Source organism: secondary endosymbiont of Heteropsylla cubana (assembly GCF_000287355.1).
GTDB lineage: Bacteria > Pseudomonadota > Gammaproteobacteria > Enterobacterales > Enterobacteriaceae.
The window spans coordinates 288,358-346,028 of record NC_018420.1 but is presented as its reverse complement, the minus strand read 5'-3'; the positions used below and the strand labels follow the sequence as shown (position 1 = coordinate 346,028).

General features: G+C 27.9%; 27 protein-coding genes and 2 tRNA genes (2 of these 29 only partly in view). 11 read left to right on the top strand and 18 right to left on the bottom strand.

The window, feature by feature from the left end; genetic code table 11:
• On the bottom strand, positions 1–966 hold the 5' portion of the coding sequence (gene pgi / locus A35E_RS00855) for a glucose-6-phosphate isomerase (RefSeq protein ID WP_014888786.1). The gene continues 681 nt to the left of window position 1, outside the view; the window shows 966 of its 1,647 coding nt (coding positions 1–966); the start codon lies at positions 964–966; its stop codon lies beyond the left edge, outside the window.
• A 2,503-nt stretch (positions 967–3,469) separates the two neighbouring features.
• Between pgi and ribB the strand changes: the two genes are divergently transcribed.
• The 6 genes from ribB to groL all read left to right on the top strand — a co-directional run bounded on the left by ribB (position 3,470) and on the right by groL (position 12,624).
• The gene (gene ribB, locus A35E_RS00850) at positions 3,470–4,123 is read left to right on the top strand and encodes a 3,4-dihydroxy-2-butanone-4-phosphate synthase (RefSeq protein ID WP_014888785.1); all 654 of its coding nucleotides are present in this window, start codon (positions 3,470–3,472) and stop codon (positions 4,121–4,123) included.
• Positions 4,124–5,351: 1,228 nt separating this feature from the next.
• Positions 5,352–6,788 carry a bifunctional D-glycero-beta-D-manno-heptose-7-phosphate kinase/D-glycero-beta-D-manno-heptose 1-phosphate adenylyltransferase HldE gene (gene hldE, locus A35E_RS00845; RefSeq protein ID WP_014888784.1) on the top strand — a complete coding sequence of 479 codons (1,437 nt, stop codon included), beginning with the start codon at positions 5,352–5,354 and terminating at the stop codon, positions 6,786–6,788.
• Positions 6,789–7,493: 705 nt separating this feature from the next.
• Complete coding sequence (locus A35E_RS00840; RefSeq protein ID WP_014888783.1) at positions 7,494–8,003, top strand: CvpA family protein; 510 nt, start codon at positions 7,494–7,496, stop codon at positions 8,001–8,003.
• Between the two features lie 486 nt (positions 8,004–8,489).
• On the top strand, positions 8,490–9,416 hold the full coding sequence (gene lpxL, locus A35E_RS00835; protein ID WP_014888782.1) for an LpxL/LpxP family Kdo(2)-lipid IV(A) lauroyl/palmitoleoyl acyltransferase: 927 nt from the start codon (positions 8,490–8,492) through the stop codon (positions 9,414–9,416).
• Positions 9,417–10,633: 1,217 nt separating this feature from the next.
• Complete coding sequence (locus A35E_RS00830; RefSeq protein ID WP_014888781.1) at positions 10,634–10,927, top strand: co-chaperone GroES; 294 nt, start codon at positions 10,634–10,636, stop codon at positions 10,925–10,927.
• A 47-nt stretch (positions 10,928–10,974) separates the two neighbouring features.
• Positions 10,975–12,624, top strand: coding sequence for a chaperonin GroEL (gene groL, locus A35E_RS00825; RefSeq protein WP_014888780.1), 1,650 nt, complete (start codon positions 10,975–10,977; stop codon positions 12,622–12,624).
• A 207-nt stretch (positions 12,625–12,831) separates the two neighbouring features.
• Here groL and A35E_RS00820 read toward each other — a convergent pair whose 3' ends face one another.
• The 4 genes from A35E_RS00820 to orn form a co-directional block, all read right to left on the bottom strand.
• Entirely contained in the window at positions 12,832–13,434 is a 603-nt protein-coding gene (locus A35E_RS00820; protein WP_014888779.1) for a peroxiredoxin C, read from the bottom strand.
• Positions 13,435–14,034: 600 nt separating this feature from the next.
• Positions 14,035–15,321, bottom strand: a complete 1,287-nt coding sequence (gene folC / locus A35E_RS00815; protein WP_014888778.1) for a bifunctional tetrahydrofolate synthase/dihydrofolate synthase — start codon at positions 15,319–15,321, stop codon at positions 14,035–14,037.
• 107 nt (positions 15,322–15,428) lie between these two features.
• The gene (gene accD, locus A35E_RS00810) at positions 15,429–16,301 is read right to left on the bottom strand and encodes an acetyl-CoA carboxylase, carboxyltransferase subunit beta (RefSeq protein WP_014888777.1); all 873 of its coding nucleotides are present in this window, start codon (positions 16,299–16,301) and stop codon (positions 15,429–15,431) included.
• A 1,686-nt stretch (positions 16,302–17,987) separates the two neighbouring features.
• Positions 17,988–18,533 (bottom strand): oligoribonuclease, encoded by a 546-nt coding sequence (gene orn, locus A35E_RS00805; protein ID WP_014888776.1) that lies wholly within the window; start codon positions 18,531–18,533, stop codon positions 17,988–17,990.
• Between the two features lie 1,256 nt (positions 18,534–19,789).
• Here orn and A35E_RS00800 point away from each other — a divergent pair.
• The gene (locus A35E_RS00800) at positions 19,790–20,116 is read left to right on the top strand and encodes a TusE/DsrC/DsvC family sulfur relay protein (protein ID WP_014888775.1); all 327 of its coding nucleotides are present in this window, start codon (positions 19,790–19,792) and stop codon (positions 20,114–20,116) included.
• Between the two features lie 82 nt (positions 20,117–20,198).
• Here the strand turns inward: A35E_RS00800 and hemW are convergent, their stop codons facing one another.
• The 4 genes from hemW to mnmG all read right to left on the bottom strand — a co-directional run bounded on the left by hemW (position 20,199) and on the right by mnmG (position 26,784).
• The gene (gene hemW, locus A35E_RS00795) at positions 20,199–21,329 is read right to left on the bottom strand and encodes a radical SAM family heme chaperone HemW (protein ID WP_014888774.1); all 1,131 of its coding nucleotides are present in this window, start codon (positions 21,327–21,329) and stop codon (positions 20,199–20,201) included.
• Between the two features lie 803 nt (positions 21,330–22,132).
• Positions 22,133–22,687, bottom strand: a complete 555-nt coding sequence (locus A35E_RS00790; protein ID WP_014888773.1) for a YggT family protein — start codon at positions 22,685–22,687, stop codon at positions 22,133–22,135.
• A gap of 852 nt (positions 22,688–23,539) precedes the next feature.
• On the bottom strand, positions 23,540–24,232 hold the full coding sequence (locus A35E_RS00785) for a YggS family pyridoxal phosphate-dependent enzyme (protein ID WP_014888772.1): 693 nt from the start codon (positions 24,230–24,232) through the stop codon (positions 23,540–23,542).
• Between the two features lie 641 nt (positions 24,233–24,873).
• Entirely contained in the window at positions 24,874–26,784 is a 1,911-nt protein-coding gene (mnmG, locus tag A35E_RS00780; protein ID WP_044105083.1) for a tRNA uridine-5-carboxymethylaminomethyl(34) synthesis enzyme MnmG, read from the bottom strand.
• A 2,186-nt stretch (positions 26,785–28,970) separates the two neighbouring features.
• Between mnmG and polA the strand changes: the two genes are divergently transcribed.
• A complete protein-coding gene (gene polA / locus A35E_RS00775) occupies positions 28,971–31,769 on the top strand; it encodes a DNA polymerase I (RefSeq protein ID WP_014888770.1) in 2,799 nt (932 codons plus the stop codon).
• A gap of 279 nt (positions 31,770–32,048) precedes the next feature.
• Positions 32,049–32,124 (top strand) — tRNA-Val (locus tag A35E_RS00770).
• 761 nt (positions 32,125–32,885) lie between these two features.
• Here the strand turns inward: A35E_RS00770 and metK are convergent.
• From metK to A35E_RS00735, 7 genes are all read right to left on the bottom strand, one after another.
• Positions 32,886–34,061 (bottom strand): methionine adenosyltransferase, encoded by a 1,176-nt coding sequence (metK, locus tag A35E_RS00765; RefSeq protein WP_014888769.1) that lies wholly within the window; start codon positions 34,059–34,061, stop codon positions 32,886–32,888.
• Between the two features lie 1,013 nt (positions 34,062–35,074).
• Positions 35,075–36,262 carry a NupC/NupG family nucleoside CNT transporter gene (locus tag A35E_RS00760; RefSeq protein WP_014888768.1) on the bottom strand — a complete coding sequence of 396 codons (1,188 nt, stop codon included), beginning with the start codon at positions 36,260–36,262 and terminating at the stop codon, positions 35,075–35,077.
• 508 nt (positions 36,263–36,770) lie between these two features.
• Positions 36,771–38,846: a glycine--tRNA ligase subunit beta gene (gene glyS, locus A35E_RS00755; RefSeq protein WP_014888767.1), complete on the bottom strand. Its 2,076-nt coding sequence runs from the start codon at positions 38,844–38,846 to the stop codon at positions 36,771–36,773.
• Positions 38,847–38,855: 9 nt separating this feature from the next.
• Positions 38,856–39,770 (bottom strand): glycine--tRNA ligase subunit alpha, encoded by a 915-nt coding sequence (gene glyQ, locus A35E_RS00750; RefSeq protein ID WP_014888766.1) that lies wholly within the window; start codon positions 39,768–39,770, stop codon positions 38,856–38,858.
• Between the two features lie 937 nt (positions 39,771–40,707).
• Positions 40,708–41,340, bottom strand: coding sequence for an MBL fold metallo-hydrolase (locus tag A35E_RS00745; RefSeq protein ID WP_014888765.1), 633 nt, complete (start codon positions 41,338–41,340; stop codon positions 40,708–40,710).
• 2,197 nt (positions 41,341–43,537) lie between these two features.
• A complete protein-coding gene (gene pepP / locus A35E_RS00740; protein ID WP_014888764.1) occupies positions 43,538–44,869 on the bottom strand; it encodes a Xaa-Pro aminopeptidase in 1,332 nt (443 codons plus the stop codon).
• A gap of 1,551 nt (positions 44,870–46,420) precedes the next feature.
• A tRNA-Leu gene (locus A35E_RS00735) sits at positions 46,421–46,507 on the bottom strand.
• Positions 46,508–47,995: 1,488 nt separating this feature from the next.
• Between A35E_RS00735 and bioB the strand changes: the two genes are divergently transcribed.
• On the top strand, positions 47,996–49,036 hold the full coding sequence (bioB, locus tag A35E_RS00730; RefSeq protein WP_014888763.1) for a biotin synthase BioB: 1,041 nt from the start codon (positions 47,996–47,998) through the stop codon (positions 49,034–49,036).
• A 986-nt stretch (positions 49,037–50,022) separates the two neighbouring features.
• Here bioB and bioD read toward each other — a convergent pair.
• On the bottom strand, positions 50,023–50,715 hold the full coding sequence (gene bioD / locus A35E_RS00725) for a dethiobiotin synthase (RefSeq protein ID WP_014888762.1): 693 nt from the start codon (positions 50,713–50,715) through the stop codon (positions 50,023–50,025).
• Between the two features lie 2,470 nt (positions 50,716–53,185).
• Positions 53,186–54,610 carry a glutamate--tRNA ligase gene (gltX, locus tag A35E_RS00720; protein ID WP_044105183.1) on the bottom strand — a complete coding sequence of 475 codons (1,425 nt, stop codon included), beginning with the start codon at positions 54,608–54,610 and terminating at the stop codon, positions 53,186–53,188.
• A gap of 2,256 nt (positions 54,611–56,866) precedes the next feature.
• On the opposite strand from gltX, the gene lepA reads away from it, so the two are divergent.
• Positions 56,867–57,671 carry the start of a translation elongation factor 4 gene (gene lepA / locus A35E_RS00715; RefSeq protein WP_014888760.1) on the top strand. It continues 995 nt past the right edge of the window, so the window shows 805 of its 1,800 coding nt (coding positions 1–805); it begins with the start codon at positions 56,867–56,869; its stop codon lies off the right edge, out of view.

Below are 57,671 nucleotides of genomic sequence, written 5' to 3'. Positions count from 1 at the left end.
AATGCCAATTAGCGCCATCAATACAGGTATATTCTTATCCATTGGCATTGAAATAAAATGGTTATCCATAGCATGTGCGCCACTAAGTAGTTCCTCAAAATGATCAAAACCGCACGATAGAGCAATAGACAACCCAACAGCAGACCATAAAGAATATCGACCTCCAACCCAATCCCAAAACTCAAACATATTGTTTTTATCTATCCCAAACCGCTCTACTGCTTCAGTATTCATAGATAAAGCGATAAAATGACGTGCAATATATTTTTCATCTAAAGCTTTTTCTAAAAACCAATCCCGGGCACTATGTGCATTAGTCATTGTTTCCTGAGTGGAAAAAGTTTTCGATGCAATTAAAAACAAAGTAGTAGCGGGATTTAGGCCTTTCATGGTGTTAGAAATATGAGTTCCATCCACATTTGATACATAGTGCATTTTCAGATGATTTTTATAAGGAAATAATGCTTCTGTAATCATATATGGTCCAAGATCAGATCCTCCAATTCCGATATTAACGACATCAGTAATAGCATGCCCACTATACCCCTTCCACTCACCATTGATTATCTGATTGCAGAATGATTTCATTTTATCTAATACTAGATTAATCTGCAGCATAATGTTTTTGCCATCTAAATTAATCGGATTATTTTTTCGATTTCGTAGTGCTGTATGCAAAACAGCGCGATTTTCCGTACGATTAATTTTTTCACCACTAAACATAGATGTTATAGCTTCCTTAACACCACATTCTGTTGCTAATGTAATAAGAAGGACCAATGTTTTTGTGCTGATACGGTTTTTTGAGTAATCTATTAGAATTTCATCATTAAAGGTGGTTGAAAATAAGGAAAAACGCTCACGTTCTTTTAAAAATAAATCGCTTATTTTTACATCTTTCATCACAAGAAAATGTTTTTCTAATGCCTTCCAGGCTGAAGTCTGAGTAGGATCTATGTTCTTCATGACATAACTCTTAGTGTGGATAATTACATTTTCTAAAACATTTGAATTCTTTTATCACTCAAGGAGCAATGGATATTTTTGTATTTACATCTACACCAAATATAAGAAAATCAACATCAACATTAATGTATAACCTCCTAACAAATCTAATATAATTAATTCGAGATATTAATCTTTACTATCTATACTACACTACCTAAGTATTTACTTATGCAATCACTTAATATTAAAATAATAAAAATTGATCTTTATGTGGTGTGTAAATTGAATAAATATTTTTGAAGTTATGAATACATTTTGTTAAAATTAAAGATAATCATCAAACCTCTAACCTTACTGATAAAATTAATTTCAACAAAACGAGATATTTTTCTACTATATCCTAATAAATTTGTTACGCTTAATCTTTAAAGTACTTATATGTCTATAGACATTTATATGTAAATGATTTCATATCATTCTTGTTTCATATAAATTTTAACTACTTCAAAACTAATATATGCATAATTGATTATTCGTATACTTTCACTCACTAAAACACTCTATATAAATTCTAATAAAAATTGTTTTTCTAAAATCACAGTGAATATATTTTTATTATCTTCTAATAGAATCTCTTAACATCATCAAGATGTAGCCAGTATTATTTTTTTAGCGCTTATATGTATGAAAGAAATCAAAAATAATAATATACTAATTCACACTAAAAAAATCGTGAATCTTAAGTAAGATACCTATCATGCAGACAAATGTAAAGTTTAACTAAAAAATACATATTTATTTTAAAACTTTTTTATTACCTCAACAATATAAATTTCATGATAAATAAAAATCAGCTCTAAACAAACGTAACAAAATATTCAATAGATCTTTTCAAGATTTTCCTAAAGATACAATATGTATCTTTATAAATTTAATAAAACACTATTTAAATTATAAAGCCTTCCCTTATAACATTTCACATGTCTTTAATTATTATAAATATTATAGAAATGAAAATCCTCGCTGTCTTTTTAATCGAAAGACAGCGCTTGATTGCTTGTCAAGCATTGGATAAATTTTCTATTACATTCTTATACTCAGTGAGTAAATACTAAAATAACAGTAATATTATAAACTAAAAAACTTTAAAACTCTTTTAAAAAAATCTTAAATTTAAAATTTAAAATTGTAAAATATTGCAATGATTCATTTACATTTAAAGCTTTTATCAACTTAAGTTAAGAGTTACTTAACTAACTCACACTACAACAAACTACTATATAAACAAAAAAGTAAAACTATTCATTCATCTTCGATGTTATCTTAATACAACAATTCATCTTTAATATGGTTATTAATTTAAGATAATAAAAATACTATATTGGCAATAAAATCATAAATAAAAGAAATATACTTTCATAAAATTATTTTTTCTCATTAAAAACTCCTAGTCCTAACGTAGTATCAGCGAAATCAACCAAACCCTATTTTATCTAAATTATATCGCAAATCCTAAATCAATGCAAAAAGCATAATTAATAGCAATTTATACTTAAGGGTTTATTAATTAGTCATAGACACCATACAGGTTAGTAAAATTCTTTCACTTAACTTAATTGACTTATGCTGAAGAGGTTTCTTTTAAGCACAAATAGTACTTAAATATTGTTAAAGATTGGATTATTATATAATTTAATAAATAATTATCAGTGTGATTAGATTTTATAAAAAACTTCACCTAATTACACGGAAAATTACACGTAAACTTTAAAGCATCTTAACTACTAACAATTACAGTATTTTTTTTATTATATTAAGTATTTTTAAAGAAAACTAAGTCGTTAAAAATTTTAATTATTCTAATAATTGTTAATTATAAAAACATTTTCAACTTAATAAGAGTGAATTGGTATATTTATATGATCGTGTCCTACGATTCCGTAAATAGTTAATTAAAAAAAACACTTGTATAAGTTAAAATTTTTTTAAAGTGCACATAAACACAAAAACTTTTCTAATTAACGTAATTGAGATAATTTTATTATCTCCAACTTAATTATTCTTGAGATAGATATTTGCAAATCTACGCAAACAACTAAAAACATATGCAATATATATCTTTATTTTTAAAAAAACTATTTTACATTTAAAAAAAAAGAAATAATGATTTTCTTAAACGTCTTTAATCTAGTAGAAATACTATTAAATATAGAACGAAAAGAATTCTTTAAAATAATTAACATCTCTACTATAAAACCTCTAGATATCTAGAATAAAACATAATCAAGTTAATCAAATCAGTTACATAACTATAAATATTTTTATAAATAAGTAAGTCATCATACTATACTTTGTTCAAACAGCTCACAGCATTTAATACTTGTATGTGATAAACCTATTTTTTTTGAATTTTTTTTAAATTAACGAGCTCTTTACTCTTAAAAATGAAAAAAGAACTATGTAATATTAAAAAATATACAATAACGCTATTATCTATAAATATTATGAGGTTTTATCGACTATGTATCAGACGCTTCTTTCTGATTTTGGTTCTCCATTTCAACGCGTTGAAAATGCTTTAGATGCACTTAGAAATGGTATGGGAGTCTTAGTCTTAGATGATGAAGATCGTGAAAATGAAGGCGATATCATATTTGCCGCACAAACGATGACAGTAAAACAAATGGCAATGACTATTCGTTACGGGAGTGGCATTGTATGCCTATGCTTAACAGAGCAATATTGCAAGAAACTAGAGCTACCGATGATGGTGGAACATAATAACAGTCAGTATAAAACTGCCTTCACCGTCACAATCGAAGCAGCTAAAGGAGTTACCACCGGTGTATCCGCTATGGATCGTTTAACTACAATCCGTGCAGCTATTAACGATAACGCCAAACCGAGCGATTTAAACCGACCTGGACATGTATTTCCATTGCGTGCTCAACCAGGGGGTGTGTTAACACGTGGCGGCCATACTGAATCAGCAATAGACTTGACAAGTCTTGCAAAATTAAAACCAGCCGGAGTACTGTGTGAACTAATGAATGAAGATGGCTCCATGATGCGTGCGCCAGAGATTGTTATTTTTGGTCAACAACACAATATGTCAGTATTGACTGTGCAAGACCTGATAAGCTATCGTCGAAATTTAATAAATAAAGTAAAGTAAGTTGTCTATATAACAGAAATAGTAATTTATGTGCATCACTAACCAAGCAATCTAAATCGTTTTTTAAAACAACACCAGTTATTTACTTCATCTAACCAGGAATTAAATAACTGGATAAAACCCATAACATAATACAGTTTTTATATGACGACAACACTGCAATCACTTAATCAGGTGTTTAGTTAGCAAGAAAACACTTTCATAAACAAAACGCTAAAGTAAGATCTTAACACTGTATAATATAAGAATAAATTTAATTATCTAGAGTGTAGTAAAAAAATCAGTATAAAGTGTATTGACTTAGAAATGAACTTCTAACCAAATTTTAGATGTGTTAAAATAACAAGACATCATTATTAACATTATGTAAAATTAACATGTTGTACACATTTTTTAATGATAAAGTCATATTTTTTAAGAATATTAAGAATTATTTCTTCTACATTAATCTTCGTTAATTATTAACGTGTAACAATACAGCACTAAACATAAAAATAACTTTGTTTATTTTCTATAAACAATTTATTTCAAATCGATAAAATATCAGACAGCAAAATGTCTTCTAACGCTAGATTTATTATTATCAAGTTATCTAAAAAATAGATGCTCTAAAATAATTAATATGCATGTATTTATACCGCAAAATCTTTCTTTTAAGAAAAGAAATGTTCAATGATTAAATTTAATACCTTAATAATCGTTTTTATTTATAAACGGATTTTAACATATATACTATACAATTAGTAATAATTAATATTTTGTTTTTTTATTAAAAACGTAAATATAGAACAATTTACAATAAAATCTATTTATTAAAATTATTTTTTTTAACATCCTAGTTACTAGATAAAAATATATAATCATTCGAATAGATTTAAAAAATTTTAAGATATACTTAAGTTAACAATGATATAGGTGTAATTTTAATACTAAATATATTATAATAATTTTATTAACAATCATATTCTTAATTGCTCCATAATATTATTATTTACATTTTAAACATTATATTGTAAATAGTCCCCTAATTAACTCTTAATCAAAAGATCTCAGACAACACTTTATAAAATATTCTACAGAATATATAGTATCGTAAAACCCTATATAAAATATCTTTATTTTAACAAAAATAGAATTTTCATTTACTCCTGTTGCATTTATATGATAAAGGGGCTATTTTCTCTTCCTGTAATATAATTTATTCTTAAAAATATGTTAGGAGTAAACAATGAAAGTAATCTTGCCTGATTTCCGCCGGGCAAGCGTACTAGTAATAGGCGATATCATGTTAGACAGATACTGGTATGGTTTTAGTGACCGAATTTCACCAGAAGCACCCGTTCCTATCGTAAAAATTGACACTACGGAAGAACGTCCTGGTGGTGCTGCTAATGTCGCAATGAATATTGCCGAACTAGGAAGTTGTGTCCATTTAATTGGTCTTACTGGAATTGATGACGCCGCCTGTACACTAAACACTAAACTTACTCAAGTAAACGTAACGTGTGATTTTATTGCTATCAAGAGCCACCCAACGATTATAAAATTACGAGTGATCTCACGTAATCAACAGTTAACCCGATTCGACTTTGAAAAAAAATTTGAGAATATTGATTTAACATGCATAATGAAACGAATTCAATTTGCATTACAAAGAACCAACATCGTGGTACTTTCTGATTATGCAAAAGGTACGTTAGTAGCGGTAAACGAAATAATAACTTTAGCCCGCACCGCGGGAATACCTGTTCTTGTTGATCCAAAAGGAGCAGATTTTAGCCGTTATCAAACCGCAACATTACTCACCCCTAATTTGTCAGAATTTGAAGCAGTAGTAGGATCTTGTCCGGATGAACAAACACTAGTAAATCGAGGGTTAGAGATAATTAATGACTACCATCTATCCGCGCTACTTATTACTCGTTCTGAACAAGGAATGACCTTATTACAACCAGGGAAATATCCACTACACTTAGCAACACAGGCACAGGAAGTTTACGACGTTACTGGAGCTGGAGATACTGTTATTGGGGTTTTAGCGGCTGCACTAGGAGCGGGTAACAGTTTGGAGTCTTCTTGCATGTTAGCAAATGCTGCCACAGGAGTTGTTGTGGGGAAATTAGGAACTTCTAGTGTTAGTCTCTTAGAGCTAGATGATGCCATTCACGGGTGTATAGAAAATAGTTTTGGAGTGATGAGCGAAAGCACGCTTAAACAAGCGGTCATGCTTGCAAGGAAACGCGGTGATAAAATAGTCATGACTAACGGAGTTTTTGATATTCTACATCCAGGTCATATACATTACCTCACTAGTGCTTCTCAGAAGGGAAATCGACTAATAATAGCTGTCAACAATGATGAATCTACCAAACGCTTAAAAGGGAAAAACCGCCCTATAAATTCGCTAGAACAGCGTATGGCTGTTCTAGCAGCTCTAGAAATGGTTGATTGGGTGGTTCCGTTTAATGAAGATACACCCCAAAGACTTATAGCCGACATATTACCGGATGTCCTGGTAAAAGGAGGTGATTATAAAGAACATGAGATTGCCGGCAGTGAAGATGTATGGAATAATGGGGGAGATGTGATTGTTATAAATTTTAAACATGGTTTTTCTACCACAAGCATTGTTGATGCTATAAAAAAGAAGAATTTAAATTTTTAAACAAAAAAACAAAATCAATAAATTTCAATATGGGTTTAGATAACCCTGGCAATATTTTTACAAGATTTAAACCATTCTCACAAAAACTTTTCAGTGCTTTTTTTCGCATGAAAAACCTAAAACACTATATACTAAATTATTTATATGAGAAATAATGATTATTAATACTTGTTTTTGTTTTTATAAAGAAACAGGATTAAAAAATAAAATAATGTTCGCTTAAAAATTTTACATTTAAACATACAGCTTATATTTCATGTTAGTGGATAAACATCCAAGCATGATAAAACGCGGCTAAATTAAATGTGATCAATTTTCTTTTTTTCTCCATCATCGATAGATGATGGTAATCGCAAGAAAAAAATCAATTCTTATGAATTAGTAAGCACGTATATTTTAAAGATCAAACTTTAATGTTCAGAGACGCAGCTAGCTTTGCTAAATACTAAATAAAAACATTGATAAACATACATCCAAAAAAATAAAGATTAAAATTATTTAAAAAATAATATTTTTATAACTTAGTCGTTAAATGATTTTTTTTTAAAATACATTTCACTTAAAACATAGCCATCCTTATTTTTTTAAATTAATATTTGAAAAATAAAACTTTATAAGTTTATAATTGAGCGAATTTAAAAAAACAAATTTAAATCTTAAGATAGATAAAGATTTATAAAGCACATATCGTTAAAGGATGGATGCATGACTTGGATTGATTACATCATTGTAGGTTTCCTTGTGCTTTCAACTTTAGCGAGCTTAATTCGCGGGTTTATACACGAAGGCTTATCGTTAATAACATGGATCTGTGCATTTTTTTTAGCCAATCGTTATTATAGTTCTCTTGCAATATATTTTACGAGTTTTAAAGAAAAACTCGTTCGTAACTTTATTGCAATGAGCTTGATTTTTATATCAACAATTGTTATTGGATACATGATTAATTGTTTTGTTGGTTCGTTGGTGGAGAAAAGTGTTTTTTCAACTACAGATCGAGTGTTAGGATTGTGTTTTGGTGCAGTTCGAGGTATTTTGCTCGTATCCGTAGGAGTATTTGTCATCAATGTATTTACTGATTTTTCTCGCAGCCCAGATTGGCAACAATCTAAATGTATTCCACATTTTCTTAAAATAATAAGATGGATTATAGATTATATGAAAAATAGTTCAATTTTTCATATTAAGGATTTTTTCAACAAGTTTAATCTCTAAACACTATAAAATTTAATCTAATTTATTTTTTATTAGGTTATATTGTAACTTACATACTTCCATATTTTTTTTAAAATCTTTCAAATACGAAAGCTTAAAGGTAAAAATATAATTATTTCAATCATATACTAAATTTATAATTTATAGTGGAATAAAAATAAAAACTTTAATAACAACATATTCTTCTTTCAGAAGAAAGTTTTACATGTTATCTAAAAACTCTACATATCAAGTTAAGTTTTTAAGCAAGTTATTTTTTTAAATATCAATTATTTTCTGATTTTATATATATAAACTAAAAACTTTAATCATACTCATCTAAGTATGACCATATAATAAAACAATATTAAATATATTAACCTCAAACCATGTCACTGATTAAAATAACTATTATTCCTATTAGTACTTTTTACATTTTAAACATCGAATTAAGTGTATCATAGATTATAAAATTAAGAGTAATATAAAATTTCGGTTTTTTATGCTATGATCAAAAAAAAACTGCCTACCTTCAATCATCATTTACTCCATCCTCGTTATTGGTTAACTTGGTTTGGTGTTGCAGTGCTTTATTTACTAGTTCTTCTTCCATATCCTCTACTTTATAAAATAGGTACCTTTTTAGGACGATTTGCTCTTTGTTTTATGCAAAAAAGAAAGGTAATTACACGTCGCAATCTATTATTATGTTTTCCTGAAATGTCAACCAATAAACGTGAAAAACTGTTGCAAAAAAATTTTGAATCAGTTGGTATGGGTATTATTGAAACTGGCATCGCCTGGTTCTGGCCAGACTGGCGCATCAAACGATGGATGTCAGTTAAAGGTTTAGAAAAAATAACTTTCGCTAGAAAAAAAAACAAAGGCATCCTACTTATCGGTATGCATTTTCTTACTCTTGAAATAGGTGCTCGTATATTTGGAATACATAATCCAGGTATTGGAGTCTATCGTACACATAACAATCCATTACTAAATTGGTTACAAATCTGGGGTCGTATGCGCTCTAACAAATCAATGTTAGAAAGATCAAACCTAAGAGGTATGATTCGCGCATTAAAAAATGGTAATATTATCTGGTATGCGCCAGATCACGACTATGGTCCAAAAAGTAGTGTATTTACACCGTTTTTTGCTGTTCCTAAAACTGCAACAACTGCTGGCACCTACTTACTGCTCAAAACAACTAAACCATTAATTATCTCATGCATTCCACGTCGCCGCTCACATGGGCAGGGTTATGAATTATTAATTTTGTCACATAAAAAACGTGTGCCATTGGATGCTGTTTCTGTGGCTACTTACATAAATCAAATAATCGAACACGCCATCATGAAAGCCCCAGATCAATACATGTGGTTACATCGTCGTTTTAAGACCCGACCACCCGGCGAACCATCTTTATATAATTAGTTTTTAACTAACAATAGAACAAATAAATATATTTATTAAAATCAAAAAAAACTCTCTACAAATATATCATCTAAAAGTATGGACTATAATTTAAACATCATTATTACGTATTTTAAATTATGTCGTATAGATTTAAAGATTTTTAATCTTTATGGTTTTATCACTTCCTATAACCTTTAGTATTATGTAAAAACAATTCATTTAATCTTAGAACGAACTTTCAAATACAAATATCATTTTAAGATAACTTAAAAGGCTATTTTAGAAAAATACAGGTAAAGAAGGACATAAGTTTTATTGAATGGTATTCAATATTTTATTTTCTAGGATACATTTGCGGTGATCAACTATTAAACACTTTTTATCTTACTATAATATTAGTGCTTTAATTAACTAATAATCCAAAAATTTAAATCCTACATATACAATGTATGCATTTACATAATATATATATACTAACTACTAACTGAATTATTTGTTCAATATAGAAACAAAAAACTTTTATTGTCACAATAAATAAATTTACCGTTTTTTTAACTTCTTTTAAGATAAAACATTATAAACTAACATATATCTTAAATAGATATTTATAATATAGATAATGTCTATTTAATAGTTAGTAGTAATTCAGGCAGTTAATCCATAATACATAACTAGTATAAATTAAATGTATCATTTAAACTTTATACATATAATTTTTAAAAAGTATTATAAATAACTTAAAGTTAAATTATACTTTAAATATCAATATTAGATAACTCTGAATTACAATCAAATAAAATAGATATCATATATATAAAATAACACTTACAGGTTTTAAATATATCATATCTAGTTTAGATCATTGTCAACAATAAAATCTAAACAACATAAATAGAATCCTTATTTTTTTTGCATCTAATCAATAATCTGAATTAAAAATTTTTTAGTTACTAAGAAAGTAAAAAAAAATTACTACACCCAAAAAAATACTTAAGATCAAAATAATTTTAATATTGAGTATTTTATACTTATTTAAATTATTAACTTAACTATATTTATTTTTTAACAAACTAAAAATATCTTCATTGTTAAAAAAAAACATATATACCCCCTTGAAGCCCACTCTAACGCCCCCATCTTAATCAATCAATGAGGCCATGCATGATCCAAAAAAAACGTAGTGCAAGCCGTTTATTATAGGAAACTGATCAAGACTGTATCATAGGGAGCTATTAATGAAAATTCGTCCATTACATGATCGCGCTATAGTTAAGCGCAAAGAAGTTGAAGCTAAATCTGCTGGCGGCATCGTCTTAACTGGGTCTGCTGCCAGCAAGTCTACCCGTGGTGAAGTAATTGCTATTGGAAATGGCCGTATACTAGACAACGGCGAAGTAAAGCCGCTAGACGTTAAAGTAGGCGATATCGTAATTTTCAATGACGGATATGGCGTGAAAGTTGAAAAAATCGATAACGAAGAAGTTCTAATTATGTCAGAAAGCGACATCCTAGCTATCGTTGAAAAATAACATTCGCGCGAAATCATCTGAACTGAACGAATTTAAAGGAAATAGAAATGGCAGCTAAAGACGTAAAATTCGGTAACGACGCTCGCATAAAAATGCTTCGCGGCGTCAATATTCTCGCTGACGCAGTCAAAGTAACCCTTGGTCCTAAAGGTCGAAATGTAGTTTTAGACAAATCTTTTGGATCACCTCTCATAACGAAAGATGGTGTTGCAGTTGCACGTGAAATCGAATTAGAAGATAAATTCGAAAACATGGGTGCTCAAATGGTAAAGGAAGTTGCATCAAAAGCTAATGATGCTGCTGGAGATGGAACAACTACTGCTACCGTGCTTGCTCAGTCTATCGTTAATGAAGGTTTAAAAGCTGTTGCTGCGGGAATGAATCCCATGGATCTGAAGCGTGGTATTGATAAAGCGGTGATTGCTGCAGTAGAGGAACTAAAAAAACTTTCTGAGTCTTGCTCTGATTCTACCGCTATCGCACAAGTAGGAACCATATCTGCTAACTCAGATGCAACTGTTGGTACCCTAATTGCTGAAGCTATGGAGAAAGTTGGTAAAGAAGGCGTAATTACTGTTGAAGAAGGTTCTGGATTGCAAGATGAATTAGATGTTGTAGAAGGAATGCAATTCGATCGCGGTTACTTATCTCCCTATTTTGTCAATAAACCAGAAACTGGATCTGTTGAACTTGACACTCCGTTCATTCTCCTAGTTGACAAAAAAATCTCTAATATACGTGAATTACTTCCTTTATTAGAAGCAGTTGCAAAAGCGGGTAAACCACTTCTAATTATTGCTGAAGACGTTGAAGGCGAAGCACTTGCGACTCTTGTTGTCAATACCATGCGGGGTATCGTAAAAGTTGCAGCTGTGAAAGCGCCTGGATTTGGTGATCGACGTAAAGCTACCCTTCAAGATATTGCTATCTTAACGGGAGGAACTGTTATCTCTGAAGAGATCGGCCTTGAATTAGAGAAAACTACCCTAGAGGATATGGGGCAAGCAAAACGTATTGTTATTACAAAAGACACTACTACCATCATCGATGGTGTCGGAGATAAAAAACTTATTAATAGCCGAGTTATACAAATCAACCAACAACGAGATGAAGCAACTTCCGATTACGATCGTGAAAAACTTCAAGAGCGTGTAGCAAAACTTGCTGGTGGTGTTGCAGTCATCAAAGTAGGGGCCGCTACTGAAGTTGAAATGAAAGAGAAAAAAGCTCGCGTAGAAGATGCTCTTCACGCTACTCGTGCTGCAGTAGAAGAAGGGGTAGTTGCTGGTGGTGGTGTTGTGCTAATCCGAGTAGCTAACAGTATTGCTGAACTCCGTGGCGATAATGAAGACCAAAATGTTGGTATTAAGGTAGCACGTCGAGCAATGGAAGCTCCTCTCCGTCAGATTGTTGCTAATGCAGGTGAAGAACCTTCCGTAATTGCTAATAAAGTAAAAGCAGGAGAAGGTAACATTGGTTATAATGCAGCAACTGAAGAATATGGAAACATGATTGAAATGGGAATTTTAGATCCCACAAAAGTCACGCGCTCTGCTCTACAATATGCAGCCTCTATCGCTGGTTTAATGATTACCACAGAATGCATGATAACCGACCAACCCAAAGAAGAAAAACCTGAAATGAGTAACAACATGAATGGTATGGGCGGTATGGGTGGTATGGGTGGTATGATGTAGTTTTTAGAAAAATATTAAACACCCACACATCATAGTAAGTACTACTTAAGTATCATTAAGTTATACATCTCCGATGTTCTAGAGTTAAATCTTATCCAGAACATCGGTATGATTTTAAAAAAAAATCATTTCTATATAAATCCAAAATAACATATTTATTTCAAATTCTTTTACTCGGTCTTAAATTATTTTTCTAGAAAAATATAATCAGATTTTATCTAAATTCTTTGAAAAATACTCAATAACTCCTTGGTGGGATGTTTTCATTCCTTCCTGACCCTTAATCCATTGGGCTGGACAGACATCACCATGTTCTTCATGAAACTGAAGAGCGTCAATTATGCGGATTATCTCATCGATGTTTCGACCTAAAGGTAAATCATTAACAATTTGATGCCGAACTATTCCATGCTGGTCAATTAAAAAGGAACCTCGTAATGCTACTCCAACATCTGGATGCTCCACTCCATATGCTTTAATAATTTCGCGTTTAATATCAGCTACCATAGGATAATGAACAGAACCAACACCACCTTGCATAACAGAAAGATTTCTCCAAGCATTATGAACAAATACAGAGTCAAAGGAAACACCAACAATTCTAACCCCGCGTTTTTTAAATTCCCCATAACGCTTATCAAATGCAATTAATTCTGATGGACATACAAAAGTAAAATCCATTGGCCAGAAAAAAACAACTGCTGATTTACCTTGAATATATGATTTAAGGTTAAAATTATTAGTAATTTCTCCGTTTCCAAGTACGGCAGAAGCCGTGAAGTCAGGTGCTTGACGAGCAACTAAAACCATGTTAACTCCCATAAAGTTATTTTAAAATTAAAAAATTAATTTACTAAAACATGCAATTAACATAAGCACATAACGTCACTGTGATAGTTAAATAAAAAAACAAGAAAACTATTTATAAAAAATAATTAATTTATAATAATATATAATTATCATGTTTACAATAATGTCTTATTTTAAGAGAAAATAAAAAATATTATTAAAAATTAACTATTGTACTTAATTATTTTAATTTTTCAAACATTCTTTATAATTAACAACTTTTTATTAAAAAATAAGATTCCTTTTAAAATAGGGAATTTCTACATCTCAATATAATTATTTTAAATTATAGTTTTATCAACTTCACATCGTCATTAAATTTAAAATTTTACAATACTGCCCACAAAAACTATATACTAAACTTCATGACAACAGAATAAAAGTATATTTATTCCACAGATATGTTTTTGTCTTTCATATGAAGCGAGGAGTGGGATCTTATTTTAACAAGAAAGATAATAATTTATACTAAATTGTTGTTTTTTTATTTTATTAGCGATTACAGCCACTCTTTATCTTAATTAATAATAATGCATGAGAGAAAATCTCTCATATTAAAATTTATTTATTAATATACATTTTATCTTTTAACTCTACTAAAACTGGCGCCACAGTATAAAAAGAACCAAATACTAACACACAATCTTCAGGAGAAGAATCTTCTAGCGCTTGATACCAAGCGCTTAATACATCTTTAAAGTTTCTTGTATCATGATGATTAAGATGTAGAGCTAAATCTAAAGAAGTAGCTGCACGTGTCCCTTTAAGCGATGCACAATACCATATATCTACCTGATTACGTAAACATCTAAGAGTTTCTGGAATATTTTTATCTAACAACATTCCCACTACTGCTCGAATAGTACCATCAATAGATATTTCTTCCAAACGTCGAGCGAGATAACGAGCAGCATGAGGGTTATGACCAACATCTAAAATGATTAATGGTGTTCTTGAAATACATTGAAACCGCCCTAAGAGAGAAGCTTCACGAAGCCCCTTATGTACCGCAACTTCTGATATAGAAAATGGTAAGCAAGAAACTACCGCGAGCGCTGTTGCTGCATTCGCTAATGGAATAGTTGGTTTGGGAAGCAAAGTAAGCTTATAATAATTATTCCACCAACACCAATCTATTTCACCACTCTTCCACCACCAATCACGATTTACAGCATACAAAACTGAATTAGCATCAAAAGCAGCCAGATCAAGTGTTGATGGTCGGTTAACTTCACCTATAACCGCTGGTTTCCCTGGGCGGAAAATACCAGCTTTTTCTCTCGCAATACTAGAACGATTGTTACCCAACCACTCAATATGATCCAAGGCAATGGATGTTATCACAGCGACATCAGCATCAACAATATTAGTAGCATCTAACCGTCCCCCTAAACCGACCTCAAGGATTACTACGTCGAGATTTGCTTGTCGAAAAAGATGCAACGCCGATAGAGTACTAAATTCAAAGTAACTCAATGAAATCGAATTTCTACCAGATTCAATAAACGCCATCGATTCACTATGAGCAACATCGGATAATTCAACACCTTGAATACGAACCCGTTCAGTGTATTGCAGTAAATGCGGGGAAGTATAGAGACCAACACGCATTCCACTGGAAAGAAAAATGGCTTCAAGCAAACAACAAGTAGTTCCCTTTCCGTTCGTACCACCAACAGTAATGACATAAGTGGCTGGGGATAGCAAATTAAGCTTAGTTGCTACATGCAACACTCGATCCAAACTTAAATCAATATCTTTAGGATGAAGCGATTGAAGATAATCAATCCACATCTTCAATGAAGATGTGGATTTAGGAATCAGTGTTTTTTTTATATCTTTATTCATTAGCTAATAAACGTTTTTTTAAAAGTTACATTTTAATAAAAGATACAGTTTTTATTATTTCGATGGTTTTTAAGAAAATAAATCTCACATTGAAGAATATTTAATTATTATAATTGGTGTTTTTGACAAGGAGGCAAATTAGTTAGTTTTGCTAACAGATTAGCTATCCGGAAACGCATTTCTGGACGACGAATAATAAGATCAATTGCTCCTTTTTCAATCAAGAATTCACTTCGTTGAAAACCTGCTGGTAATTTTTCTCCCACAGTTTGTTCTATTACCCGAGGACCTGCAAATCCAATTAATGCCTTCGGCTCAGCAATATTTAAATCACCAAGCATAGCTAAACTAGCTGAAACTCCTCCCATGGTAGGATCAGTCAAAACTGAAATGTAGGGTAACTTATGTATTCGAAACCGAGCAAGAGCCGCACTCGTTTTAGCCATCTGCATTAAAGAAATCAGAGCTTCTTGCATGCGTGCACCACCACTAGCAGAAAAACATATCAACGGACAAGCATCTGATAAAGCGGATTCGACAGCACGTACAAATCGCGCACCTACTACTGAGGACATTGAGCCACCAATAAATGCAAATTCAAATGCCGCTACAACTACAGGCATTCCATAGAGTGTGCCTTTCATTACTACTAATGCATCTTTTTCTTCCGTAGTTTTCTGAGCGATAGCTAGGCGATCTTTATATTTTTTTAAATCTTTAAATTTTAAAATATCTTTTGGTTCTAGGTCACTACCGAGTTCTACCATAGTCTCTCGATCTAAAAAAGAATGTAAACGAGCTCTTGCTGTCATCCGCATATGATGATCACATTTTGGACAAACCTCAAGATTACGTTTTAGTTCAGCTCGATATAAGACTTGACTACAGCTATTACACTTAGTCCAGACGCCTTCAGGAATACTGGCTCTGTGCGTTGGAACTATTCTACTTTTATTGAGAATACGTTCAATCCAGGTCATTGTTGATTTTTTTTATATTTTTATAAATAAAGGTTATCTATTAACCTTAATCAAGCAAGGTAAAGATATTTTTCTCATCAGAGATACTTGTTAATATATCTACAATATTATTTATTATAAATAATTTAACTCTCAAATACGGTCTTATCTTATATTTATTACATTTATCCATGTTAAAATACATTGTTTTTAATCTTTTAAGGAAAAAGATAAATATAACATGATAGTTATCAAAGAACTAATTTTTAGTATAAAAATATATTATTTCTACGTTTTTTATCGATTATTAATTTTATTAATATAAATAATTTATTTTTATATAAAAAACATTACACTAACTAATTTTTTCATTAAAGCAATTAACAATAAATATTATTTTAATAATATATAACATATAGGTAAAGTTTTATCGGCAGATATTAACAACAATTATAATTAACTATGTTCTGAATAGAACTTAGTTATATATAACAACATTTCAAATAAATTACTCACAAAAATAAAATCAACTAATAAAAAATTCTATAAATGATATTCATCTTTATCGGTATTACGATGTAGAGATAAAATATTCTTTTTTTTGTTACAATATAAAACCCTGCTTTTTCTAACCTTCTAAGAAAATTTTACAATATTATAGAAAATAGACATAATTTTCATAAACTCATTTTCTACATTAAAAAACTTTCGTTTTTTTACAAAAAAACTTGTTTGAATCTCTTTAAAAATTTATTAACTTCATGTTTCATATTAATAATATATCTTTTAACTTTGTAGAAAAAGTAAAAGATGATTGATCAAAAATATTAATCGAAAACATATTTACAATAAAATAAAGCATTATTACTGTCTGTAAATACCTAGTGAAAGTTTTTTCATTAAAAGAGTCATTTTTATTTATTACCTTACATAAAAAGTTTACACTACTTTAATACTCTTTAATGTTCATGAATTAAGTTTTTATTTTTTTATTAGTATTAAGGCAAATTAATATCTCATTAAATTTGAATTAAATAAAAATCTCTCTTATTAAGATTTTTAAAAATTCAATCATATATTTAAATATTTTTAATAAATTTTTTATTAATTAAAATATAATATAGATATAGTTATGACTTAATTTGAAATATTACTGTTTATATCAAAACATTTATTTTTTTAATCATAGCTGTTTATACATCAATAAATCTAGGTTTACATCTAAGTAAAAAATTCACATAAGAATAAAACTATAGAAAAATCTTGATAAGATCAAAACTTTAATTTTACTAAAAAAACAGTAAAAAATAATTATTTTTTGGATAATTTTATGATTTATTTTTTAACCTTGTGCATCACTTGCGATCTTTATCACTTTATAATAAATAAATATGCAAAAAAAATACTTTAACTAAAAAACAATTCTTGTTATTTACTTATAATTAAAATAAATAGTTTTTTTTATTTTTAAAGTTTTATAGTAAAGATAAATGTACTTATTATATATGAAGTATTTTTATCACGATAAAAATCTAGATATTTATCTATACACTTTTATTAAAAAGAAACGATTATTATGGATTTTAATATATCAGTATTTTTTTTAGTTTTATTTTAATGAAAAATATAAACTAGATATGATATTTTATATCATATTATATCTGATAAAAAAATCAAATATAATATTATATTATTTATAATCTAATATTATATGTTAATAAGGTAGTCTCGATAATAAGCTAACTCAGACACCGTATCATAAATATCATCTAATGCTTTATGAGTATTTTTTTTCTTAAAGTTGAATAAAATTTCTGGCTTCCAACGTTGGGCTAACTCTTTTAAAGTACTAACATCAAGATAACGATAGTGAAAATAAGCTTCTAATCTAGGCATATAGCGAAATAAGAATCGCCGATCTTGAGCTATAGTATTTCCACATATAGGAGATTTTTTAGCATGTATCCATTTTGAAAAAAACGATAACGTCTGAACTTCTGCAGCTTCTTCATCAAATAAACTTTTACGCACTCGATGAATTAATCCACTATCGGTATGAGTTTTTATGTTCCATTGATCCATTAACGCTAATTGTTCTTCAGATTGGTATATAGCTAATACCGGACCTGTTGCTAAAACAGTTAGATCAGCATTAGTCACTAATGTCGCTATCTCTATAATACGATGACGCTGAGGGTCAAGTCCAGTCATTTCCAAATCTATCCAAATTAAATTATTATTATCTATTGGCATATTTTATCAAGAAAAAGGGGAAAGTTACTTAGTATACAACCTTGTCTGTTGACATTTCATTTTTTTTACAAAATCTACTTCTTAATAGATAAGAAATTTTAAAAACCCTAAAAGGAATATAAATTCAACTCGATTTGCGCTAGATTTTCGTTTAAAACAATCCAGATTATTGAATTAAAGTTCTTTGTGAATATCATTTTTTCATTTTTTTAACTTTACATTTTTATGTCATAATTCAGAAATTTTAATTTCAATAAATTATATTTAAAAGTTATACAGATAAAATCTGTAAATAATTATTAATCAAATAGAAAATATTTTCTATAAACATTTTTAACTCTATTGATGTTAATCTTTTAGTAAACTTACTATATTATATTCAATATATGTAATTATCCTAATGAGTAGAAGATATTTTCTAAGAAATAAATTAATATTTAATATAAATTTTTAATAATTCCTCATAGAACAGATGTAATCTAATAAATTGTTATTCTATTTTAATAATAAATAGTTAGAGATTATTTTAAAAACTTGATGAGTCTATATTGATGTTTTTAAATATTTTTTATAAATTTTACAAAATATTTTTATTACTTAATTAATAAATTTTAATTTTTAAAAATTAAAATTTAAACTATGTCTCTAATTTTTTTTATATAAATAAAATATAACTTTTTAATAGATTTTAAAAAAATAACATAATAACTAAAATAATTTTCTATTTTTTTTATATCACTATAAAGTATTTATTTGTTATAATTTTTAATTATTTGCGTTTGATTGAATATAGGGTTAGAATTAGAAAAAGTTAATAAATTAATTTATATTAAAAATATACAAACAAAAAAGTTATTCACTATAATATTATTCTATACTCAAAATAATCAACATTTATCTTTAAGATAAAGATGAAAAAAATAATATCATGCAAGTAATATTATATAAATAATTAAATGTTAAAAATTACTTGCTATAAAATTATGATATCAATATTTTATATCTTACCTTGCATATAAAGTTTAGTAGAAAGCTAACCTAATATATTTATTTTAAAAAAACACATAAAATATGTTAATAGTACACAATTAATAACATAATTATTTTATCATAATCAAACATTGATGTTTTTATTAATCTTAAGCTATAGATATTAATCAATTTTACGTAGTATTGAATATCAATAAACATTTGAGTGTTTTCATCAAGAAATTTATTGTATTTTATTGCATGTTTTATAAATTTAATAGAAACTAATGAATATTAATTACAGAAAAATAAAAACTGATTCAGAGGGATATTTAATTTATTCTCAAGAGTGGTCTAAATATTTGGCTGAAGAAATTGCGCGTAGAGAAAACATCACTCTTAGTAAAGCACATTGGGAAGTGATCTATTTTATTCGCGAATTTTATTATAAATATAACACTTCACCGACTATGCGAATGCTAGTAAAGTGTATGGAAAAAACTTATGGTCCAGAAAAAGGTAATAGCTTATACCTTTTCCATTTATTTCCTCAAGGTCCGGCGAAACAAGCAACAAAAATAGCCGGATTACCAAAACCAGTAAGGTGCCTTTAAAACTTCTATAAAAATACAATTCTTAAAAAGAAATATATCACACTAATAAACTTATCATGTAATATGAAACTTTTCGTTTTTTTTAAATCAGTAATTCTAATAATGAATCAAGAAACAAATACCCTTTTTTTGTTAATTTCCAATGATTTTTACTTTCAGTTATATAACCAATTCTTATTGCATTATTCAACGCAGGGCGCACTTGACACTCTTTTAATCTGGTAAAAAATCTGAACTCTTTTTTCGATACTACTTTCAATAATCTAAAACGATTCATAAAATATTCTAAAGGTAGTTCAGATAAAGATATTGGATATTGTTTATCAAGATACTCCCCTTTCATATAACGATACGGGTTACGCGTTTTTACTGTGCGTAATATTTTACCATCTTTCTGACACAGCTTACCGTGAGCACCACAACCAATACCGATGTAATCACCAAAACGCCAATAGTTTACATTATGCTGGCATTGAAATCCAGGTTTGGCGTATCCAGAGATTTCATACTGATAGTAACCTGATGATTTTAAAATTTTTTTACCATACTTATATATCTTCCATATAGTATCATGATCCGGTAAAATGGGTTTTTTGCAAAAAAATAAAGTATTTGGCTCTATAGTTAATTGATACCAAGAAATATGCGGTGCTCCGAAATTAATTGCTTCATTTAAATCATTCAGCGCCTCCAATAGGGATTGATTCGGTAATCCATACATGATATCAAGATTAAAACTATGTAACTTTACTGATGCTGCCATACGCGCTGCGTATCGGGATTCTTCTACGCTATGTTTTCGTCCAAGTTGAATCAGTTGTTTTTCTGAAAAGCTTTGTACGCCAATAGAAATACGATTAATTCCTGCTAACTGGTAATCTTTAAAAGAATTTTGATCACTCTTTCCAGGATTTGCTTCCATGGTGATTTCAGCATCTAACGAAATTGGTAATCGATCACGAATATTATCAATTAATGTTTGAATTAGTTTAGGTGAAAACAAATTAGGAGTACCTCCACCAATATATATTGTATTAATTATACGATTTGAAATTAAAGGTATATCATGATCTAAATCCGATAAAAGATGTTTAATATATTGGTGTTGAGATATCTTTTTTGTAAGTTTATGAACATTAAAATCACAATAAGGGCATTTTTTTATACACCAAGGTAAATGTAAATATAAACCAAGAGGAGGAAAATTAACCATAATTTAGGAAATCTATTAATTCATTTAATGCGCAAGTGTTAGTATGATAAAATTGTGTATTTTTTTTCTGCCAATCTAAACGTAATGGCTATAAAATACTTCAAAATAAAAATAGAGTACATTATACAAAGAAACTAATCCATGAAGATGTCAAAGAAAAAAACGAAATACATGTATATGTACATACTACTTTGACTATTTAGGATAAAACAAAAAAAAGAGTTATTAATATTCTTAAGTAGTGTAGTCGCTACTTCTTTCCCTTATATGGCAATATTTGTTAATATTAAATTTCTTCCTATAACCGAAATTAAATTAATATAAATCTTTAATGCAGTGCTAGTAATTCACTAATTTACAATGCAAAGTGCACTTTGTTAATTTTTTAAAAAAAATATAAAATAAATCTTTTTTTTGGAGGGAAATAACATCTAACGTATTTTATTATTCTTTCAATAAAGAGATTTTTTAAGATATGTGTAATTTCGTTAATTGAATTTAGTTAAATTTTTTAATTATTATTTTATATATAATTATGTTTTATTTTTTCTTTTTTAACATGAAAATATCTATAATATTTCAAAGTTAGATATTTAAAATTTTCTCTATTAACTAATAAGCGTATTTTAATTGTTTGTTGTCTTACAACATGATTTTTTTATTTTTTTCTTGTTTGAATACTTTAAAAGTATTACAGTTTTTGTTTAAAAATTCGTATTATTTTTAATATTATAACTTGGAAAGTCACTATTAATAAAAATATAGAATAAATATAAATAATTCATAAATTTATAAAACGCGAATTATAATCGATACCAGATACATGGAAATAAATCCATACCAAGATAATTAAGAAAATATAGAATGATACTTATAATCATGGCCGAAAAATCAATTCCTCCAATATCTGGCGATATACGACGAATAGGAGACATAATTGGCTCACTTAACTCATAAAGAATAACGTCTATTTGCGTCCGACCTTGACTAATCCAACTAAGAAGTGAACAAATTGTCACCATAAAAAAAATTAATTTTCCAGCTGCTTTTAATAAAGCTAAAAACCCAATTAGTAAGTAAATAGAGTCAAGTATAACAACACGAGCCTCAATAAACGTCAGTAAAGGAAATTTAATTGTTGCTAAAGTAAATGCCACGAACAATGATGCAATATCTAGAAGACGAATTGGAGGGATAATTCGATGTAATGGGGTGATTACCTTTTCAGTACTTTTGATAATAAATTGTGAAAAAACATTATAAATGCTACAACCGATAAAGTGTATCCAGCAACGTAAAAGCAAAAGCATAATATAAAGATCGATAATCGTTTTAAATACAAACGTTAACGTCAGCATGCGAAAATAATATCCTCATATAAACAAATTTTGTATTAACAAATACATACTCACAATGATTTTTTTCTATCTTTTTGAGTTTTTGACTAAATCACTCGCGTTGCTATTATTAAGATTATAAAGAATGTAATTTATTTTTATTAATCAAGATGAAGGAAATAAAATTCTAGTTTCTTTAAAAGAATAAAAATACTATATTAAATACTAATTATATTTAAAAAATATTTATTGCTTTCATCTTTTAATTTGAAAAATTTTAAATAAATATAAAAATTCATCTTGCTAGTTAACTAGGTATTTTTTATTTAGAAATCACTATAAAACTTTAATCTTTTTTAATGCAACATAACTCTACTACTTTAATCATTAATTATAAACTAAAAGTCTAATTTGAAAATATTAGATAAATAACACAAAGTTATTAGTTTCTCTTTTTTTTTTGAATATTCAAGATAATAATCTCGCCAAGTAGAAATACTATTTCTACGTAACCTACTATACTACAATTTAAATTAACCCTTGAAATAATTAAAATCAATTTTTTAATAAACCAAACTTTCTAATATAATTAGAGTCATATTAATAATGATTAATCAATGATTAATGCAAGCGACTACAATGTTATTCTTAATGTCACTATAGAATCTTATATAAAATAAAACTAGAGAGACAACTCTTAATTCCTACGTCGAAGATGTATGCTTGAAACAATATAAACTATCAGTAAACATTTAAAGTTATTTTGTTGGTAATCTGAAGATAATAACCTCTTAATTATATTTTTGAGTTTAACATGAATAATATGACCTTTATTAAGCTTTCATTTTTAACTTTTTAAGAACAAAAAATTAATTATCTCTCACCAAAAATAGCAGTTCCAATACGTAGTAGAGAACTTCCAGCTGCAATAGCTGCAGACATATCACCAGTCATACCCAACGATAAAGTATCTATTGTTGGATAAATAGATTGTAAATTTTTATATAATGTATTCATGCGATTAAAGCTTGATAATTGATCTTGAAAAATATTTGTTTTAAAAGGAATAGCCATCAAGCCACGCAAACAAAGAGCAGGGCATTTGCTAATAAATTCTGCTAATTTGAACATTTCATCCGGTAGAATTCCTCCTTTGGTTATTTCACCGCTAATATTAATTTGAATGAGAACGTTAAGCGGAATTAAGTTTTTTAGACGTTTCTCATTTAAATTTTCAACTATTTTTTTTCGATCTACAGTATGACACCAATCGAAGTTTTCTGCAATTAACCGACTTTTATTAATTTGCACATGACCAATAAAATGCCAAATAAGATCTTTAATCTTTCTTTTATCGCGTAACCAAACTATTTTTTTTATCGCCTCTTGTGCATAACTTTCGCCAAAAGATCGATGACCTGTATTTATGGCCTCTAAAATTGTCGTTACAGGTTTAGTCTTGCTTACTGCAACTAAAGTAATCTTGCTAGGGTCACGGTTAAAATTATGAGCTATTGTATAGATTTTTTTATAAACATGTTCAAAGTTTCTTTGGATTGGATTCATTTTAAAATACTTAGTATTATCTAAATTTAAGATCTAAAGTTTAATTAACTTAGTTAAACTTTAGTATAAAATATTATAAACATAATAAATTTATTTATATTTCAAATATCAAATTAACTTATATTATTTATTTAACTTTTTATAATTAGTTAAATTAACTTTAATAAAAAAAAGAAATCAACTCTAAAATTAAATATAATAATTCATTAAACAATTAAGATCTATAATAGATGGGAAAAATAAAGATAAAGTATGTTACTTATTTTTATTAATAAAATTCACCAACTAATACTTTATTATATAAATTGCATATCGATGTTTTTATATAATAAATCTAATTATCTTGTAGGTAAAAATATTACATATCAAAATTTTTTCATAAATAATTAAAACAATTATGCTTTTGATTTGATTTGTTTTTTTATTTTTGAACTAGTTGCTGAGTAAGTTAACCAGGTCTAAAAAAATGACGAATGAATAATTATTCTAATTTAATAAAAACATTTATTACATAAAATGTTTTTATTTGCTAGACAACATATTTTCTCTTTTTTTTTAAAGTAATAATTATTAATTAAAAAATCATAAAATTAATATTTTAAAATTTTTAAGCGTTGTTAAATTATTATACAGATACTCTTTTAACCATCATGTTTTCTTTCTTTTTTAACTTGAGAAATTAAACCATTTTTTTTAAGCCACATCAACAAGATGGAAATTGCTGCTGGCGTGATACCAGAAATACGAGAAGCCTGACCAAGAGAATGCGGTTTTTGTTCATTAAGCTTGGTTATCACTTCATTCGAGAGACCACCTATGGTTTTAAAATCTATCGTTGTAGGTAAAAAAGTGTTTTCATGTTGCATTTGACGTATAATTGCATCTTGCTGGTGAACAATATAACCTTCATATTTAATTTGTATTTCGATTTGATCTGTCGCTTCTTTATCTAGAAGAGGAGGCCCAAAATATTTTATAGAAGTTAAGCGACTATAACTTATTTCTGGACGACGAAGTAATTCTTCAGCGTTAACTTCTCGGGTCAGCGGGGTTTCCAATAATTGATTAAGCTGTTTGATGTTTGTGCTTTCTGGGTGTGCCCAAATATTACGTAAACGCTGGCGTTCAAGTTCAATGCATTCTTGCTTAGTAGAGAAACGAGCCCATCGGATATCATCTACCAAACCAAGTTTTCGACCAATTTCTGTTAAACGAAGATCAGCATTGTCTTCTCGTAATAGCAATCGATATTCAGCTCGAGAAGTAAACATGCGATAAGGTTCTTTCGTACCAAGTGTAGATAAATCATCAACAAGAACCCCAATATAAGCTTGATCACGTCGTGGAAACCAACTATCTTTATCTTGAGCCAATCTTGCCGCATTTAAACCAGCAAGGATACCTTGAGCAGCAGCTTCTTCATAACCTGTAGTACCATTGATTTGACCAGCAAAAAAAAGCCCGTTTATAAATTTACTCTCTAACGTAAGTTTAAGATCTTTAGCGTCAAAAGCATCATACTCAATCGCATAGCCTGGACGAACAATTTGAGCATTCTCGAGACCATAGATAGATCTTATTATTTGTATCTGTACATCAAAAGATAAGCTTGTAGAAATTCCATTAGGATAAATTTCATTAGTATTCAACCCTTCTGGCTCAAGGAAAATCTGATGCGCATTACGATCAGAGAATCGAATTACCTTATCTTCAATGGAAGGACAGTAACGTGGACCCACTCCTGTAATAATATTCTTATACATGGGGCTTTGATGTAGATTATTTCGAATAATACTATGCGTATTTTCATTAGTATAAGTAATATAACATGGTATTTGACGCGGATGTTCTCTTTCAGACCCAAGAAATGAAAAGACTGGTGATGGAATATCTCCATATTGCTCCTTTAATACTGAAAAATTAATACTACGTGCATCAAGACGCGGAGGTGTACCAGTTTTTAATCGATTTACCTTTAAGGGAAGTTCGCGTAAACGATAAGATAAAGAAGTTGCAGACGAATCTCCTGCTCTACCACCTTGATAATGATTTGTTCCAATATAAATTTTTCCATCAAGGAAAGTTCCTGTAGTTAAAATTACCGCTCGAGAATAAATTTTCAACCCTATTTTAGTAACAACGCCAATCACTTTATTATTTTCTATTATCAAATCTTCAACTGATTGCTGAAAACAAGTTAGGTTGGGTTGACTTTCTATTGCCGAACGTACCGATTGCCAATAAAGCACTCGATCTGCTTGTGCCCGAGTAGCTCTTACAGCAGGTCCTTTACTAGTATTTAGCATCCTAAATTGTATTCCAGCTTTATCGATTGCTTGAGCCATTAATCCACCCATAGCATCAATTTCTTTAACTAAATGTCCCTTTCCAATACCACCAATTGCTGGATTACATGACATTTGTCCAATCGTATCAATATTATACGTCAGTAAAATAGTTTTACATCCCATCCGTGCTGATGCCATAGCTGCTTCCGTACCAGCATGTCCACCACCAATAATGATAACATCAAAGTCATATGAATAAATCATATTTAAAAACCCCGGGCAAGAATTTAGTGTAGTTTGCAGCTTACAATACAACTTTCCCTTATTAAGTTAATTTTTACAAAGTAATTAAAATTTATAAAAAATTTAAAAGAAGTGAAGAGCTCAATTAATTTAAAAAATCTTTTTAATTTTTATTATTAAGGTTGTGTATTATAGTGAGTAAACTAGTTAATGTAATAAGATACAAGGGATTATCTATGTATTAAAGCTGTGAATGAACTGTGTTAATCCGTAGTATAAGTTAAGATTTTTTAAATTGTTATATCTAACAAAAACATGTTTCTTATTATTATACATAACATAAACTCAGGTTATCCTCATCTTTGTTAAGAGTTAAAGTTATTGAAGAATGAATACTAAATTAATCTAGTTTTATTCTTTTATATTATAAAAACGTTTTACTTGACTTTCAAATAAGTTATGAGCAATTAATATTAATTATAATATGTTTAACTATTTTCGAATATAGGGGGGGCTGGGTTGACAATAACGAAATTTTAAATGGGTAACATAAAACAATATTTACACTATATTCGTCGTTTATAGAAAAGTGTATTTAAATAATAGTAATGATGTTATTATTAGTTAATAGTATTAATTGCTTTGATAATCATTAAAGATAAAAATATTTCTATGCCGCAACTTGATCATAGCAGTTAGCAAGTGTTTATATTTACTTTTATCATCTCGAAAATTATTGATTTTTATTTTTTTATTTATTGAAATCTTTTCAAGATTTAAATCAAAAAAAAATAATTTATGCCGCTCTATCTAGGTACTAACTCACTCGCAACTACTACTTATAGTAAAAATATATAATAATATTATCACACATATCAAACATATTGGGTACTCTCCAGGAGTAAACAATAAGTTATAGATTAACGTGAGTAGTTTTTAAAAAAATATCGAAGTATGGTGTCAAATTTAAATTGATTTTTATATAAATAATTGTTAATAATAAATATGTATAATTTACTATGATTAATTTTAATTTTTTTATTGTTAATGATTTTTTATAAGTTGGTATTTAATTGATCAACTAATTTTTTAAAAAAAAGTAAACAATTAATTGTAGTAAAATTTGTTTTTATTAGAGTTAATGTAAGAAATCCTTCCTATTTTAACTGGCATTGTAATTATTAACTGCACTGTAAATCAGAATTTAGTTCCTTATGTTATATTAAAGATAGATTTTAAGTTTTTTTATATTAACTAAATTATGAATTTTATTGGTTTTCTGTTTCAATTGTGAATTGAAAAACATATTTTTCTGGTCAAAATGTAAAAATGACATAGATAAAATCTTTTATTTTTTCATTAATCTTAGTGAGATGTACTTAAATCAAACAATATTTGATATTAGACGTTTTCTAAAATTAAGAGTAAAATCTTTATCTAATAAAAAAAATTTTAATTTCCAGAACATATATATTCCTAAAATACGGAAAAATCTACAAACCCCCTTTCCCTTGTTCAATAATAAAGATTGTTTATAATAATTTGATAAATATTTAATAATTTTAATTAATAAAGACTTATTTAATAATAGTAAAAAACATATATTACTTGTAATATATATTTTCTGCCTCCCTTAAAATAGCAGCTATGAAATTTTCTAAATTATAGTAACAAAAAGAAGCTAGACATGTTTTTCAACTAAAATATGAATCTCAATTTATAGACTAATTGCTCAAGTAATTATAGACAGATTTTTGCTCTGTTATGTGCAATTAATAATTAATGCATTAAATTACAGCATTTAAACTCAGTGTTACGTTCAATCATAAAATATTTAAGAAGTGTTTTTTATTATTGATTTTTCCATGATGTCTTTAATGTTGTAAAAATATATTAGGTTTTTAAATCTAAAACTATAATTATAACTTACAAAAAATTTTTATAAATAAATCAATAAGATAAAGAGATTATATATCAACATTTATTATATGTTTAACATATAAACAATTTAAGTTCTATAAAAAATTTTAGAGAATTTAATTTTTCTAAACAAGATAAAGTTAAAAACTTATTCTAATCATAAATTTTTAAAAACAAAAAAAATAAACGTAAAAATATTATAATCTATAATTTATATCCTAAATAAATAATATTTATTAACTAGTATAACTGTTACAATTATGATGATTACAAAATAAAAATACTCTATGGTTAAAACAGCAAAGAAGTTAATTATTTTAGTAGATGGTTCATTTTATCTCTACAGAGCGTATTATGCCTTCCCATCCTTGATCAATAGTAAAAATGAATCTACCGGAGCAATTTATGGCGTGTTGCATATGCTAAGAAGTTTGATGATAAAGTGGCAACCAAGCCAAATTGCAGTGATCTTTGATGCTCCAAACAAAACCTTTCGACATCAATTATTTAAGGATTATAAAGCTCATCGCGCTCCCATGCCGGATGATTTAATTAGTCAGATTAAACCTTTACATGATATGATTAAAGCCATGGGGTTATCATTGTTAGAAATCAATGGTTTTGAAGCCGACGATATTATCGGAACCCTTGCTATTGCGGCAGAACGTAGTGGTTTAGAGGTACTGATTAGTACGGGCGATAAAGATATGGCTCAATTAGTATCGAATAATATTAGTCTCATTAATACTGCTTCAAACGTTATTTTAAAACCAGAAGATATAAAATTAAAGTTTGGGGTACCGCCACAGCTGATAAGTGATTATTTAGCATTAATAGGCGATAAAACTGACAATATTCCAGGTGTTCCTGGAATAGGAAGAAAAACAGCACAAATTCTCTTAGAAAAAATAGGTGGAGTGAAAATTTTATATAAAAAACTTGATATAGTTAGCGATTTAAGCTTTCGCGGAGCTAAAACTATCGCTAATAATCTTAAAAAATATCAAGAAGTCGCTTTTATTTCTTATGAATTAGCAACGATTAAAACAGATGTTCCTCTAGACTTTTCCTATACAAAGTTTGAAATAGAAGAGCCTAAGATAGAAGTATTAATTTTCTTGTTTCAGCGATATGAATTCAAGTTTTGGATTAATGAATTGAAAAATATGAAATGGCCTTTTGGGTTAAGAAGTCGCATGATACTACCATCAACGTTTATTAATTCACCCTGTCCGAAATTTGTGATTTTAACTGAGAAGTTGTCGAAATCTGAATCCATTATAATTGATAATATAGTTATTTTAAAGGAATGGATATCTATAATTCGTAAAAATGGTATTTTTTATTTTAATACAAAAACATATAGAAATGATACGTTTACTACTAATATAATGGGTTTTTTCTTTGCTATTCAATCTGGTGAAAAAGCTTACCTTCCGATTGGACATAACTATTTAAATGTACCGAAACAACTTGACCTTTCAGTCGTTTTATCGGTTTTAAAACCTATATTAGAAGATTCAACAATAAACAAAATTGGACAAAATTTAAAATTTGTTTATAAGATCTTAGAACAATATAACATAAAACTAACTGGTATGAATTTTGATACTATGTTAGAATCCTATATAATAGACAGCGCCGCTTCGGGCGGTCACGAGATAGATGTATTAGTTCAACGTTTTTTACAAGATTTTTTTTGGGATTCTAAGAAAAATGTAAGAAAAAAATCTAATCAGACAATATGTAATACAACATCGATAGAAAAAGCTATGATGTATGGTGGTAAAAATGCAGATGCAATACTGCTTCTTCATAAAAAGTTATGGTCGCGTATTAATCAAATTCCAAAAGTGAAAAAGGTATTTGAGACAATTGAAATGCCATTAGTTCCAGTTTTATCTCGCATTGAGAACATAGGTGTATTAGTTGATCAATCTATTTTAGCTACATATTCATTAGAACTTTCTAAGCGATTAGAAAAACTAGAAAGAAAAGCTCATCAATTAGCAAAAGAATCCTTTAATCTCTCTTCGAACAGAGAGATTCAAATGATTTTGTATGAGAAACAGAAATTACCTGTACTTAAAAAAACTTCTACAGGTTCCCCTTCAACAAGTCAAGAAGTATTAACAAAGTTAATTACAAATGATCCAATTGTAAAGATTATATTAGAGTATCGCAGATTATATAAACTAAAATCTACCTATGCAGATGGATTACAAAAGATGATTCATCCGTCATCGAAACGAATCCATACGTCTTATCATCAGGCTATCACCGTTACAGGACGACTTTCTTCACGAAAGCCTAACTTACAAAACATCCCTGTACGTGATGATGAAGGTCGGCATATTCGTAATGCATTTATTGCTACACCTGGTACTTTATTCATAATTGCGGATTATTCACAGATTGAACTACGTATCATGGCACATATTTCTCGCGATGCTACATTATTGAAAGCTTTTTCTGTTAACAAAGATATTCATTCTGTTACTGCGTCTGAAATCTTTAATATATCCATAGAAGAAGTTACAAAAAATCATCGTCGTATTGCAAAAACAATTAACTTTGGTTTGATATATGGTATGAGTGCTTTTGGTTTATCTCGTACACTTTCCATAATACGCGCCGAAGCTGAAAAATATAAAATTCTTTATTTTAATAAATATCCAGGTGTTCGTGAATATATAGAGCGCATCTGTCAAGAAGCTAAACTTCGTGGATACGTTGAAACGTTAAATGGTCGTCGAATATATTTACCAAATATCTGTTCATCTCATGGTATGCATAAAAAAGCAGCAGAGCGAGCTGCGATTAATGCTCCCATACAAGGTACAGCTGCTGAAATTATAAAAAAAGCAATGATTACAATAGATAATTGGTTACAAAAAGAGCTGTTGCCAATACGGATTATTATGCAAGTACATGACGAATTAATTTTTGAAGCACAACATGATTTCGTTAAATATGCTTTAATAAAAATTAAAAAAATCATGGAAGATTGTTTTGAATTAGATATTCCACTAAGAGTAGATATAGGTGTTGGAAAAAACTGGAATGATGCACATAACTTTCATTAATCATTTGAAGAAGTTTTTTATTAAAAATAGGGTTGATATAGGTTCAGATTAATACTACAATATATCACATAAAGTATATGGATGTCTCAATGAAGATAATATAAAATATTTACTTAAAAAAATAAGGACATGGTATCTTAAATAGATTTATCTAATTGCGATTAATTACTAACAACTATAGGTTTATCATATAAAAACTTAATAATTATTACGTTTTTGATAAACTAAATAAGTTTATAAAAATATTCAACTCGTTACGTTAGGTTATTATTAATAATCAGGTGATTAGCTCAGTTGGGAGAGCACCTCCCTTACAAGGAGGGGGTCGGCGGTTCAAACCCGTCATCACCTACCACTTAATTACTTCTAAAAAAAAGTAAAAATTTTTTTAAAAAAAAGATATTGCTTGTTTACACAAAATAAATTAAAATTTAAAGTTTTATTTATATAATAAATAATTTTATTTTTTTTTAACAAAAAATTATTTAATATAGTTTATTTTTAATATATAAAATTTTTTATATCATAAAAATTAATTTAATTCTTGTTAAATTATCAATAAGAATATGTAATATTTTAATATACTGATTTACTATAATTATTAATACTATACATATTTTTTTTGCGAGGTAAAACCTCATCATGTGTATGATCAGAAGAGGATAAAACATGAACATTTCTTTTTTTTTCATGTCCTTATTATCTCGATCAAAATAATTTTATTAATATGTTATAAAAAAATAATTTTAATCTTATTTTTTTACGTTCTTTAGACAAAATAAAACTTATAGTTTATAACTATTGATAAGTAATTCAAATCCTCTGAACTTCTCTTAAATGTCTAATATGTCGTTTTTAAAAAAATATCATTTAGTTTATTAAATTTTTTCTTATAAAATTAGAATTAGCTACATTTAATAAATGTTAACTGAGTAACACAATTTCTATTTTTAGTGATTGAATTTTCTTGTATCAGATTTACTAAAGTTTTTAACTTTATTATTATTTTTTTATTGTTTTATCGAAATAATTTTAGTTTCCATTTATTGTATATTTGACATAAAGGTGAAATTTGTATCATACAAAAAAATATATATACTGTTAATAATAATAAATCTATAAGTATGCAGACATCTGAGGTTTTAAACCCGCAATATCTCTAATAATTTCACATTTATCAGTTTTTTCCCAAGGAAAATGATCTCGACCGAAATGACCGTAACTTGCGGTTTCACGATAGATTGGTTTTAATAAACCCAACATTGTTATAATTCCATAAGGGCGAAGATCAAAACATTTAAGTACTAGTTTTGCTATATTTTCTAACGAGATCTTTTCAGTTCCAAAGGTTTCGATAGTAATAGAAGTTGGTTTTGCTATTCCAATAGCATACGATATTTGAATTTCACAACGTTTAGCTAAACCAGCCGCAACGATGTTTTTCGCTACATAACGAGCAGCATAAGCTGCAGAACGATCAACTTTAGAAGGATCTTTTCCAGAAAAAGCACCACCACCGTGACGCGCCATCCCCCCATAAGTATCGACAATAATCTTACGCCCAGTTAAACCACAATCACCCATTGGTCCACCTATTACAAAACGACCCGCGGGATTAATAAAATATTTTGTGCGAGCAGAAATCCATTCTCTAGGAAGAACAGGTTTAATAATTTCTTCCATTACGGCTTCTTGTAAGTGTGATAAAGAAATATGCTCAGAGTGTTGTGTTGATAACACTACCGTATCGATACCTATTATCTTACCTTTTTCGTAAAGAAACGTCACTTGACTTTTAGCATCTGGACATAACCATGGTAAGGTTTTGTTTTTTCTGACTTCGGACTGACGTGCTACTAGACGATGTGCATAAATGATTGGCGCTGGCATTAGTGCATCAGTTTCATTAGTAGCATAACCAAATATTATTCCCTGATCACCTGCTCCTTGCTCCATTGGATCTTTGCAGGATAAGCTCTGCGTGATATCTGGAGACTGTTTTCCAATTGCATTCAATATTGCGCAAGAATTAGCATCAAACCCCATATCTGAATGAATATAACCGATATCTCGAATGGTAGCGCGGGTTAATTCTTCAATATCGACCCAAGCGATGGTACTAATTTCTCCACCTATAAGGACCATTCCTGTTTTTACATAAGTCTCACAAGCGACGCGTGCATTAGGATCTTGTGTTAAAATAGCATCAAGTACAGCATCAGAAATTTGATCTGCAATTTTATCAGGATGTCCTTCTGAAACAGATTCAGATGTAAATAGGTTTTTAACCATCTATTTTTACCTTGAGATATAGTGTAAAGATGACCGCTTATTGCTGAATACGATATAAGATCTATACCTGATCTTATAATAATTAGGCTTTATATGCCATTGATAATATCAAACGATATTGTGTTAGCTTAATAAATATGTTTACTTAAAAAAATAATATATGTTTTTATATAAAACATGATTGTAAACATTGTCAAGTAAGAAACTTATTTTATAACTAAACTTTAACTACTATTATAAAATATAGATATTTTAATCGAGAACAATATGAAAAGATTAATTGTCTAAAATATTTTGAGACTAATCATTATTGCTGATTATGTTATAATTTAGAGGGGAATAGGTGAAAATATGTAATTAAAAAAATAGAATGTAATATAAGTGTAATGTATTAGATTAATTGTATTTATATATAACTAAATATTATTAATAACATAAAGTATTATTTTTAATAAAAAGTTTTTATTCATATCTATTTACTAGTATACTAAAAAATAGTTGTATCCTAACTATTGTAGGATATGGGCTTATTTTTTATCAAGTATAAATAATTTCAATGTTTTATAAAAAATACGATTTTATCGTATAAACAATATCGAATATAAAGTATGTTTTTATTGTATTATTTAAAATTTTATTAAGATTTTTTTTAAACTAGAAATTACACTAAAGTGTCATTTATTAATGAAATATAGAGTGTGATAATAAAACAAGTAAAACGTATTCCATATTTTTTCTGTAGCTATGCAAGTAAATAAAAGAAAAATTTATATAATAATTTATATATTACTTGTTTAAATTGCTCGCAATTTGTTTGTAACAATTATCATTTTTTATCTGAAATTGGATTGTTAGTTGGATAATTAAATAGATTGATTGCTGAGAATATGCGATCTTAATTTAGTTCATTGCTTTAAAAGAAGTGTATTTTATTCATTTTATTAAAATTCGTCAATTTTTAAAAAAATACATTTTCCCAGCATTAAAAACTGGGAAAAAGAAAATCTAGTGATTTAGACAACCAGCCCGGTAATAGCAGAAGATAAGACACTAACTAACGTAGAACCGTAAATTAATTTTAATCCGTAACGGGATAGAACATTACCTTGACGTTCGTTTAGTCCTTTAATTGCACCAACAACAATTCCTATGGAAGAAAAATTTGCGAACGATACTAAAAAAACTGATAAAATACTTACTGATCGAGGAGATAAATAGATAGCGACTTTTTGTAGATCCATCATAGCTACAAACTCATTAGATACTAGTTTAGTGGCCATAATGCTTCCTACTTCTAAGGCTTCATGTCCTGGTACGCCGATAATCCAAGCTATAGGAAAGAAAATATAACCAAGAATTGCCTGAAAAGTAATGCCAAATAATAGATTAAATAATGCATTTATAGCAGCAATTAAAGCAATAAATCCCATAAGCATTGCTGCAACTATCACTGTTATTTTAAATCCAGCAATAATATATTCTCCTAACATTTCAAAGAAGCTTTGGCCTTCATGACAAAGATCGCTGATTTGTAAATCTTCTTCTTTTTCAACTTGATATGGATTAATTAAAGATAAAATAATAAAGGTACTGAACATATTGAGTACTAGTGCTGCTACGACACATTTAGGAGAGATCATACTCATATAAGATCCAACAATAGACATGGATACTGTCGACATTGCTGTAACAGCTAATGTATATATACGCTGTTCTGACATTTTACCTAGGATATTTTTATAAGCAATAAAGTTTTCAGACTGGCCAAGAAGTAATGAACTAACAGCATTAAATGATTCTAATTTTCCCATTCCATTTATTTTAGATAAAACACTACCAATAATGCATATTATAAAAGGAAGTATACGTATATGCTGAAGAATGCCAATTAATGCTGAGATGAATATTATAGGACATAATACTTCCAAGAAAAAGAAAGCTAATCCTTGTTGGCTCATGTTTCCAAAAACAAAAGAAGTTCCTTCGTGAGAAAAACTTAATAATTGCTTAAGTAATTTAGATAAACCCTGAACAAACCCCAGCCCGATTTTGGAATTAAGGAGAAAATAAGCAAGAAAGATTTCAATTGCTAATAGTTGAATAATAAAGCGAACGCAAATATTTTTACGATTGTTGTTTACAAGCATTGCTAATATTATTACTACAATAAGCACCAAGATAAAATGTAAAATACGGTACATAGTTGCTCCAAATTTGAGTCAGGGAGAGTTCATTATTCATTCTATGTAACGGTGAATATAAAACGAATTATAACTGGCCGATACAATAAAATCTTGAAAGCATCATTAAAGATAAAAATATTTTAAAGTGGAAACTTATAATTATACTACATGTAGTATAATTTGTTGATTTTTACATAATATTCTATTTTTATTAAAATCGTTCAATACTAAAATAGTTAGTAAACTAATGTAGTATTGAAAAACATAAAAAGGCTTAATGAAATTAATTTTAGCTTCAATTTGGAAATAAAGGATTTAAATATAAAAGAATCTTTCTTTTCATAAATTCGTTATACTCAATATATAGAATATATATAAGACTATTCCTATGACCTACTATGAAAAATTTTTAACATTAATTGAATCAATATATTGTATATATATAAGATAATTTAAGGTAAATATATCTATAAAAATGATATTTTTTTATTTAATCATGTCTAACACTCATTTCTTTAAAAAAATTTTATATTACTTCTAACATAGAAAGATCAGCTATTCGTAAAAAGAGATGACGAAGATCCCTAAGTAACGTTAAACGATTTATGCGTAAATTAGGTTCGTCTACCATGACCATAACTTTTTTAAAAAAATCATTTAAAGGTTCTCCTAATGTTGATAAATTGAGTAGTGCATCTTCATAGTAACCAGCGGCAAAAAGGGGGTTTAGTTTTTTTTGTAATATTAACAGATGTTTTCCAAGAAAAATTTCAGCTGGTTCTTTAAGTAAAAGAGAATTAACATGTTCGTATGTAATATCATTAGATTTAGCTAATATATTTGATATTCGTTTATTAACTGTTGTTAATATCGATGCTTCTTTTCTCATATAAAAAGATGTTACTGCGCGTATACGTTTATCAAAATCTAATGGATTGGTTGGTCGACAAGCTAATACCGATTTAATAATACAGATGTTGTATCCTTTTTCTTGGTACCAGTTTCTTAAACGGGAAAAAATAAAATCAATTGTATCGTTGGTTACCCTGTTGTTAGTTAACCTTGTATCATACAGGCGGATTGCTTCTTCAGTTAATGATTGTAAATCTAATGATAATTCTTTTTCAATGATAATACGAAGAATCCCTAAAGATAAACGTCGAAGAGCAAAAGGATCTTTATCTCCTGTTGGATGTTTTCCAATTCCGAACATTCCTGTTAAAGTGTCGATTTTATCCGCAATAGCTACCGCGCAAGATACTAAAGTTGTAGGAAGTGAATCATTGGGAAAACGTGGTTGATATTGCTCTTTTTGCGCTATTGCTATGACTTCTTGTTCTTCGTCAAAGCGAGCATAATGCATACCAATTATGCCTTGAATATCGTTAAACTCACACACCATATTTGTTATCAAATCACATTTAGATAAAAGACCAGCGCGTGCGGAATTAATTATGTCTCCTTTAATCCGTTCAGCGATCCAAGCTGATAAAGTTTCAATGCGCTTACTTTTATGAAATAAAGATCCAAGCTCTTTTTGAAAAATAACTTTTTTCAGATCGGGAAGAAATTCTTCTAGTCTCTTGTTTCGATCAGTTTTAAAAAAAAACTCAGCGTCAGATAGTCTTGGATGAATTACTTTTTCATTACCATTGATGAGTTGTTGAGGATCTTCAGAGTTAATGTTTGCTATAAAAATAAAATTTGGTAAAAGATTGCCATGAGCATCATAAAGAGGAAAATATTTTTGATCCCGTTTCATAATATAGGTTAAAACTTCTGGGGGCATGGAAAGAAATTTTTTATCAAAACAACCGCTTAAAGTTACAGGCCACTCTACTAATGATGTGACTTCTTCTAACAAATTGTCGTTTAAATCAGGTATTCCACCTAATTCTTTAGCTGCGTCTATTACGTCTTTTCGGATCTTTTCTTTACGCTGTAGGTAATCCGCGATTATAAAACCTTTCTCTAGTATAATTTGAGGATATTCATTTGCATGTTCTAGTATAATATGTTGTTCTCCCATAAAACGATGCCCAAAAACAATACGATGAGTCGGAACTCCGAGCACGTTTCCAGAAATAATATTTTTATCTAATAGTAAAACTACAGTATGTACCGGTCGTATAAAATGGATGGGATTATTACCCCAACGCATCATTTTTTCAGTAGGTAATTTTTTTAGTGCACGATTAACCATACCACACAATAATTCTTGTGTTTTTTTTCCTTTTACATGAGATCGATAAATAAGCCATTTCCCTTTATCAGTCACGAGGCGTTCGGCTTGAGCTACCGTAATACCCATGCGATATGCCCATGCTTCAGCAAGTTTTGTGGGTTGACCGGTTATGTCAAATGCTTGTTCGATTCTAGGACCACGTTGTTCAATATTATCGTCTACTTGTCTCATACCAACCGAAGTGATTTTGACTGCTAATCGGCGTGGAGTAGCAAACCACCTAACTTTTCCATATTGAACCTTGGCTGCTTCAAATTCGTTAGTAATATTATGAGAAAACGTTTTAGCTAATACATGTAATTCCTTAGGCGGCAGTTCTTCCGTGCCAATTTCCACAAGAAAAGTATGTGTTTTCATAACTACCTCTTAGTGAGTATGTTTCATGCATAATGGAAAACCTAAAGCTTTACGTAAATTGTAGTAAGTTTTTGCTACGCTTTTAGTTAAAAGGCGGATTCGAAGGATATAGTTCTGACGCTCTGTAACTGAAAGAGCTTTACGTGTGTCAAGTAAATTAAAGGTATGAGTAGCTTTTAACACCAGCTCATATGCTACTAATGGGAGTGGTCTTTGTAAGCTAAGTAATTTTTTTCCTTCTTGCTCATACTGTTCAAAACAAATAAATAAAAAATCTGTGTTAGCATATTCAAAATTATATATAGATTGCTCAAGTTCATTTTGATTTAAAATATCACCGTATGTGGTACATCCTGTCTTCCCATGATTCCAGACTAAATCATAAACGTTATCCACACCTTGAACATACATAGCTACACGTTCAAGCCCATAGGTGATTTCTCCCGTAACAGGTCGGCATTCAAATCCACCTACCTGTTGAAAATAAGTGAATTGTGTAATTTCCATTCCATTAACCCACACTTCCCAACCGAGTCCCCAAGCCCCTAATGTTGGATTTTCCCAATTATCTTCTACAAATCGAATATCATGAATCTTGGGATCTAATCCAACTTCTTTTAAAGAAGACAAATATAGATCTTGAATATTTTTTGGTGATGGTTTAATGATTACCTGAAATTGATAGTAATGTTGAAGGCGGTTAGGATTTTTAGCGTATCTACCATCTGTAGGGCGACGCGTAGGTTGGATATAGGCAGCCGCAATAGGTTCTGGTCCAAGCGTGCGGAAAAACGTTATAGGATGATACGTTCCTGCACCGACTTCCATGTCTATTGGTTGGATAATAGTGCAACCCTGACATTCCCAGTAATTTTGTAACTTAAAGATAAGTCCTTGAAAGGTTTTTGTATCAAACTTTTTCATCTTAAAATTGCATACCTTCTTAATTTAGAGATAGTCAGAAAACGTTATATCAGTATACACTTTGGAGTTTAGATAGATATCTTGAAACATTATATAAGGATTAAAACTTTATAAAAATAGAACGGTAAGTTCTTTTAGTTTTCTCTCTAAATGTAAAAAATGAGATAATGTGAATTTTTGTAAAAGAAATTAATGTTATTAAATTCACTAGATTACGGTAAATTACTGAAATCTTAGTGAAAAAGAAGATAATATGAATAGAAATAAAATTTTTATTTCATAGCGTTTATTTTTAGATGAAATTATAAGAATTCAAGGTTTTTATATAGATTAAATAAAAACTAATTATAATACATTTTGTTAAAAACAAAATTTATATATATCATCAATATAAATTCGTAAATCAATATTTTTATTAACAGCTAATTTTAGTATTTACGATAACGTTAAAATCTATAAATCTATTAAAATATATTAGCGATTTTATAAAGTTAAAGAAATGTCTTCTGAAAATCTTTATTCTATTTGTAATTTTGTAGTATTTAAAAAAAATCGGATAATACTTATAAGTGTTTTTAAAAAAACGATTTATATTTTAAAAAAACTAACCTTTTCAAGGTAGTATTATTTTTTTAATGTTAGACGCTAAGGTATTTTTTTTACACAACTATGTTTATAATAAAAATTATTTTTTTATAATTATATAATTTAAAATTATATCTATCGATCTTTTTCTTCATATTTTTATTATTAAATATTATTAACTTTTTATTGTTATTTAGTTTTCTACATTTATTTCAAAACGATAAAAATAACTTCTGAAATGAAATAATTCGTAGATTATTAAAAGAAAATTCTTATTGTAAGCAATAATAAATGAAATCACGCGTGAATAGAATTTATTTAGATATTGTAGATACAATATCTTAGTTATCGATTACTGCAAGAAAGGATTGTTCCAACGTTCATAACCTAATGTTGATTTAGGGCCGTGACCTGGCAAAAAAACAATATCATTTGATAGCAAAAGAAGTTGATTTCGAATTGATTTAATAAGAGTATCCAAATCACCTCCAGGAAGATCTGTGCGACCAATACTTCCATTGAATAAAACATCACCCATAAAGATAAATTTTTTAGATTTATTCCAAAACACTACATGACCAGGAGAATGACCAGGACAATGTAGTACATAAAAGGAAAGACACCCTAAGTGTAATCTACACCCGTTCATAAGCCATCGGGTTGGTTTGAAGGGTGTAATGATAGTATCTAAACCAAACATTTGACACTGTTCCGGTAACTTAGCTAAAAGTGGTTCATCATCAGGATGAGGACCTATAATAGGTACATCATAAAACTTAGCTAGTTCGATAGCAGCTCCAACGTGATCTAGGTGGCCGTGTGTTAACCAAATTTCTGTAATTGCTACTCCTATTTTTTTAACTACTTGAGATAAAACGTTAGCTTCACCACCTGGGTCTATTAAAACGGCATCACCTGTTTTCTCGCACCAAACCAAAGTACAATTTTGTTTAAATGGTGTTACCAATATAATATGATATTTCATATTGTATCCTGTATAGTTTTTCTTTAAGTGTAAAATAAATACTCTTTTCTTTAATTCTAATTCATAGTATTTAATTATATAATTAAATAATTATTATTAATTATGTTAATTATGCTTTTAAATATATTTTTATTAGTATATTGTAACTCTTTCCTTTACAGTGGTTATTTCATTCTTCATGAAGAGTTTTTTATTAAAAATCAAAAAGATAGTTGTATGATAACTGATTGTTGATTTGTATCTAAATATTTTAGACGTTCTTTCTTCTAGAAAAGATGTTAATTTTTGATAACTTAAATATTTTATTCGAAATTAATAAAATACTTCTGTTCATCCTACTCTTTTATAAGTAGTAGAGTAATTTTATTGCATTATTTATAATATGTATAAATATTCTTAAGACTATCGTTAGTAACACCAGTCAATATTTTATTGTGAATTTATCTTGAATTGAATTCATTAAAGTAGATGTAAGCTAGACGTTAACTTTTTTTTAATCGGAGGTTATCATTATAGAAAAAGCGTATTTATAAATTAGCTTTGTTTATATGGTTTATTTCTTTTGAAAGAATTTTTTAACAAATAAGTTGTTTCATATGCTATTATATATATAAATTACACTAAATTTAGTTCAATTATATTGTTTTAATTTTAGTTATTAATAATATCATTACGATAGTAAAATTTAAAAATAATTTCTTAGATCCATTTGCTTAAACATAAAAATTTTATTTATTATAATTTAATTTTCTATTAATTATTTATTTATGTAAAAAATATTTTTATATAGCGAGGTGATCTACGTGATTAATCAAATATGATGATCAGTAATTTTTTTTGAATTCAGAGTATTTTTATGTGGTTTTATTTTATTCTTCCTCAAGACGAATATTAGGCTGTTATTGCTAACGTAAGTTAAAATTTGACGAAAATATTAAGATTAATGCCTTAGTCTACGAATAAAGAAAACTCGATATATTAATATAAAATATTTGTTTATAGATAGCACAAAATCTAATTTTAACAAAAAATATGCAGTTCTCGATAGAATGAGAATAAAGCATAATTAAAAAATATTTTACATCAATCAAATCCAATAAAAATCCTAATTAAATCAAATATTTTATCTCTTTTTTTTCTAAATTTACTGAACAGATATCTAAATTTTTTTATTTATAGAGTAAATAACTTATTACATTTTAAAAATTTTTCCTTTAAAAGAACTTATCGAGAATAATTTTGTTAATAAAATTTATATATTATTTTTAACGAAATATATCAATATATAATGTTGGTTAATTTTTTAATTTTTGTAATATAGTCTTCTCTTTTTTTAACCCCCCTTCTCTATGGCGAAACTAATTTGATTTGTTTTGCATCTAGTTAGTGTATCACGTAGATTACAATTCAATCTTATTCAGTAAGTTCGATAAAATAGTTAGTTATGTCTAATTTTTCGAGAAAACGTATTCTAAATATTTTAGAAGTGCTTATTTATCCTGACTTCAAGTAGAAATCTCAATTTTTTAGACTATTCGGAAGACTCCATGCTATTCCATACTAGCATAGTGCGGATATCCAAATAATATTAATAATTTTGGAAAAAAAACAATGAAGTAAAGTATCTAAAAAATATGGTTATCACGAATCGTATAAGTGTTAATACTTTTAATTGTTTTTGATTTTCCTGTATAAATCATTTTGATTGGATGCTGAACTAATATTCTAATGATGCTTTTATAAATTATTGACCATAAAATCTATAATAGTTACTTTATTCATGCTTGAGTTCTTTAAATATTGCTCCATTAATAATAAGATATATACGGCAAGTATCGCGAACCGGTATATATAAAATATTTTATCATATATGAGTATGATTATTAATCAACATTAACTCTGATGTATAGTAGTCAGTCGGATGTGATTTAAATTTTAAAATATCTTTAATAATTTATTGTATCTCTACAATAAAATAGTTAAGAAAATCAGAAATAATAGAAGTTAATTTTAATTGGCCATTTATGCCATTTTTAATAAAAAAACAAGATATGAGTTAAATTTAAAAACAATATTTTATTATTAGATGTTTATTATTCTATGATAATGTCAATATATATAGATTATCCTCATTGGAGGTAGTAAAATAAAAGATACTAAGTTTATACCAATTATATATGAATACTAAGTAAAAGAATTATCTTTTTTGGTGAACTTTTGCCATTAGTTGTTCAATTTCATAAACTTCTTTTATGACTAAATCGGTAAGATTTTCATTCCCCGTGTCAGTTATCAGGATAGTTTCTTCAATTCGAACACCGATCCCTCGATAAGCAAAGGGAATATCTGAATCACAAGGGATGTAAATACCGGGTTCAATAGTTAACACCATTCTCGGTTCTAGCACCTTCTTTTGTTCACAAAAACCAGAATTACCCATCATGTCGTGTACATCTAAGCCGAGGAAATGACTGAGCCGATGCATAAAAAATCGCTGATATCCTTGAGTTGCAAGAAATGTTTGCATGTTTCCTCTGATTATCCCAATTTTCCATAAACCACTAACCATAATCTGAATTATTTTTTCGTGTAGCTCTAACATGGTATATCCTGGACCATAAAATTTAAGAGCGTAGTTAAGCATGTCAAGTACAAGAGTGTATATGATTCGCTGTTCTTTAGAGAAACGTCCGTTAATAGGAAACGTACGACTTATATCACTTGCATAACCTTGATAATTACAACCAGAATCAATTAATACTAAATTACCATTTCTCATATACGAAGAATTTTCTGTGTAGTGTAAAATACAAGCATTTTTACCACTTGCAACAATAGTATTGTAAGAGGTGCAAGGAGCACCTTGACGATTAAATTCATAGTGTAATTCACCTTCTAGGTGATATTCATACAATCCGGGTTGGCATCGTTTTATAGCGCATACATGTCCTAGAGCGCTGATTTTGCAAGCCCGACGTATTAGCAGTAACTCTGCCTGAGATTTAATAAGTCGCATTTCATAAACCCAAAATCTCCAATCAATTAGCATAGTAGGTGCTTTTAATTCATGAGAAACACCCTGGCGCAGTTTCCTTAGAGCCCTAAAAAGAATTTGATCAGCGAATGCAGATTCACCTTGTGCGTGATAAACTTTATCAAGTTTGTTGAGTAGAAGATATAATTGATTGTCTATATCCTCCCAAGGTAAAGCCATGGTCACACCTAATCGTTTTAGTGCTGTTATTTGACCCAAACGACGTCCTGTCCAAGTTTCAGCATATTTATCACGACTTTGATTAAATAAAATACTTTTGTGGTTATTTTTGTTTTTTTTAAATAAAATAAATAATGCATATGGTTCGTTAAAACCAGTAAAATACCAAAAATTACTATTTTTCTGATAATGATAGTTGTTACTAGTCGTACTATGGTGCTTTTCTTGGACAGAAAAAAACAACGCAGCACTATTGGATGCCATTTTTGCGAGTAAGCTTTGACGACGATTTTTATATTCTTTTAAAGTTATCATTCCCATTTAACCTTTAACCTTTAATCGGCATCAATCTTTTTAATTTTTTTTGTTGTTTAAATAAGAAGGGTGTTAACAATTATATTGTTAAGAGTATCTATTAAGATATAAGTTTATACACTTACAGTTATTTATTAAAATATACTTATATTTTTTATATTTTTATCTTTAATCTCATCATTGATACTCATAATAAAAAATTCACGTAAATTTTTGTTGACGCTTATAAAGTTAAAATTTTTCATTACAATATAATTTATATTAATCTTATATTATATTTTACTTTACTTAGTTGATCCCTGACTTAAATATTTATAGGACAAGTTTACTACATTAAACAAAGTAGGATTAAGAAAAAGATTTTCTTCTATAAGGTTATTAATAAGATATTTAATTTATTGTCACAATTTTAAAAAAAAGAGCTTCTGCGAAACAGAGCTATTTGATCATAGATCTTATGAAAATAGTATTTCTATTTATTTAATTTTAATTTAGTAAATTAATCTGCGCTGTTAGCTTTATCTTATTAATAACACCGGTGTAATTATTATATTAAAAATAAGTAAAGAAACGTTAAAAAATAGATTATATTGATTTAATAGTTACTTGGTTAGCTTCATCAAGAACACTCTTTAAGCTTCAAGTTGTTACTTAATAGTAAAAATTATTTAAACTAAACTAATTAAATTTATTTAGTTTATATTGCCACGAGAAATGTCTACTTAATAAGTGCATATATTATGTTTTTTTGAAATTTGTGATTACATAACGTATGTTTCTGAATAAAATAAGAAAACATGATTACTAGATATTTTTTTTGATTACGATAATTAGATAAGAATATTAAAAATATTATGTAAAAAACTGAATAACTCAATTCTATATCGGTATAAATGACACTATATCACATTATGTGTCTTTTTGTTTTTTTTATAAACTAATATAAAAAATATTATCCATGCTTGACAGATGATCAATAAACTATTTTATATACTTTTAAGTAATAGTTTTTTTTAAAGTCTTAAATAAGATGCATGAATATTATAGTTTTATATAACCACATAACAGAAATAATATCTTCAAACAAATCTAGAGCATTAAAATATTATCTACATCAATGTTATCCAAAAGTCACTGAATCATTAGACCTCAGAATTTTTAAGAAAATACTAATAGCATATTAGCAATCTAATGATTTTTTTTGGTGATTTATGTAACTATAATTTATATTTAATCTTCTTACTAAGAAACATTAGATTGTATCTAAATAAACTACAAGAAAATAAAGTTAAATATGGTTTAATAAAAACATTAGATAAGAATATATTTGAGAATGTTGAATAAAACCAAAGTTCTAAATTAAAAATTTATAATAATTAAAGTTTAATTCTTTTTTTTTAGAAAACTTTATTATGATATTTGTTGAAAACATTTTGTCTTGAACTAAACTAAGGCTAAAAGTTAAATTAATTTATCAAATTATTAATAAAGTAATTTTTATTATTGATTAAAAAAAAGAAACAATTTTTTAGTAATCAAGAATTTGAATGATGGTGCGAAGAGAGGGACTTGAACCCTCAGGTCTATTAAGACACTAACACCTGAAGTTAGCGCGTTTACCAATTTCGCCATCTTCGCATATTTTATAAAATTGAAAAAAAATAAAAATAAATAATTAAATTTTCTCATTATAAATATTAATCTTTATTTTTGCATTAATATCTTTGATTAATAATGTTATATTAAATAAATATTGTTTTTTGTAATGATAAAGATCAATTTAGAGTTTTCTTCTTCGTTTCTTAGGTTTACTAAAGCATCACTTCTGTATTTTATTTTTATAAATAAAATTATATTATAGAATATATATTTTTATTTGAAAAATTATATAGGAGTTAATCACTTGATTCTTGATAAGATATTTTTATCTAAGGATAATTTTTTAATTAAATTTTTATTATATATAAAAATATTAATATATTACATTTAATTTTAAACGGTCAAGTTAATTTATATCAAAAGTTTTTGAATTTAAATGTTTATTTATAACATTAGATATTTAGGAAGTTATTAAATGAGCTTAATTTTTATTAAATGCTAAAATCCATTTAGCGTTAGAAACGACAATAATTGTATTTATGGACACAGCACTGATATATTTTAAGTTTTTAACTTAATATACGTAGGTGAACTTAAATATATTTTTTAAAGTTTTAATTTGATGTATGGATTTGTATCCATAAAAATAAGTCGACAGTATTTTGATTTTTAATTCTTTTTTTTTGTAAACATGCAATAATGCTTTGATATTTGAGTACGTCGTTTTTAGGTATCAAGATGATCAATATCTTGATATTTTTGAATAAAATAAAATTATTTTTTTTTAACTTAAAATTTATTTATCATCGGTTATAAACATTAATACTGTTAGATGATAATTTATTTATCTTCAGTTAGTTCTTTATACTAAAAGAACGATGTTCTTTCCTTTTTTTTATTTTTCATAAAATTTAAATGTAGATTTAATAATTTTTTTTGGTTAATACCATAAAAAGTTAGAAGATCTTATCTAAATTATTTATTGCTAAAATATAGTTATAATAGAGTATTTGTGTAGTGATTAATAGCCAATTAAGGGTTATTCTCTCTACTTGATAATAGCCGATAACCTATTGTGAATTATTCCTATATATTTATTTTTTTCTCAATACTTACAACCTTACCGAGCTAAATTTTATTTAGTGTAAAGTCAGAGTTATATTGTCAAATTAAATATAAAAATCGATAACAATTAATAAATTTTTTAGTATATTAGTTGTTATGTAATTAGATTACAGGTTAATCTAAATATTAGATGTTATTGTATTAGTCGGTCTGTCTTTTATTTTTTTTTAAAAAATATGCAGTTACTTTTACCAGAGGTCATAGAAGATATGAAAGTTACAGGGTAACTTATGAAGTTTTCTATGTTTCAGATATAATTGCAGTTATTATTATTTTATAATAAGGAGCGTAGATTAGATTAAACAATTTTAGAAAGTAAATAGACAAACTATAGTTGACAGCGTCGTGGTACGCTCTACACTGACGACACCTATTTCCTTTTAAAAACTGTGGATAACTAATATGTCAACTTCTCAACGCTGGACGCAGGTGCAAGCCGAAGCGCTTTTTAATAAACCATTTCTTGATTTATTGTTTGAAGCACAACAAGTACATAGAAAACATTTCAAAGCAAGTGAAGTACAAGTCAGCACATTGCTGTCAATTAAAACAGGTTCTTGTGCTGAAGATTGCAAGTATTGTCCGCAGAGTGCGCGGTATAATACTGGACTAGAAAGCGAGCGTCTAATGCAGTTAGAGCAAGTTATGAGCGCTGCTCGTAAAGCGCTTGAAGCTGGCTCAACACGTTTTTGTATGGGAGCTGCCTGGAAAAATCCCCATGAAAGAGATATGCCACTTCTTGAAGAAATGGTAAAAGGTGTAAAAAATATGGGGTTAGAAACGTGTATGACACTTGGTATGCTTAACGAGAATCAAGCACAACGCCTAGCAGCTGCTGGGTTAGATTTCTATAATCATAATTTAGATACATCACCTGAGTTTTATAGCAATATTGTTACGACTCGTACTTATGAAGATCGACTCGATACTCTTAGTAAAGTTCGAGAGGCTGGAATTAAAGTATGTTCTGGTGGTATTGTTGGATTGGGAGAAGATGTTCACGATCGTGCGGGACTTTTGGTAGAGTTAGCTAATTTGCCTACGCCTCCGGAGAGCGTCCCTATTAACATGTTAGTAAAAGTAAAAGGAACCCCTTTAGCGGATAGTGAGAATTATTTAGATCCATTTGAATTTATTCGAACTATCGCAGTAGCTCGAATTATGATGCCGTACTCACATGTTCGTCTATCTGCGGGACGAGAGCAGATGAATGAACAAACTCAAGCTTTATGTTTTATGGCGGGTGCTAATTCCCTTTTTTATGGATGTAAGTTATTAACGACGCCTAATCCAGCCGAGGATTCTGATAAAGCACTATTTCGAAAGTTAGGTATTAATATAGAGCATAATATTTCTTCTCAAGGCGATATTGCACAAGAAGCACAACTAACTGAAGCACTTCTAACTTCAGATACATCGCATTATTATAATGCAGCACCTTAATGTTAGATTTATAAATATATAGTCGTTTATAGAGAGTTAAGTTAAGAAATCAAGAAAAAGGTAAGCGATATTAAATAAGAGGCTTGGTGAGAAATGAATCATTATTTTCACCCTGTCTCTTCTTTGTTGTTAAGTTATAAGCTTGTTTTTCATAAAAATTATTAATTAACGTTGAAATAGATGTGTTATTTGCAATTTTTGCTATCAAATAGAATGTTTTTGTTTGCAATAGTTTAATTTAACAATACCTTCACTTGCTTAAAATAGAGAAAAATTTATTTTTCTTGTAGGTTTAATTTATTAATTGTTTATTGGATGAGATTTTATATCTATTTTCTTTTTTTTTAAACAGAGTTCGATTAATAATACCTATTATAGAAACATTTATTACTAATGAGTATTTTTTTTGGTGAATATTTAAAAACATTGCTATATTATTATTTTTAATACATATAAATTTTTTTATTAAACAAAAAAATATATATCATAAGAAATGAATGTTATTTGATAACTCTAATTAATTATAAAGGTAGAAACTTAATTTTTAGATTTTAGGGATAAAACGAATATTATTGTTTTTATAAATTTAAAATTTTTAAAAAGATAAAAACATACATAAATTCTAATTATATAAAAACAAAATTTATATAATTTTTATATTATATAATGTTAGATATAGACATTAGATTTTTGATCTATAAAAATATAATTCTGAAAATCTATATACAATATTTTTGAAAATAATTATTTTTAGTACACATATAAAGATAAGTAAGTAAATGATAGATAATTGATTGTTTTAAATAAAGAAAACTATATTTTTATTTTTATAAAAAAATAATAAATTTTAAATATTTTTAATATAATCAAATGGATATCATTTTTTTTGTTAAAATGTCTAAGAATTTTTATAAAAAATTTAAATAGTATTTTTTTATAAATTAAATATTTATTTAAAAAGAGTTAGTTGCTATATTTTAATAAAATTATTTATGAGTTAATGTTTCAAGATAAGAAAAGTTAATGTAGTTAGTTAAATTATCTTGATCTAATACGTTAAGCCAGGGAATCTCTCCTAAGAAAGGAGCATTAAGGTATTGTGTTAGTGTTAGGATATAATCGTTTAGTTGATGACTAGAATGTATAGGATGATTAGCGATCCACCCTAACAATGGGAGTTTTGCGTTTTCGATTGCTAGTTGTGTTAACAGTGCATGATTAATACAACCAAGCTTTATTCCAACGACCATTACTACCGGGAGTTGTTCCGCGATAACCCAATCAGCATAAGTTAGTGATTTTGCTAAGGGAGTAAACCACCCTCCTGCACCTTCTATAATCACCCATTCTGCGAGGTCCTCTAATTTACGAAGTCCAGCTGATAGAAGCGTAACATCAATATATTGCCCGGCATCACGACTGGCAATATGAGGGGATGTTGGTGAAAGAAATGCTAACGGATTAACTTGTTCATAACAAAGAGTAGCACTACTGTTTTTTATTAAGGCTAACGCGTCGTGATTGCGTAGTCCTTCGGGAGTCATTTCACATCCTGTGGCTACTGGTTTATAACCAGCAGTACGATAACCAGCTTTTGTAATAGATTGTAACAATGCGCAAGCTACTAAAGTTTTACCAATATCGGTATCAGTTCCAGTTATAAAAAAACGTTTAGTCACAATAAATTTTCCGTAAATTACGCAATAAGCTACCGGTAACCTTATTAAAATAAGGGTTGTATGATATCTTCTTAATTTTTCGGATTTAAAAAAAATCCACAAATCTTACATTTTAAGATATTACATTTTTAAGTTGTATCTTGATATGTTAAATGTTTCTTCTTAAGAAGCTACAAGTTAATATATTAACAAGTTTATGAAAAGATTATTTTTTATTTTTATAAAAGTTATTACGGCAACTTTTATAGAGATTTTACTCTAAATTAGAGTTTTTAGTCGAATTTTTAAGATGTTAATAATATTAATTATAGTATTTAGTTATTTTATAATTATTGTTCGTTTATTCAATCTTATTGAAGTCAATTTAATTTTATTAAATTTATCTAACTAAAAAATAAAAATTTTCATTAGTTTTTTTTAATATTCTTATTGTATTGTAATATTTACACTAGTGTGTGTAGTAATTATTATTTTCAATAAAACAGTTTTTAAAAAAACATTAGATCTCTGTTTTTTCTTGAAATATAAAAATAAAAATATAACCCTTATGATTTACAATATAGAGATTATTAGCATTAACTTTTATATTCAAACGGATATTTAGTTGTTATTAAGATATCTTAAAGATTATTTCAAAATGAGCGAACATCTAATAAATTTTCTATTAAAGTTTATATGTTGATTTTAATTAAAAGTTTTTTCCTAGTAAAATAAGATTTTTTAATTGATCAAAATCGATATTTTATCAATTAAAAAAAATCTTGTTATTTACCTAAGCAAAAAGTTAAGGGTATTCATATGGCAACACAGGTAATACAATTATCATATAATGCATGAGTGTAGTGCTATTACTATATATGTGATTGAACATGAAATGTTTTTTTTGTTTTCACCGTTATTAGTTGTAACAAGTAATAAATTTGATGTTCGATCTGATCAATGAAATGTATCAAAAGAATCTAAAAAATAATATTAGTTAATTAATATTATAATAAAAAATAATGTATAAAAAGTGAATAATATGTTGCGAAGAAATAGTGGAGTGTGTTTAAGAAAAGAAAGTAAACATCTAATATCATATTATTATCTTGGCAAAGATAAAGTTAATAGCTTTTATAAAAAGAATTAAATTCCTCCTTATTATTTAGAATATTTAATATAGGTAAGTATTAAAAAAAGACGACGTAGCATGTAGTTCTTTATAAAAAAAATTTATTTAAGAAAAGTCGCTATTAATATTTTAAGTCGAAGAATAGTATTAATTCTATTAATATAGATTTAATTCAATCAAGTGTACATTGATGCAAGTTTATGTTTTTATTTTAAGTTAAATGAAAAAACATTAGGGTTAGTACTGTAATATAATTAACTCTTCTCAAAGAGAGCTATGTTATTTATAAAAGTATATTAAAGGTAAAAAAGTTCTTTTAGGCGGAGAAGTGTCTAAAGAAGATTTGTATAAGTGATAGCAATACACTTAACCAAGAATTTTTGCTATTCAATTGTTAGCCTTACATAACATTTGATCAAAAACCTGGATGCGTCAGGTATAGCAATCTCTGAGTTCTATGTCTTCTGCTATCAGTTCATAATTTTTTTTAATAAAAAGTGTTACTAGTAAAAAGGAGATTTATTGATTAGATCAATAGATCTACCTACTAATTTAATCATTAAAATTTTATAATTATCGATGTGTTATGTATAGAAAAGTTCTACGGATTTTTTTATTAGATATATAAAAATGATCGAAGACTAATTGTAGGATTATAAATCTATTGAATATAAACATGGGAGATGGATATCTATAAATCTTGATTCAGTTTTTGATTTTTGACTTAACCCACATAATAGCATAAAAAGTGTACGTAATGTAAAAATCTTACATATTTATATTATCGTAACAATAAAATTTCCAGGCGATTAAATAGAATTTTTATGATTTTTATTTATCAAACGTATAACTATTTTAACATATAGCTATAAAAGTTAATAATTGTAGTTATTGTAGGATATAGTAGTAAAAATTGTGTAATATTTTTGTATAAAAAACTAGAAGCCTATTTCGTAGATATGAATAAAAATATTCGGTGTTCGTATCAAACTGTAGAAAACATACATTTTAATAATTAAACTTTAATTAAAATTCATATGAGTTTTTATGAAATTTTAAAAATCGTATTTTACGAAGTAAATTTGCTGTTTTTTTGAATCTGCTAATATTTTTTTTACTTTTTTGTAACTCTCGTTTTGTTTGTATTACTTAACTGATTGTAAACTATCATAACTTAGAAGATCAATATGTCTATTTAGAGGACATTTTATCCATGATTTAGCAAGAAAAATATGTCGAGACAAAGTATAATTCATTTGTCAACTATAGTGATTACATTGATTTATCGACATTATTTTATAATTTATATTATTTTAATGTATGTGTTTTAAAAAGATTTTTATATTTTTGTACTTTTTATCATATTTTTTCTTTCTCATAATATTTAATAAAGGTTAAAGCATTAATAATGCGATCTATACAGCGAGACTTACCTATAGCATGTGCAGTAAGATGCATCGGAGGAGAGTGAGTAACTCCAGTAATTGCAACACGTAGTGGCATACATATCTTACCAATGTCTATGTTTAATTTTTTAGACGTTTCCTGAATTGTCACATGCACCATATTTGGCGTCCACTCGGTCAATAATTTTAGCTTCATTAATATTACTTCTAGTATTACGGCTGATAGAGGACATAAATATTTCTTAGCTATATGGATATCAACTTCATGAAATTCTTCGTAGAAGTATCTGCAAGTAGCCGCTATTTCTTTAAGAGTTTTGCAGCGAGGTCCTAGTAATTTGATAAGGTCTGGCAACTTTGGTCCGGAACGTATATCAATCCCTTGCTGTTCAATGTGCCAAGCTAAATAAGTTGCAACGTAGCCTGCTTCTAGTGTGTTAATATAATAATTATTTAACCATAGTAGTTTTTCACTATTAAAAGTACTAGAAGATTTACTAATTGACTCAAGAGTAAATAGTGTCTTCATTTCCTCAATAGTGAAAATTTCTTTGTTGCCATAGCTCCACCCTAAACGCACCAAATAGTTTAAGAGTGCTTCTGGTAAAAAACCGTCATCACGGTATTGCATAACTCCTACCGCTCCATTGCGTTTAGACAGTTTGTGCTCGTTTTCATCAAGTATCATTGATACGTGTGCATAGGAAGGGACTGGAGCTCCGAGCGCTTTAAAAATGCTAACTTGGCGCGGGGTGTTATTGATGTGGTCTTCTCCGCGGATAACGTGGGTTATTGCCATATCAAAATCATCAACTACTACACAAAAGTTGTAAGTTGGTGAACCGTCGCTGCGACGAATAATGAGATCATCGAGTTCTTCGTTATCAAATTCTATGGATCCTCGGACAAGATCATTGAAAATAACTTTTCCGTGTTGTGGGTTTCGAAAACGTACGACACAAGGGTTCTTTTTATCCTCGATATGATGTTTGTATCGTTTGTAGCATCGACCATCATAGCGTGGTTTTTCCCCTTTGGCTATTTGTTCGGAACGCAATTCATATAGTCGTTCTTTAGAACAAAAACAATAATAGGCAGTTCCTGTTAAAAGCATATCATGAATAACCATATTATAGCGTTTAAAACGTTTGCTTTGAAAATAAGGTCCTTCATCTATATCAAGTTTAAGCCAATTCATACTTTCTATAATAGAATCAATTGCTTGTTGTGTTGATCGCTTAAAATCAGTGTCTTCTATACGTAAAATAAATTCTCCACCTAATTTTCGGGCGAATAGCCATGCATAGAGTGCGGTTCTTGCACCCCCGAGATGTAAATAACCGGTGGGACTGGGCGCAAAACGAGTTTTGATTTTCATCATCCATATTGCCTTTATTAATGGAGGAGTAAATAGCTGAAAATTTTTGTAAAAATTAAGAAGAAATGTTAAAACATTTTATTAGTAGGAGCTAGGGTTTAATCCTATATAGAACTTATGATAACAAATAGTAATTGGCTTTTTGAATGAATTTTCGAATATTTTTATTAGGAGATTTTTTTTAAAAGTGTTGAAAATATTTTTTTAAATTGTTTATTTTATCATATATATTTGCATGTATAAACTTAGACAACATTACTAACTTGATCTATCAAAAAAAAACTTTTAAGTAAAATATTTTTTTATACTTAATATTAATTAAAGTATAGTTTTTTTGTTATTTGTATTTTATACATGTAATGTTTTTTATAGTTAAGTTACATTTAATAATTAATCTGAACAACTAATATATAAAAATATTTTACATGATTTTTTATTGTATCCTTCTAACTCTCTCAATTTGAGATATGCAACGTTAGCGAATCTTTATTAGATTTGCAAGTAAACTTATTCTATGAAAATGATGAGAATATTTCTATTCTCACTATTATAATTATATGATAGAGGGATCTTGAAGTAACATAATTCTATATATCCAGTTATCTTTAGTCATATGCATCTTAAATGCGATATTTCTACTTATTATTAATTATGATGATAATACTTAATTAAATATGCTAATGTTTATAAATGTTTTTTTTATTTATTTTTTTTGACTTAATTGCAACATTTTTAATTGTATTAATCAGTTGTTTTTTTTAGGTTTGTGAATTTTCTACTTTTGTTTTCTATAAAAAAATAAAGCATATTATAAATTTATGAACTCTTTCGTGTGATGAACATTAAAATTTTAAAAAAAGCGATTTAAATTATAAAACAAGGAAATTATATGTACATCTTAAATCGAGAGCATTTCATAACAACTTTATTCGATTAAGAATAAGGAAAGTATGATTTCAATCAATTTTTTACTAAAATAATTATTAATATAATATTTTTTTAGTAAAATTTACTATTTTTTAAGTAAAATTTTATGAGAATTACTTGTTTTGATTTTTTTTATTATTAACAGTTATTAATTTTAATAATATTATTCTATAATAGAATTATAAAAGTTGTTTCCATGTGTATCTTATAAAATATTTTTAATATAGTTTTAAAAAAAAATAAAAAGCATAGATAAATTTTGTGTTAATTAAATATATTTAGATCTCACCTATCTAGGTGAGAAAACCGTTTATTTGGTTTTATTAAGTTTTTAAGAATACGCTTCTTAAGCGGGAGTTTGTGAGGCGACTAGTTATAAAAATATCTATATTTTTTTATTTTTAGATCAGCAAGTCAACTGAAACATTGATTACTATGAAATAATTAATTGCGATAAATTTATATTTATTTGTCTTTGCGTTAGAAAATAAAAATTTTAAGCAATAAGAATAACATAAAAATACAATCTTTGTATTATGCCTAGAGTATAAAATAATAAGATTAAATTATTAATACTATTACTAAATGGTATGTAATATCAAAAAAAAGATTAAACTTTCACAACATATAGTATAATAAAATTATCATATAATTCAAGTGATAATGTTGCACCAATTATTTTTTAAATATTTGAATTTAGTATTATAAATTAATACAATACTTATACAGATCAACTATACTAATTCGTTCGATAAGGTATGCTTACGAATAGTTCGTATATTAATGTTAAAAATATAATAAATTCTTGTAAGATAAAAAATATAGAATACGCATATCTAAAAACAACTAAAAAAAAGAAATATTTAATAGATTCGATACACATAATCAAAATTTTTTATATTTTACTGTCTACTGTATATTTTTTATAGAAAATATTTAAGTTTATTTGATTAGTAAAACGGAACTATCGTAGCTATCATCGGAATAGCACATACTGCTTATATAATAGTAGTGAGAATGACCATGCTCTAAAATATTTCTTTCATAAGAGTTTTTCACGCTAGTTAATAGTAAAAATAAAACAGTTGTTAAAAAAATAACCAGTCTAATGTAAGAAAAATCTAATTCTTAAACCTGCATTTTGTTCAAAATTCCGTATTCTAATCAAGATATCTCAAATAATAGTTTTTTAACGACCTTTTGCTTTTTTGAGAATATAGTTCCATTTGATATACTTTTATTCAGATAATTCTAAACATTATTTTTATAAAAACAGAATATTATTCCGATACTTTCTTTATATTCCAGTCTACATAGTAAATTACCAACATGAAGAATATACGAAATTTCTCTATTATTGCTCATATTGATCACGGAAAATCCACGCTATCTGATTGCTTAATTAGAATCTGCAAAGGTTTAAGAGAGTCTGAAATTGCATCTCAAGTTCTTGATTCTATGGATCTAGAGCGTGAACGCGGCATTACCATCAAAGCTCGAAGCGTAACCTTATTCTACAAGTCTGATGATGGTAAAATTTATCAACTAAACTTTATCGATACACCAGGGCATGTAGATTTCTCTTACGAAGTTTCCCGCTCTCTTGCTGCATGCGAGGGTGCCTTATTAGTCATTGATTCTGCACAAGGGGTGGAAGCCCAGACTTTAGCAAATTGCTACACTGCATTGGATATGGGTTTAGAAGTTGTCCCTGTGCTCAACAAAATTGATCTTCCTACAGCTAACCCTGATCGAGTGTCTAAAGAAATTGAAGAGATTATTGGTATTAAGGCAAGCGATGCAGTGCGATGTTCAGCAAAAACTGGAATAGGTATACCAAATTTACTCGAACGGATTTTACATGATATTCCTCCGCCAAATGGAGACGTGATAGCCCCGTTACAAGCGCTTATTATTGATTCCTGGTTCGATAATTACTTAGGTGTTGTTTCATTAATTCGAGTAAAAAATGGTATTTTAAGAAAAGGAGAAAAAGTTAAAGTTATGAGCACTGGTCAACACTATGATGCGGGTCAGTTAGGTATTTTTACTCCTAAACGTATTGAGCGTGAAGTTCTGCATTGTGGTGAAGTTGGATGGCTTGTTTGTGGTATTAAAGATATCCACGGTGCGC

Excerpts from the sequence above, each read along its gene's own strand:
- ribB (WP_014888785.1), top strand. The coding sequence starts at position 3,470 with ATGTATCAGACGCTTCTTTCTGATTTTGGTTCTCCATTTCAACGCGTT.
- hldE (WP_014888784.1), top strand. The coding sequence starts at position 5,352 with ATGAAAGTAATCTTGCCTGATTTCCGCCGGGCAAGCGTACTAGTAATA.
- A35E_RS00840 (WP_014888783.1), top strand. The coding sequence starts at position 7,494 with ATGACTTGGATTGATTACATCATTGTAGGTTTCCTTGTGCTTTCAACT.
- lpxL (WP_014888782.1), top strand. The coding sequence starts at position 8,490 with ATGATCAAAAAAAAACTGCCTACCTTCAATCATCATTTACTCCATCCT.
- A35E_RS00830 (WP_014888781.1), top strand. The coding sequence starts at position 10,634 with ATGAAAATTCGTCCATTACATGATCGCGCTATAGTTAAGCGCAAAGAA.
- groL (WP_014888780.1), top strand. The coding sequence starts at position 10,975 with ATGGCAGCTAAAGACGTAAAATTCGGTAACGACGCTCGCATAAAAATG.
- A35E_RS00820 (WP_014888779.1), bottom strand. The coding sequence starts at position 13,434 with ATGGTTTTAGTTGCTCGTCAAGCACCTGACTTCACGGCTTCTGCCGTA.
- folC (WP_014888778.1), bottom strand. The coding sequence starts at position 15,321 with ATGAATAAAGATATAAAAAAAACACTGATTCCTAAATCCACATCTTCA.
- accD (WP_014888777.1), bottom strand. The coding sequence starts at position 16,301 with ATGACCTGGATTGAACGTATTCTCAATAAAAGTAGAATAGTTCCAACG.
- orn (WP_014888776.1), bottom strand. The coding sequence starts at position 18,533 with ATGCCAATAGATAATAATAATTTAATTTGGATAGATTTGGAAATGACT.
- A35E_RS00800 (WP_014888775.1), top strand. The coding sequence starts at position 19,790 with ATGAATATTAATTACAGAAAAATAAAAACTGATTCAGAGGGATATTTA.
- hemW (WP_014888774.1), bottom strand. The coding sequence starts at position 21,329 with ATGGTTAATTTTCCTCCTCTTGGTTTATATTTACATTTACCTTGGTGT.
- A35E_RS00790 (WP_014888773.1), bottom strand. The coding sequence starts at position 22,687 with ATGCTGACGTTAACGTTTGTATTTAAAACGATTATCGATCTTTATATT.
- A35E_RS00785 (WP_014888772.1), bottom strand. The coding sequence starts at position 24,232 with ATGAATCCAATCCAAAGAAACTTTGAACATGTTTATAAAAAAATCTAT.
- mnmG (WP_044105083.1), bottom strand. The coding sequence starts at position 26,784 with ATGATTTATTCATATGACTTTGATGTTATCATTATTGGTGGTGGACAT.
- polA (WP_014888770.1), top strand. The coding sequence starts at position 28,971 with ATGGTTAAAACAGCAAAGAAGTTAATTATTTTAGTAGATGGTTCATTT.
- metK (WP_014888769.1), bottom strand. The coding sequence starts at position 34,061 with ATGGTTAAAAACCTATTTACATCTGAATCTGTTTCAGAAGGACATCCT.
- A35E_RS00760 (WP_014888768.1), bottom strand. The coding sequence starts at position 36,262 with ATGTACCGTATTTTACATTTTATCTTGGTGCTTATTGTAGTAATAATA.
- glyS (WP_014888767.1), bottom strand. The coding sequence starts at position 38,846 with ATGAAAACACATACTTTTCTTGTGGAAATTGGCACGGAAGAACTGCCG.
- glyQ (WP_014888766.1), bottom strand. The coding sequence starts at position 39,770 with ATGAAAAAGTTTGATACAAAAACCTTTCAAGGACTTATCTTTAAGTTA.
- A35E_RS00745 (WP_014888765.1), bottom strand. The coding sequence starts at position 41,340 with ATGAAATATCATATTATATTGGTAACACCATTTAAACAAAATTGTACT.
- pepP (WP_014888764.1), bottom strand. The coding sequence starts at position 44,869 with ATGATAACTTTAAAAGAATATAAAAATCGTCGTCAAAGCTTACTCGCA.
- bioB (WP_014888763.1), top strand. The coding sequence starts at position 47,996 with ATGTCAACTTCTCAACGCTGGACGCAGGTGCAAGCCGAAGCGCTTTTT.
- gltX (WP_044105183.1), bottom strand. The coding sequence starts at position 54,610 with ATGAAAATCAAAACTCGTTTTGCGCCCAGTCCCACCGGTTATTTACAT.